At 61.4% G+C, this 56,981-nt stretch carries 49 protein-coding genes, 6 tRNA genes and 1 pseudogene (2 of these 56 only partly in view); 40 read left to right on the top strand and 16 right to left on the bottom strand.

Features of this window, described 5'->3' with window-relative positions; translation table 11 throughout:
- The 3 genes from F8N66_RS09435 to F8N66_RS09445 form a co-directional block, all read left to right on the top strand.
- Window positions 1–98, top strand: the end of a protein-coding gene (locus F8N66_RS09435) for a recombinase family protein (RefSeq protein ID WP_150769904.1). It extends 487 nt beyond the left edge of the window; only the last 98 of its 585 coding nucleotides appear in the window; its start codon lies beyond the left edge, outside the window; the stop codon is at window positions 96–98.
- A gap of 645 nt (window positions 99–743) precedes the next feature.
- The gene (locus F8N66_RS09440) at window positions 744–974 is read left to right on the top strand and encodes a DUF4160 domain-containing protein (protein ID WP_191622966.1); all 231 of its coding nucleotides are present in this window, start codon (window positions 744–746) and stop codon (window positions 972–974) included.
- Window positions 962–1,462: a DUF2442 domain-containing protein gene (locus tag F8N66_RS09445; protein ID WP_150769906.1), complete on the top strand. Its 501-nt coding sequence runs from the start codon at window positions 962–964 to the stop codon at window positions 1,460–1,462. The genes F8N66_RS09440 and F8N66_RS09445 overlap by 13 nt, the downstream gene beginning before the upstream one ends.
- On the opposite strand, the gene F8N66_RS09450 is transcribed toward F8N66_RS09445, so the two are convergent.
- The gene (locus F8N66_RS09450; RefSeq protein ID WP_150769907.1) at window positions 1,459–2,535 is read right to left on the bottom strand and encodes a DUF748 domain-containing protein; all 1,077 of its coding nucleotides are present in this window, start codon (window positions 2,533–2,535) and stop codon (window positions 1,459–1,461) included. The genes F8N66_RS09445 and F8N66_RS09450 overlap by 4 nt on opposite strands.
- A gap of 127 nt (window positions 2,536–2,662) precedes the next feature.
- On the opposite strand from F8N66_RS09450, the gene cysK reads away from it, so the two are divergent.
- From cysK to F8N66_RS09465, 3 genes are all read left to right on the top strand, one after another.
- The gene (cysK, locus tag F8N66_RS09455) at window positions 2,663–3,637 is read left to right on the top strand and encodes a cysteine synthase A (RefSeq protein ID WP_150769908.1); all 975 of its coding nucleotides are present in this window, start codon (window positions 2,663–2,665) and stop codon (window positions 3,635–3,637) included.
- Between the two features lie 234 nt (window positions 3,638–3,871).
- Complete coding sequence (locus tag F8N66_RS09460; RefSeq protein WP_150769909.1) at window positions 3,872–4,810, top strand: aspartyl/asparaginyl beta-hydroxylase domain-containing protein; 939 nt, start codon at window positions 3,872–3,874, stop codon at window positions 4,808–4,810.
- Between the two features lie 466 nt (window positions 4,811–5,276).
- A complete protein-coding gene (locus F8N66_RS09465) occupies window positions 5,277–6,140 on the top strand; it encodes a DMT family transporter (RefSeq protein WP_150769910.1) in 864 nt (287 codons plus the stop codon).
- A gap of 35 nt (window positions 6,141–6,175) precedes the next feature.
- Here F8N66_RS09465 and F8N66_RS09470 read toward each other — a convergent pair whose 3' ends face one another.
- The 4 genes from F8N66_RS09470 to F8N66_RS09485 all read right to left on the bottom strand — a co-directional run bounded on the left by F8N66_RS09470 (window position 6,176) and on the right by F8N66_RS09485 (window position 10,330).
- On the bottom strand, window positions 6,176–7,132 hold the full coding sequence (locus tag F8N66_RS09470; RefSeq protein ID WP_150769911.1) for a LysR family transcriptional regulator: 957 nt from the start codon (window positions 7,130–7,132) through the stop codon (window positions 6,176–6,178).
- Window positions 7,133–7,201: 69 nt separating this feature from the next.
- The gene (locus tag F8N66_RS09475; RefSeq protein WP_150769912.1) at window positions 7,202–8,731 is read right to left on the bottom strand and encodes a tripartite tricarboxylate transporter permease; all 1,530 of its coding nucleotides are present in this window, start codon (window positions 8,729–8,731) and stop codon (window positions 7,202–7,204) included.
- Window positions 8,728–9,261, bottom strand: coding sequence for a tripartite tricarboxylate transporter TctB family protein (locus F8N66_RS09480; RefSeq protein ID WP_150769913.1), 534 nt, complete (start codon window positions 9,259–9,261; stop codon window positions 8,728–8,730). The genes F8N66_RS09475 and F8N66_RS09480 overlap by 4 nt, the downstream gene beginning before the upstream one ends.
- Window positions 9,262–9,313: 52 nt before the next feature.
- The gene (locus F8N66_RS09485) at window positions 9,314–10,330 is read right to left on the bottom strand and encodes a Bug family tripartite tricarboxylate transporter substrate binding protein (protein WP_150769914.1); all 1,017 of its coding nucleotides are present in this window, start codon (window positions 10,328–10,330) and stop codon (window positions 9,314–9,316) included.
- Window positions 10,331–10,738: 408 nt separating this feature from the next.
- On the opposite strand from F8N66_RS09485, the gene F8N66_RS09490 reads away from it, so the two are divergent.
- From F8N66_RS09490 to F8N66_RS09510, 5 genes are all read left to right on the top strand, one after another.
- A complete protein-coding gene (locus tag F8N66_RS09490; protein ID WP_150769915.1) occupies window positions 10,739–11,743 on the top strand; it encodes a 4-hydroxythreonine-4-phosphate dehydrogenase PdxA in 1,005 nt (334 codons plus the stop codon).
- Window positions 11,744–12,102: 359 nt separating this feature from the next.
- Window positions 12,103–13,422 carry an MFS transporter gene (locus F8N66_RS09495; RefSeq protein WP_150769916.1) on the top strand — a complete coding sequence of 440 codons (1,320 nt, stop codon included), beginning with the start codon at window positions 12,103–12,105 and terminating at the stop codon, window positions 13,420–13,422.
- A 33-nt stretch (window positions 13,423–13,455) separates the two neighbouring features.
- Window positions 13,456–14,631: an L-rhamnonate dehydratase gene (locus tag F8N66_RS09500; RefSeq protein WP_150769917.1), complete on the top strand. Its 1,176-nt coding sequence runs from the start codon at window positions 13,456–13,458 to the stop codon at window positions 14,629–14,631.
- Between the two features lie 53 nt (window positions 14,632–14,684).
- A complete protein-coding gene (gene araD1 / locus F8N66_RS09505) occupies window positions 14,685–15,680 on the top strand; it encodes an AraD1 family protein (RefSeq protein ID WP_150769918.1) in 996 nt (331 codons plus the stop codon).
- A 41-nt stretch (window positions 15,681–15,721) separates the two neighbouring features.
- Window positions 15,722–17,302 (top strand): aldehyde dehydrogenase (NADP(+)), encoded by a 1,581-nt coding sequence (locus F8N66_RS09510; protein WP_150769919.1) that lies wholly within the window; start codon window positions 15,722–15,724, stop codon window positions 17,300–17,302.
- A gap of 104 nt (window positions 17,303–17,406) precedes the next feature.
- Here the strand turns inward: F8N66_RS09510 and F8N66_RS09515 are convergent, their stop codons facing one another.
- Window positions 17,407–18,315: a DMT family transporter gene (locus tag F8N66_RS09515; protein WP_150769920.1), complete on the bottom strand. Its 909-nt coding sequence runs from the start codon at window positions 18,313–18,315 to the stop codon at window positions 17,407–17,409.
- A gap of 179 nt (window positions 18,316–18,494) precedes the next feature.
- On the opposite strand from F8N66_RS09515, the gene aceK reads away from it, so the two are divergent.
- The 3 genes from aceK (at window position 18,495) to F8N66_RS09530 (ending at window position 25,760) form a co-directional block, all read left to right on the top strand.
- A complete protein-coding gene (aceK, locus tag F8N66_RS09520; protein WP_150769921.1) occupies window positions 18,495–20,213 on the top strand; it encodes a bifunctional isocitrate dehydrogenase kinase/phosphatase in 1,719 nt (572 codons plus the stop codon).
- Between the two features lie 188 nt (window positions 20,214–20,401).
- Complete coding sequence (hrpA, locus tag F8N66_RS09525; protein WP_150769922.1) at window positions 20,402–24,313, top strand: ATP-dependent RNA helicase HrpA; 3,912 nt, start codon at window positions 20,402–20,404, stop codon at window positions 24,311–24,313.
- A 325-nt stretch (window positions 24,314–24,638) separates the two neighbouring features.
- On the top strand, window positions 24,639–25,760 hold the full coding sequence (locus F8N66_RS09530; RefSeq protein WP_150769923.1) for a beta-ketoacyl-ACP synthase III: 1,122 nt from the start codon (window positions 24,639–24,641) through the stop codon (window positions 25,758–25,760).
- Window positions 25,761–25,931: 171 nt separating this feature from the next.
- Here F8N66_RS09530 and xopAW read toward each other — a convergent pair whose 3' ends face one another.
- From xopAW to F8N66_RS09550, 3 genes are all read right to left on the bottom strand, one after another.
- The gene (gene xopAW, locus F8N66_RS09540; RefSeq protein ID WP_150769924.1) at window positions 25,932–26,621 is read right to left on the bottom strand and encodes a XopAW family type III secretion system calcium-binding effector; all 690 of its coding nucleotides are present in this window, start codon (window positions 26,619–26,621) and stop codon (window positions 25,932–25,934) included.
- Window positions 26,622–26,765: 144 nt separating this feature from the next.
- Window positions 26,766–27,818 carry a sensor histidine kinase gene (locus F8N66_RS09545; protein ID WP_150769925.1) on the bottom strand — a complete coding sequence of 351 codons (1,053 nt, stop codon included), beginning with the start codon at window positions 27,816–27,818 and terminating at the stop codon, window positions 26,766–26,768.
- Complete coding sequence (locus F8N66_RS09550; RefSeq protein WP_150769926.1) at window positions 27,818–28,576, bottom strand: response regulator; 759 nt, start codon at window positions 28,574–28,576, stop codon at window positions 27,818–27,820. The genes F8N66_RS09545 and F8N66_RS09550 overlap by 1 nt, the downstream gene beginning before the upstream one ends.
- 295 nt (window positions 28,577–28,871) lie before the next feature.
- Between F8N66_RS09550 and pyrF the strand changes: the two genes are divergently transcribed.
- Entirely contained in the window at window positions 28,872–29,570 is a 699-nt protein-coding gene (gene pyrF / locus F8N66_RS09555) for an orotidine-5'-phosphate decarboxylase (protein ID WP_191622943.1), read from the top strand.
- Window positions 29,571–29,655: 85 nt separating this feature from the next.
- Here pyrF and F8N66_RS09560 read toward each other — a convergent pair whose 3' ends face one another.
- Window positions 29,656–30,660 (bottom strand): NADP-dependent oxidoreductase, encoded by a 1,005-nt coding sequence (locus tag F8N66_RS09560; protein WP_150769928.1) that lies wholly within the window; start codon window positions 30,658–30,660, stop codon window positions 29,656–29,658.
- A gap of 238 nt (window positions 30,661–30,898) precedes the next feature.
- Between F8N66_RS09560 and F8N66_RS09565 the strand changes: the two genes are divergently transcribed.
- The 4 genes and pseudogenes from F8N66_RS09565 (at window position 30,899) to F8N66_RS32105 (ending at window position 35,342) form a co-directional block, all read left to right on the top strand.
- The gene (locus F8N66_RS09565) at window positions 30,899–31,660 is read left to right on the top strand and encodes an SDR family oxidoreductase (protein ID WP_150769929.1); all 762 of its coding nucleotides are present in this window, start codon (window positions 30,899–30,901) and stop codon (window positions 31,658–31,660) included.
- Between the two features lie 226 nt (window positions 31,661–31,886).
- Window positions 31,887–33,269, top strand: a complete 1,383-nt coding sequence (locus tag F8N66_RS09570) for a PLP-dependent aminotransferase family protein (RefSeq protein WP_150769930.1) — start codon at window positions 31,887–31,889, stop codon at window positions 33,267–33,269.
- 987 nt (window positions 33,270–34,256) lie between these two features.
- Window positions 34,257–34,481 (top strand): annotated as a pseudogene (locus F8N66_RS32100) (HAMP domain-containing protein); the annotation flags it as partial.
- On the top strand, window positions 34,479–35,342 hold the full coding sequence (locus tag F8N66_RS32105; RefSeq protein ID WP_412070732.1) for a methyl-accepting chemotaxis protein: 864 nt from the start codon (window positions 34,479–34,481) through the stop codon (window positions 35,340–35,342). The pseudogene F8N66_RS32100 and the gene F8N66_RS32105, both read left to right, overlap by 3 nt.
- 120 nt (window positions 35,343–35,462) lie before the next feature.
- Here F8N66_RS32105 and F8N66_RS09580 read toward each other — a convergent pair whose 3' ends face one another.
- A complete protein-coding gene (locus F8N66_RS09580; RefSeq protein ID WP_191622945.1) occupies window positions 35,463–36,221 on the bottom strand; it encodes a hypothetical protein in 759 nt (252 codons plus the stop codon).
- 384 nt (window positions 36,222–36,605) lie between these two features.
- Here F8N66_RS09580 and F8N66_RS09585 point away from each other — a divergent pair.
- From F8N66_RS09585 to F8N66_RS09610, 6 genes are all read left to right on the top strand, one after another.
- A tRNA-Glu gene (locus tag F8N66_RS09585) sits at window positions 36,606–36,681 on the top strand.
- Between the two features lie 2 nt (window positions 36,682–36,683).
- Window positions 36,684–36,759: transfer RNA gene (locus F8N66_RS09590), tRNA-Gly, on the top strand.
- Between the two features lie 105 nt (window positions 36,760–36,864).
- Window positions 36,865–36,940 (top strand) — tRNA-Glu (locus F8N66_RS09595).
- Between the two features lie 3 nt (window positions 36,941–36,943).
- Window positions 36,944–37,019 (top strand) — tRNA-Gly (locus F8N66_RS09600).
- A 131-nt stretch (window positions 37,020–37,150) separates the two neighbouring features.
- Window positions 37,151–37,226 (top strand) — tRNA-Glu (locus F8N66_RS09605).
- Between the two features lie 3 nt (window positions 37,227–37,229).
- Window positions 37,230–37,305 (top strand) — tRNA-Gly (locus F8N66_RS09610).
- Between the two features lie 112 nt (window positions 37,306–37,417).
- Here the strand turns inward: F8N66_RS09610 and F8N66_RS09615 are convergent.
- A complete protein-coding gene (locus tag F8N66_RS09615; RefSeq protein ID WP_150769933.1) occupies window positions 37,418–38,056 on the bottom strand; it encodes a LysE family translocator in 639 nt (212 codons plus the stop codon).
- A gap of 74 nt (window positions 38,057–38,130) precedes the next feature.
- A complete protein-coding gene (locus tag F8N66_RS09620) occupies window positions 38,131–38,757 on the bottom strand; it encodes an alanyl-tRNA editing protein (RefSeq protein WP_150769934.1) in 627 nt (208 codons plus the stop codon).
- A 91-nt stretch (window positions 38,758–38,848) separates the two neighbouring features.
- Here F8N66_RS09620 and F8N66_RS09625 point away from each other — a divergent pair, with 91 nt between their 5' ends.
- Window positions 38,849–39,847, top strand: coding sequence for a LysR family transcriptional regulator (locus F8N66_RS09625; RefSeq protein ID WP_150769935.1), 999 nt, complete (start codon window positions 38,849–38,851; stop codon window positions 39,845–39,847).
- A 156-nt stretch (window positions 39,848–40,003) separates the two neighbouring features.
- On the opposite strand, the gene F8N66_RS09630 is transcribed toward F8N66_RS09625, so the two are convergent.
- Together F8N66_RS09630 and F8N66_RS09635 are read right to left on the bottom strand one after the other, a co-directional pair.
- Window positions 40,004–40,411: a PA2817 family protein gene (locus tag F8N66_RS09630; RefSeq protein ID WP_077047009.1), complete on the bottom strand. Its 408-nt coding sequence runs from the start codon at window positions 40,409–40,411 to the stop codon at window positions 40,004–40,006.
- An 83-nt stretch (window positions 40,412–40,494) separates the two neighbouring features.
- Window positions 40,495–42,942: an acyl-CoA dehydrogenase gene (locus tag F8N66_RS09635; RefSeq protein ID WP_150769936.1), complete on the bottom strand. Its 2,448-nt coding sequence runs from the start codon at window positions 42,940–42,942 to the stop codon at window positions 40,495–40,497.
- Window positions 42,943–43,190: 248 nt separating this feature from the next.
- Between F8N66_RS09635 and F8N66_RS09640 the strand changes: the two genes are divergently transcribed.
- From F8N66_RS09640 to F8N66_RS09655, 4 genes are all read left to right on the top strand, one after another.
- Complete coding sequence (locus tag F8N66_RS09640) at window positions 43,191–43,850, top strand: transglutaminase-like domain-containing protein (RefSeq protein WP_150769937.1); 660 nt, start codon at window positions 43,191–43,193, stop codon at window positions 43,848–43,850.
- Between the two features lie 43 nt (window positions 43,851–43,893).
- Window positions 43,894–44,517, top strand: coding sequence for a glutathione S-transferase family protein (locus tag F8N66_RS09645; protein ID WP_150769938.1), 624 nt, complete (start codon window positions 43,894–43,896; stop codon window positions 44,515–44,517).
- Window positions 44,518–44,650: 133 nt separating this feature from the next.
- Window positions 44,651–45,583, top strand: coding sequence for an ABC transporter ATP-binding protein (locus F8N66_RS09650; RefSeq protein ID WP_150769939.1), 933 nt, complete (start codon window positions 44,651–44,653; stop codon window positions 45,581–45,583).
- Complete coding sequence (locus tag F8N66_RS09655; RefSeq protein ID WP_150769940.1) at window positions 45,580–46,359, top strand: ABC transporter permease; 780 nt, start codon at window positions 45,580–45,582, stop codon at window positions 46,357–46,359. Before F8N66_RS09650 ends, F8N66_RS09655 begins: the two co-directional genes overlap by 4 nt.
- A 155-nt stretch (window positions 46,360–46,514) precedes the next feature.
- Here F8N66_RS09655 and F8N66_RS09660 read toward each other — a convergent pair whose 3' ends face one another.
- Window positions 46,515–47,030, bottom strand: a complete 516-nt coding sequence (locus F8N66_RS09660) for a DUF2062 domain-containing protein (RefSeq protein ID WP_150769941.1) — start codon at window positions 47,028–47,030, stop codon at window positions 46,515–46,517.
- 147 nt (window positions 47,031–47,177) lie between these two features.
- On the opposite strand from F8N66_RS09660, the gene F8N66_RS09665 reads away from it, so the two are divergent.
- The 10 genes from F8N66_RS09665 to F8N66_RS09710 all read left to right on the top strand — a co-directional run.
- Window positions 47,178–49,412 carry a DNA internalization-related competence protein ComEC/Rec2 gene (locus F8N66_RS09665; RefSeq protein WP_150769942.1) on the top strand — a complete coding sequence of 745 codons (2,235 nt, stop codon included), beginning with the start codon at window positions 47,178–47,180 and terminating at the stop codon, window positions 49,410–49,412.
- A gap of 98 nt (window positions 49,413–49,510) precedes the next feature.
- On the top strand, window positions 49,511–50,146 hold the full coding sequence (locus F8N66_RS09670) for a MotA/TolQ/ExbB proton channel family protein (protein ID WP_175376114.1): 636 nt from the start codon (window positions 49,511–49,513) through the stop codon (window positions 50,144–50,146).
- Window positions 50,143–50,571, top strand: a complete 429-nt coding sequence (locus F8N66_RS09675; protein ID WP_150769943.1) for an ExbD/TolR family protein — start codon at window positions 50,143–50,145, stop codon at window positions 50,569–50,571. Before F8N66_RS09670 ends, F8N66_RS09675 begins: the two co-directional genes overlap by 4 nt.
- Complete coding sequence (lpxK, locus tag F8N66_RS09680) at window positions 50,571–51,581, top strand: tetraacyldisaccharide 4'-kinase (RefSeq protein ID WP_150769944.1); 1,011 nt, start codon at window positions 50,571–50,573, stop codon at window positions 51,579–51,581. The genes F8N66_RS09675 and lpxK overlap by 1 nt, the downstream gene beginning before the upstream one ends.
- Window positions 51,582–51,606: 25 nt before the next feature.
- Window positions 51,607–51,792 carry a Trm112 family protein gene (locus F8N66_RS09685; protein ID WP_007945752.1) on the top strand — a complete coding sequence of 62 codons (186 nt, stop codon included), beginning with the start codon at window positions 51,607–51,609 and terminating at the stop codon, window positions 51,790–51,792.
- A complete protein-coding gene (gene kdsB / locus F8N66_RS09690; RefSeq protein ID WP_150769945.1) occupies window positions 51,789–52,553 on the top strand; it encodes a 3-deoxy-manno-octulosonate cytidylyltransferase in 765 nt (254 codons plus the stop codon). Before F8N66_RS09685 ends, kdsB begins: the two co-directional genes overlap by 4 nt.
- Window positions 52,553–53,017, top strand: coding sequence for a low molecular weight protein-tyrosine-phosphatase (locus F8N66_RS09695; RefSeq protein ID WP_150769946.1), 465 nt, complete (start codon window positions 52,553–52,555; stop codon window positions 53,015–53,017). Before kdsB ends, F8N66_RS09695 begins: the two co-directional genes overlap by 1 nt.
- The gene (murB, locus tag F8N66_RS09700; RefSeq protein ID WP_150769947.1) at window positions 53,014–54,033 is read left to right on the top strand and encodes a UDP-N-acetylmuramate dehydrogenase; all 1,020 of its coding nucleotides are present in this window, start codon (window positions 53,014–53,016) and stop codon (window positions 54,031–54,033) included. Before F8N66_RS09695 ends, murB begins: the two co-directional genes overlap by 4 nt.
- A gap of 247 nt (window positions 54,034–54,280) precedes the next feature.
- A complete protein-coding gene (locus tag F8N66_RS09705) occupies window positions 54,281–54,751 on the top strand; it encodes a (2Fe-2S)-binding protein (protein ID WP_150769948.1) in 471 nt (156 codons plus the stop codon).
- Window positions 54,748–56,981 carry the 5' portion of a xanthine dehydrogenase family protein molybdopterin-binding subunit gene (locus F8N66_RS09710; RefSeq protein ID WP_150769949.1) on the top strand. Its footprint extends 88 nt past the window's final position, so the window shows 2,234 of its 2,322 coding nt (coding positions 1–2,234); its start codon is at window positions 54,748–54,750; its stop codon lies beyond the right edge, outside the window. Before F8N66_RS09705 ends, F8N66_RS09710 begins: the two co-directional genes overlap by 4 nt.

Raw genomic sequence — 56,981 nt, forward strand, 5'->3', positions numbered from 1 at the left:
GTATTGCCCAGACCGCCGAGCACTTCGGGATCAGCACGGCATCAGTCAAAAGGGCATGTTCGATCAAGCACGCCGTGGACAACACCATGCTGGACTGAGCGCGCCCGAAAACCCCACCCCTGTGCACCGTCTGAACCAACGAGCAAGCCGGACGGTGCGAGAGCATACCCTTAGAGCACTGGAGATCGGCTTCACCACTGTGCACCAACGGCAAGCAATACTGCGTGCCTACGTGAGCCGCACCGCTATGTATGCCAGAAGTACCAATCCTATTACGGCGAGCATGCGCAATTGCTCCAATCTGCGAAGTACAGACTGTTGAATAATCAATACCGCTGCCGTGTCTTCTCGGCCATGACAGGCCGCTTGTAGCCCTTGTTGGATACGGTAGCGTGGCTCCCCGTCCTCGTTTATTGAAGGGAATATACCGCCCTGTTCGGCCCATCTTTTCGCGGAATCGCAAGCCTTATCGAATTCTTGCTCGTACGATCGCTTAGCTGGCATAGCCTCTTCCTTGCTGCGTGGTTGTAGATCGTAATGTACGTCGTTTGCTATTTCAGATGTGACACGCGCACGGTACGCACGGCGCGTGCAAGTGCAGTAAATCCTGCTGAAACCCCCGTGTTTACTGGGCCGAACACCTTTCCTCTTGTTTAGTCTCTGAATGGGGCGTCACATCTTGACTCAGTCTCGGCTGTGGGCCAGCATTGAGCTATCGCCATTTTGGCGATAGCTTGCAAGGCATGTCTACTAAATACCGGTTTCGAGATACGTATCGCATTCAGTTGCGCGAGAAAGATCATCCGCCACCCCATGTCCATCTGAACGGTGGCGGGTTGGACGTCATGCTGAGCCTGGAAACCGTTGAGGTGATGATCGGCAAGGCACCGCCGCTGATTATCAAGGAAGCGCTCGCATGGATCCGGGCCAATCAAGCACAACTGCTGGAGGATTGGAAACGATGTTACCCATGAAACGACCCAGGCTATCGCAAGTGCAGGCCCTGCCGGACTATCGGCTGGCGCTGACCTTTATCGATGGCCAGCAACTGACCCTTGATTTGAGCCGTGACCTGGAGGCTTTTCCGGGTTTGCAACCCTTGCTGGGGAGCGCTTTTGAAGGGGCCGTGCTCGGCGATGACGGCTGGTGCGTGGAATGGCCTGAACAGGATATCCAGATCGGCGCCGACACGTTGTATCTGGATGCCCTCGCGCAGAACGCATCGGATGAAAATACCCGCATATTCATCGACTGGCGCGCCCGTACCGGGTTGCCGCTCAACCAGGCCGCAGAAGCACTCGGGATCAGCGCCCGCAGCATCAGCCGTTACAGCAGCGGCCGGGAAGCAGTGCCGCGCTCTTTGGCGCTGGCTTGCCTGGGCTGGGACTTCCTGCAAGCGCAAAACAGGTCGCTACGGGCGGCCGAAGAAACGGGTCGTTACACCGTCACCCGCAAACGTTAACCGGCATCCGGTTTCGGCCGTTCATAGCGGGCATTGAAGGCCTCAATGAAACCATTGCGTAAAATCTGTAAAAACGCCTCGAACGCGCTGATATCTTGCCGATGCACGTTGCCGCTCAGCGCTACGCGGGTGGCAAACTGGTTCTTGCCCTGGTTCTTCAACACCGTTTCGGAGCCGCCGACAATCGCCTCCCAAATGGAGCGGAAGATCCCCTTGTCCTTGTTTTCCACATCCTGCTGCCAGTTGAACACGTCGACATCTTTCAGCAGGGGTTTGATATAGCCGGTCAGTTTTGCCTTTTTGGCCTGGGCTTCGATGACCACGTCGCCATGGCCGGCGTTGAAATCGAATTTGCCGTAGGCCGAGGCGAAATCGTTCATGCGCTTGAGTTCGATGTCCCTGGCCCGCAGGCGAAACTCGAAGTCTTCGAAATTGCTCAATGGGTCGAACGTCGCGCTGGTTTCCAGCGGCGCATGCCCGAGCAGCAGCGCCTTGCCTTCGAAACGGGCGTCGCGCTTGCCCTGGGTGTCGACCACGTTGGTCAGGTTGTAGATGCTGGCGTCGACTTTGGTGGCGTTCATGTTCACAGGGGGTTTGGAGTTGAAGTTGCGAAAGCTGATCTTGCCGTCGTCGATGCGCACCTCGTTCAAGGTGATGGGTAACAGTTTTCCCAGCTGGGCACGCCAGTCGGTGCCTTGACCGGTCTGGGAGCTCTGTTTGTTGGCGCCGCCGTCGACAAAATTCACTTCGGGATTGACGAATTTCACCTCGGCCACCACCGCATGGTCATGCCAGAGCGAATGCCAGCTGACTGAGAGGTCGATCAGCGGTGCATTGACGAACGGCACCGGTACCTTGCCGTCGACCTTGACGATTTTCAGGCCGTTGATTTTGTAGGCCCCACGCCACAGCGCCAGGTCCACGTCCGTGATCTGGCCGCGGTAGGCGCCCATGTCCGCCAGGCGGTCATTAAGGTAGTCGCGCACCAGGTAGGGAAGGGCGACGTGCAGGGCAATCAGCAGCACGATGAGGCCGGTGAAGGTCCACAGGGGCCAGCTGTATCGACGTTTCATGATGGCAATTCTCTGGCGATCTAAAGCCATTGACTGCGCTGATAACCGGACGTTCGACCTGACTGGACGACCACCGGGAACAGGCTTACCTTTGTGCGCTTATTAACGCTGTATCAAGGACCCAGCCATGAGCCGTATTTTCGCTGACAACGCCCATTCCATCGGTAATACGCCGCTGGTGCAGATCAACCGTATCGCGCCGCGCGGTGTGACCATCCTGGCCAAGATCGAAGGGCGTAATCCGGGTTATTCGGTCAAGTGCCGGATCGGCGCAAACATGATCTGGGACGCCGAAAGCACCGGCAAACTCAAGCCGGGCATGACCATTGTCGAGCCGACCTCTGGCAACACCGGCATCGGCCTGGCCTTTGTGGCCGCCGCGCGGGGGTACAAATTGATGCTGACCATGCCTTCGTCCATGAGCATCGAACGACGCAAGGTGCTCAAGGCATTAGGCGCGGAACTGGTGCTGACCGAGCCAGCCAAGGGCATGAAGGGCGCGATCGAGAAGGCGGGGGAGATCGTTGCCAGCGATCCGTCCAAATACTTCATGCCGGCGCAGTTCGATAACCCGGCCAACCCGGCCATCCACGAAAAAACCACCGGCCCGGAAATCTGGAACGACACGGACGGTGCGGTCGATGTGCTGGTGTCAGGCGTCGGAACGGGTGGAACCATCACCGGCGTTTCGCGGTATATCAAGAATACCCAGGGCAAACCGATTATCTCGGTCGCAGTGGAGCCGGTGGTCTCGCCCGTGATCACCCAGGCGTTGGCCGGTGAAGAGATCAAGCCAAGCCCGCACAAGATCCAGGGCATCGGTGCCGGTTTCGTGCCCAAGAACCTGGACCTGTCGATCGTCGACCGGGTGGAGTTGGTCAGCGACGAAGAGTCCAAGGCCATGGCCCTGCGCTTGATGCAGGAGGAAGGGATTCTGTGTGGCATCTCCTGCGGCGCGGCAATGGCGGTGGCGGTGCGGTTGGCCGAGACCCCGGAAATGCAGGGCAAGACCATCGTGGTGATCCTGCCGGATTCCGGCGAGCGTTACCTGTCGAGCATGCTGTTCAGTGACCTGTTCACCGAGCAGGAGAATCAGCAGTAACGTTTCAGCGCCGTACAAGGATGGAGCAGGGTGGGAATCCCGTTCCACCCAGACCGACTGATTCAGGTCAGCCAGGGTTCAGGCGCCGCGTGTTAAGACGTGCTTTGTTGCGCAATCCTTAACACTGAATGTTGAATCGGGCGGGTTTTTCCGCGGGCCGGGAGTGTTTATCATGCCGGCTGCCACGTCGGGTAGATGGCGTTGCGCTAAGTGTCTAATACCAAGGAGTTGTTGATGACCTTTTCCTTTGCCGCGAAGGCGTTGGTGTTGCTGTTGTTTCTGGGCAGCACGCTCTATGTGCATTTACGCGGCAGGGCGCGATTGCCGGTCTTGCGCCAATTCGTCAACCACTCGGCGCTGTTCGCCCCCTACAACGCGTTGATGTATCTGTTTTCCAGCGTCCCTTCCAGGCCTTACCTGGACCGCAGCAAGTTCCCGGAACTGGACATCCTCAAGGACAACTGGGAAGTCATTCGCGACGAAGCCATGCACCTGTTCGACGAGGGCTACATCCGCGCCGCCGACAAGAACAACGACGCCGGTTTCGGCTCTTTCTTCAAGAAAGGCTGGAAGCGTTTCTACCTCAAGTGGTACGACAAACCGCTGCCATCGGCCGAAGCCCTGTGCCCCAGGACCGTCGAACTGGTCAGCGGCATTCCCAACGTCAAGGGCGCCATGTTCGCGCTGCTGCCAGGCGGCAGTCACCTCAACCCGCACCGCGACCCGTTCGCCGGTTCCCTGCGTTATCACCTGGGCCTGTCGACACCCAACTCCGACGACTGCCGCATTTTTGTCGACGGTCAGGTCTACGCCTGGCGTGATGGTGAGGATGTGATGTTCGACGAGACTTACGTGCACTGGGTCAAGAACGAAACCGACAAGACCCGGGTCATTCTGTTCTGCGACATCGAACGGCCATTGAGCAATCGCCTGATGACCCGCATCAACCGCTCGATCAGTGCTTTCCTGGGGCGCGCCACCGCGCCGCAGAACCTTGATGACGAACGGGTTGGCGGGATCAATCAGGCCTATGCCTGGAGCAAGAACTCCAGCGACAAGGTCAGCGGCGTGGTCAAGCAGTGGAAGCGTCGTAACCCGAAGGCTTATCGGGTTTTGCGCCCGGTACTGGCGGTGGTGGTGCTGACATTACTGGGCTATTGGCTATTCGGTTAACCCACACCCACCTGTAGGAGCGAGCATGCTCGCGATGGACGTGAATGATAACGCGCCCATCCTAGATGAACGCGGAGCCCTTGAGACCATCGCGAGCATGCTCGCTCCTACACTTATTGCAATCCATGTCGAGCGCTGGTTATAGTCGGCGCACGGTGAGTACAAAACCCTCACTTTATTATCCCTCTGCAAAAGATCAGCCCATGCCTGCATCCCCCATCAACGCGGTAGTCGTTTCAGCGGTCAACGCTGGCGTCGTGCCGTGCGGGAATCAGCAGCCTGTGCAGATCAGTCATTACCCTCCACCTGTCAGTAGCACACCGGTGTGCGCAGTCGTATCACCGCCGGGCGTTGGCGTCCGGGGCTGATCAGCGTTTCTCTGCTGAATCCTTGCGCCCGCCTGAAAAAACGACTGAATTTCAGCTTCGGCTGAGTTGGCTTTTTTGCCTGACTACAGGTGGTATTCATGTTTGTCCTTTCTCAAAAGTCCGCACTCGCGGCGGCTTCCACGAGCCTGTTCGTCCTGCTGTGGAGCAGCGGGGCGATCTTCTCCAAATGGGGCCTGGCCCATGCCTCGCCTTTTGCTTTCCTGCTGGTTCGCTTTGTCATTGCCTTGTGCGGTTTGTTGCTGCTGATGCCGTTGCTCAAGCTGAAGTGGCCCAAGGGCGCAAAACCGATGCTGTATGCGATGGCCACCGGGGTGGTGTTGCTGGGGGCCTATCAGATTTTTTATCTGCTGGCCCTCGACCTGAAGGTCACGCCTGGCGTGATGGCGACCCTCATGGGGGTGCAGCCGATCCTCACGGTGGTGATCATGGAACGCCAGCGCTCAGCCAGCCGGATGTTCGGCTTGTCGCTGGGGCTGGCCGGGCTGGTCATGGTGGTCTATCAGGGCATCGGTCTGGCCGGCATGTCGCTGGCCGGGATGCTTTTCGGTTTGTTGGCGCTGGCGAGCATGACGGCCGGTTCGATCATGCAAAAGCGCATCACCGACAATCCCCTGGGCACGCTGCCGGTGCAGTACCTGGCCGGGTTGTTACTGTGCGGGATCTTTGTGCCGTTCCAGCCGTTTCACTTCGAGCACAACAGTGGTTTTGTCGTGCCGGTGTTGTGGATGGGGCTGGTGGTGTCGGTGCTGGCAACCCTGCTGCTGTATCGCCTGATCGCCCGGGGCAATCTGGTGAATGTCACCAGTTTGTTCTATCTGGTGCCGGCGGTGACGGCGGTGATGGACTACCTGATTTTCGGTAACCGGCTGGCGATCTTGAGCCTGCTGGGCATGCTGTTGATCATTGTCGGCCTGGTGTTTGTGTTCCGTAAAACGGCGTGAGCCCGTCAAGGCCCGGGGCTTGCTCCGGGCCTTTTTCATTGGGCTTGCGCATGTTCGGCCCGCACCGAATTCATGAACGCCTGCATCGCCGACGATTGAATGCGATGACGCCGGGTGATCAGCCCATACGGCGGCAGGCGGGCTTCAAACTTGATCGGCAACACCGCCAGCAAATCCCGACCGGGATAATCCTCGACCACCGACACTGGCGTGACGCCGAGCATATCGGTCTGCTGGATCAGCGAGAGCAAGGTCATGATCGAGGTGGTTTCAACGATGCTGCTGGGGATATCGACCCGCGCGTTGTGAAACACCTGATTGATGATCGCGCGCATCGGGCTGGGATGTTGTTGCAGTACCCAGGTCTGGTTCTGCAACTCGGCCCAGGTCAGTTGTTGCTCCTGCGCCAGGGGGTTTTGCGCGCCGCAAATCACGCACAGGGCTTCTTCGCCAAGGCTGTCGAACAGCAACTCCTCGGCCCGGGCACCGGCCGGGATCCGCCCCAGCACGATGTCCAGTTGATCCTGCAACAAGGCCTGCACCAGCACGTCGCTGGTATCGACCTGGATGCTCATGGACAAGCGCGGATGGCTCTGTTTCAGGGTGGCGATGGTGCGCGTCAGCAATCCCGAAGACAGGGCCGGAATGGCACCGACGGCGACCCGGCCGAGGTTGCCGGATTCGAGCGCCACCAGTTCCTCGCGCATGCCGCTGAGTTCGGCGAAGACCATGCGCGCGTAGTAGATGACGGTTTCCCCGAACGGGGTGGAGCGCATGCCCCGGGGCAGGCGTTCGAAGAGTTCGACGCCCAGCAAGTCCTCGGCCTCATGCAGCATCTTGGTGGCGGCCGGCTGAGTCATGCCGATGTGGTCGGCGGCGCGGCGCAACGAGCCGAATTCCTGCAGCGCCAGCATCAGGCGCAGTTGGCGCAGGCGCAGTCGACTGTGGATCACATTGGCTTCCGGAATTCGGACATCAGGCGTTCGGGTCATGGGCCGCACTCGCAAAAAAGACTGCGGCAAGCCTGACAACAAATGTCAGGCGTTGCCAGCATTGCTGTGTCACAGCACCGATTTTGGCTTGGCGACCTGCGGTTTGCGCAGGCCCGTCAGGGTGCCCAGCGCCTTGGAAATCAGCGGCCAGAACAGCATCAGCAGCGCTGCGGTGGTCAGGCTGCCCACCAAGGGGTTGGACCAGAAAATCCCGATGTGCCCGTCGGAGAAAAGCATCGACTGGCGGAACGCATCCTCTGCCTTGTCGCCCAGCACCGCCGCCAATACCAGCGGCGCGATCGGGTAGCCGAGTTTCTTGAACAGGTAACCCAGCGCGCCGAAGCCGAGCATTAGCACCACGTCGAAGAACGAGTTGTGCACCGAGTAGGCACCGATGGCACAGACCATGATGATGATCGGCGCAATGATCGAAAACGGAATGCGCAGGATCGAGGCGAACAGCGGCACGGTGGCCAACACCACGATCAGGCTGACCACGTTGCCCAGGTACATGCTGGCGATCAGGCCCCAGACGAAGTCGTGTTGCTCGACGAACAGCGTCGGGCCGGGATGCAGGCCCCAGATCATCAGGCCGCCGAGCATCACCGCCGCGGTCGCCGAACCGGGAATGCCCAGGGTCAGCATCGGCAGCAAGGCACTGGTGCCTGCCGCATGGTCGGCGGTTTCCGGAGCGATCACGCCTTCCAGTTCACCCTTGCCGAAGTTGTCGCGATTCTTCGAGAAGCGCCGCGCCAGGCTGTAGCTCATGAACGAGGCCGCCGTCGGGCCGCCCGGCGTGATGCCCATCCAGCAACCGACCAGCGTGCTGCGCACGATCGTCCACCAGTAACGCGGCAGTTTGGCCCAGGTGCGCAGGATCACCATGGGCGTAATGCGCGCGTGCTCGCCGCGAAACACCAGGCCTTCCTCGACCGTGCAGAGGATTTCGCCGATACCGAACAAACCGATCACCGCCACTTCGAAGCTGATCCCGGTCATCAGGATCGGCTGGTCGAAGGTCAGGCGCAGGTTGCCGGACACGGTGTCCATGCCGACCGCCGCCATGGCGAAACCGATCATCATCGCCACCACGGTTTTCAGCGGCGGGTTCTTGCTCATGCCGATGAACGTGCAGAACGCCAGCAGGTACACCGCGAAGAATTCCGGCGAGCTGAACGACATGGCGAACGCGGCGATCCTGGTCGACAGGAAGGTCAACAGCAGCACGCCGGCCAGCGCACCGATCAGTGCCGAGCTGAAGGCGGCCGTCAGCGCTTCGGCGGCGCGACCTTCGCGGGCCATCGGGTAGCCGTCGAAGGTGGTCGCCACCGATGAGGGTTCACCGGGAATATTGAAGAGGATCGAGGTGATCGAACCGCCGAACAGCGCGCCCCAATACATGCACGACAGCAGGATGATCGCCGACACCGGCGACATGGTGAACGTCAGCGGCAGCAGCAATGCCACGCCATTGGGGGCGCCGAGGCCGGGCAACACGCCGACCAGGATGCCCAGCAGCACGCCGATCACCATCAGGCCGATGTGGCCCGGGGTCAGGATCAGGTTCATGCCTTGCAACAGGGAATCGAATTCGCTCATTTGAAAGATCTCCCGGCCAGGGCAATCCAGTCGCCCAACGGGCCGGCATCCAGCGGGACCTTGAACCACAGCGCGAAAATCAGGTAGCTGGCCAGCACGGCGCCGAGGGAGACGCTGGCGATCATCCATTTGCCGTAAGGCTTGGCGCGGACTTTGTCACGCCACATGAACCAGGCGATGAAGCAGGCCGAGGCCACATAGAGGCCGGTGAACGGCATGGCGCCGACGAACAGCGCAATCGGGATGAACACCGACATCACTTGCTTGAACGCGCTGCGGCTGACGAATGAAACGCTCAACGCGTGCCAGCGCACCAGGGTCAACACGCCGTTGGCCACGCTGGCAGCGCTCAGCATCAAGCCGATGTAGAAGGGGAAGTAACCCGGCTCGGGGCCGGAATCGCCCCAGCCGATACCTTGTTCGACACTGCCGAACATCACCACCACGCCGATCAGCGTGGTGAACAGCGTCAGGCCGAGTTCGACCCAGCGGGTACCGACCAGCGCCGGTGAATCCGAAGAATGGGACATGAAGACACCTCCAGAGGTGACGGCCGTACGCAGGCGCACGGCCGTGGGTCACTCAGTTTTTCAGCCAGCCGGCTTCTTTGAACACCGGAGTCACGCGGGCGGTGTCTTTTTCGATGTAGGCGGTCAGGGGTTCGCCTTCGAGGAAAGTGGGCACCAGCGCGTTCTGCTTGACGTAGGCCTTGAACTCCGGGGTCTCGGTGACTTTGCGCATCAGCTCGACATAGAACGCCCGCTGTTCGGCGGTGACTTCGCCGGGCATGAACACGGTGCGCGGGAAGCGGTACTGGTCAATGCCCAGGCCTTGCTCGTGGCAGGTCGGCACGTCGGCCCAGGATTTGTCGCCGGCGACTTTCTCGGTGTAGCTCATGCGTTCCTTGCTGAACACGCAGAGCGGCTGGACCTGATCGCCGCGCCATTGGCTGATGCTTTCGCTGGGGTTGTTGACGTTGGCGGCGATGTGTTTGCCGGCCAGCTGGGTCGCGGCTTCGCTGCCGCTCTTGAAGGGGATGTACACCAGTTTGCTGTGGGTGGTCTGGTTCAGCAGGAGGGTCAGGGTCTGGTCGACATCCTTGGACTGGCTGCCCCCCATGCGCAGGTTGGAGGGATCGGCCTTGACCGCTTCGTAGAAACCTTTGGCGTCCTTCCAGGGCGCGTCCTTGTAGCTCCAGAGAATGAAGTCGTCCTCGGCCACGGCGGCAATCGGCGTCAGTTCCTGCCATTGGTAGCCAAGCTTCGATACCAGCGGCAACAGGTAGATGTTGTTGGTGCCGATCACCAGTTTTTCCGGATCGCCCTTGTTCATTTTCAGGTCGAGGAAGGCTTCGGCGCCATTGCCGCCGCCCTTGTTCAGGACGATGGTGTTGACGTCGAGCAATTTGTGGGTGGTGATGATCGACTGGATCAGGCGACCGAGCTGGTCTGTACCGCCACCGGGGCCACCGGCGACGACGATTTCCACGTTCTTGTCCGGTTGCCAGGCGGCCTGGGCCAGTGCGGGAAGCGCGCCGGCGGCGATCAGGGTACAACCAAGAAACAGACGGGATGTGCGACGGACGAATGCATTTCGCATGGAAGGGCCTCGTTTTTTGTAGTTGTTATGTGTGACTTGTCTGTGCGGTAAAGCCGCAAGCCTGGATCGAGTGTGGGAACGCTGCGTCGCCGCGTCTAGTCAAAACAATACATACACCGATAGCCTGGGGTTATAGCTCGCCAGGCAAAAAGCGCCGGTAGTGGCGCAAAGCCCCGGATCAGAGCTGTAGCCGCAACAAACGGAAACATTAGCAGGTCAGGCAAATTGCCGTGAAACCCGGGTTTGCCATAACGTGCGGCTATCGCCCGATTTCAAGATTTGATTAGACGGTTATCGCCCGGCCTTCGATAGTGCTCGCCAGCGCCAATAAGGCAATGCGGCGGCTCCACCTGACAATAAGTGGCATGGCGAGCCTTGCGCCGAGGCCTGAACCTTGAGGAGTGAAGTATGAACAAGACAACCATCGCCATGGTCCTGGGCGACCCGGCGGGCATCGGTCCGGAACTGATCGCGCGCTTGCTCGGCGAGCCCGGGGTGCGCAGCCAGGCCCAGGTCATTCTGATTGCCGACGAGGCGGAAATGCGTCGCGGCATGCGCATCGCCGGCGTGGAGTTTCCCTATCGTCGCGTGGAGTCGCTGGAGCAGCTGTCGTTTGTTGACGACACGCCACTGTTCTATGACTTTCGCGGCGACACCCACGGTGAATTCCCCCGCAGCGAAGCCAGCGTGATGGGCGGCCGCTACAGCCTCGATACCCTGGAAAAAGCCCTGCGCCTGACCGAGGCGGGGATCACCGACGCCATCCTGTTCGGGCCGCTGAACAAGACCTCGCTGCACATGGCCGGCATGGCCCATAACGACGAGCTGCACTGGTTCGCCGAACTGCTGGATTTCCACGGGCCGTTCTGCGAATTCAATGTGCTCGACAACCTCTGGACTTCTCGGGTGACGTCCCATGTGGCGCTGTCCGAAGTGTCGGGCCTGCTGAATGAAAAACGCGTGGTGGAAGCGATTCAACTGATCGACACCGCCCTCAAACGCAGCGGCCTGCAAAGACCGCGCATCGGCGTCTGCGGCTTGAACCCGCACAACGGCGACAACGGTTCGTTCGGCCGTGAAGAACTGGACATCATCGGCCCGGCGGTGCGCACGGCCCAGGCGCTGGGTATCGCCGCCGAAGGCCCGTATCCGGGCGACACGATTTTCCTCAAGGTCCAGGGCGATGCCAGCGCCTTCGACGCGGTGGTCACGATGTACCACGACCAGGGCCAGATCGCGATCAAGTTGATGGGCTTCTCCCGTGGCGTGACGGTGCAGGGCGGCCTGCCGATCCCGATCACCACCCCGGCCCATGGCACCGCGTTCGACATCGCGGGGCAGGGCAAGGCCAACGTCGGCGCCACCCGCCAGGCCTTCGAAATCGCCTGCCGGATGGGCGGCAACAGCTACTGATTCTCGGTCTATAAAACGACGTAACTCCAATGTGGGAGCGGGCTTGCTCGCGAAAGCGGTGTGTCAGGCGGCATCAATGCCGACTGACACGGCCTCTTCGCGAGCAAGCCCGCTCCCACATTTTTTTGTGCTTTGGCTGATAACCCGACATGCGCAATAAGCGGTTTTTGCTATCACCTCAGGTTATCGATGGATGTGCATAAGTGATTATCCGCCACCCCGGGTGCTGGCTAAAGTCGCTCCATCGAATGAACGCAACCGGTCACTTCCGGCCGCTGCAATCAGGCGAATGACAACTACAAAAAGCCCGCCTTGTCTCTTCCGCAAGGCCGATACCGGCAGCAAAAAGGAACCTCCGCATGTCCCGTCCAGATTCCGCCCTGGTCCTGTCCAGTGCCATCTCCAAAAGCCGGCTTCGCCTGCTACCGTTTCTGATCCTGATGTACATCCTGGCCTTCATCGACCGATCCAACGTCGGCTTCGCCAAGGCAGCCTTGCAGGCCGACACCGGCCTGGGCGATGCCGCGTTCGCCTTCGGCGCGAGTATCTTTTTCATCGGTTACGCGTTCTTCGAAGTGCCCAGCAACTACATGCTGCACCGCCTCGGCGCCAAGGTCTGGCTGTGCCGGATCATGGTCACCTGGGGCCTGGTGTCGGCGGCGATGATGTTCGCCCACAACGCCGAAACCTTCTACGTGCTGCGCTTCCTGCTGGGTGTGGCCGAAGCCGGGTTCTTCCCGGGCATCATTCTCTACCTCACCTACTGGTTCCCGGCGCAGAGCCGCGGCCAGGCCCTCGGTCTGTTCTACTTCGGCCTGCCGCTGGCGCTGGTGCTGGGCAGCCCGTTGTCGGGCTGGTTGCTGGATTTCCACGGTGTGTTCGGCCTGACCAACTGGCAGTGGCTGTTCGTGGTCGAAGGCCTGATGGCATCGGTCGTCGGCATCGCCGCGTACTTCTACCTGGTCAACCGTCCGGCCCAGGCCACCTGGCTCAGCGTGGAAGAAAAGCTGGCGCTGGAAAATGCCCTGGCCGAAGAAGACGCGCAGAAAAAACACAGCAGCCCCCATGGCTTCCTCAGTGCCTTGCGCAACCCTCGCGTGCTGCAATTCTGCATGGCCTATTTCACCATCCAGATGAGTGTGTACGGCGTGGTGTTCTACCTGCCCACACGGATTGCCGGCCTGCTGGACGGGCACATCGGCTTGAACGTCGGCCTGATCACCGCGATCCCGTGGATCTGCGCCCTGATCGTGACCCGTCTCGTCACTCGCTACGCCGACCGCACCGGCCAGCATCGCCGCCTCGCCGTGTGCATGCTGACCATGGCCGCCCTGGGCATCGCCGCTTCGGCGCTGGGCACCAGCATGGTCCCGGTGGTGCTCGCCTTCTGCTTCGCCGCTGCCGGTTTCGTTTCGGTGCAGCCCCTGTTCTGGACCATTCCTACCAGCTACCTCAGCGGTGCCGCCGCAGCCGGCGGGATTGCCCTGATCAACTCCCTCGGCAACCTCGGCGGCTTCGTCGCGCCGAACCTGAAAACCGTGATGGAAACGTCATTCGCAGACCCCCGGGCCGGCATGTTCGCCCTGGCCCTGGTCGGCCTCTTCGGCGCCATCCTGCTGTCCCGACTTCGCACCACGCACATAACCCCCTCGCAGCTCACACCGGCTCAGGTTGGCTGATCACTACCAAAGCATTAGCAAGGAATTGAATTCATGAAAATCAAAGCGATCCGTACCCGCGTCTTCGAGTGGAAAGGCAAAGTCGTCCCGCCTCAAGCGCACTTTTGCACCAACGCCAGCGACATCCTGTTCGAGCGCGGCGACGCCATGGGCTCGTTCCGTTTCCACGGCTGGCTGGTGGTGGAAGTCGAGACCGACAACGGCCTGGTGGGCATCGGTAACTGCGCCCTGGCGCCACGCGTAGCCAAGGAAATCATCGACACTTACCTGGCACCGATCGCCATCGGCGAAGACCCGTTCGACAACGAATACATCTGGCAGAAAATGTACCGCCAGAGCCACGCCTGGGGCCGCAAGGGCATCGGCATGGCGGCGATCTCGGCGATCGACATCGCGATCTGGGACATCATGGGCAAGGCAGTGAACAAACCGGTGTTCAAGCTGCTGGGCGGGCGCACCAAGGAAAAAATCTGGACCTACGCCTCCAAGCTCTATGCCAACGACAACCTCGACCTGTTCCTCGAAGAAGCCCAGGGCTACCTGAGCCAGGGATTCACCGCGCTGAAAATGCGCTTCGGCTACGGGCCGAAAGACGGCCCGGCGGGCATGCGCAAGAACATCGAACAGGTGCGCGCCCTGCGTGAGCTGGCCGGTCCCGACGTCGACATCATGCTCGAATGCTACATGGGCTGGACCCTGGAATACGCCCGGCGCATGTTGCCGAAACTGGCCGAGTTCGAACCGCGCTGGCTGGAAGAACCGGTGATCGCCGACGACATCGAGGGTTACATCGAACTGAAAAAAATGGGGATCATGCCGATCTCCGGCGGTGAGCACGAATTCACCTCCTATGGCTTCAAGGACCTGCTGGAACGTCGCGCCATCGACGTCATCCAGTACGACACCAACCGCGTCGGCGGCATCACCGCCGCGCGCAAGATCAACGCCATGGCCGAAGCCTGGTCGGTGCCGGTGATCCCCCATGCCGGGCAGATGCACAACTACCACCTGACCATGTCCACCACCGCCTCGCCGATGGCCGAGTTTTTCCCGGTGTTCGACGTCGAGGTCGGCAACGAACTCTTCTACTACGTGTTCAAGGGCGAGCCGCAACCGGTCAACGGCTACATCCAGCTCGACGACCACAAGCCGGGCCTGGGCCTGGAAATCTCCGATGAGTACCTGAGCGACTTCAACATCATCGAGTGACCTTCAGGCGCCGCTCGCGGGCGGCGCCACCCACGACTTTTGCGAGGGCTGACATGCGCCTGATTCAATTTGAAAACACTGCCGGGGAGCGCCAGGTTGGCGTCGTTGAAGGTTCACGGGTCCAGGTGCTCAAGGGCACCCGCAGCACCCGCGAGCTGGCACTCGCGGCAATCCGCGCCCAACGCAGCCTGCAAGACGAGGTTGCCCTGCGCGGCACCGAGCCGGGCCCGGACTACGCACAACTGTTGCAGCAAGGCCTGGTCCTGCCACCGCTGGACCACGAAGACCCGGCCCATTGCCTGATCAGCGGCACCGGCCTGACCCACCTGGGCAGCGCCTCGACCCGGGACAAAATGCACCAGCAGGAGGGGACGGTCGAAGCCGGCATGACCGACACCATGCGCATTTTCAAGTGGGGCCTGGAGGGCGGCAAACCGGCGGACGGGCAGGTCGGGGCGCAGCCGGAATGGTTCTACAAGGGCGACGGCAGCATCGTCGTGCGCCCTGGCGCGGACTTCCCGGTGCCACCGTTCGCCGAAGATGCCGGTGAAGAGCCGGAGCTGACCGGGCTCTACGTGATCGGCGACGACGGCCAGCCCTATCGCCTCGGTTATGCGCTGGGCAACGAGTTTTCCGACCATGTCATGGAGCGACGCAATTACCTGTACCTCGCCCATTCCAAGCTGCGCTTTTGCGCCTATGGTCCGGAGCTGCGCGTTGGCGAATTGCCCAGCCACCTGGCGGGCACCAGCCGCATCACCCGCGATGGCGAAACGCTCTGGGAAAAGGAGTTTCTCAGCGGTGAAGACAACATGTGCCACAGCCTCGCCAACCTGGAATTCCATCACTTCAAGTACGCGCAGTTTTTGCGCCCCGGTGATGTCCACGTGCATTACTTCGGCACTGCCACCTTGTCCTTTGCCGACGGCGTGAAAACCCGGCCGGGGGATCGCTTCCAGATCAGCCTCGATGAGTTCGGCGCACCGCTGGAAAACGGCATCGGCGAAAGCGCCCAGCCGCTGGCGATCGGTCAGGTGCGGGCGCTTTAAATTTTCAATTTCCGGCGTTGTCTGCCGGTCAAGGACATCCCATGACCCCGTTACTCGGACACAACTACATCGGCGGCCGTCGCAGCGCCAACGGCACGGTGCAACTGCAAAGCCTCGACGCGACCACCGCTGAACCCTTGCCGGTACGGTTCTTCCAGGCCAGTGAAGCCGAAGTGGATGCCGCCGCCAGGGCGGCCGCCACGGCCTATCCGATCTACCGCAACCTGAGCGCGGAAAAGCGCGCGCAGTTTCTCGATGCCATCGCTGACGAAATCGATGCGCTGGGCGATGAGTTCGTTGCCACCGTGTGCCGTGAAACGGCGTTGCCGGCCGGGCGTATTCAAGGTGAACGCGGCCGCACCAGCGGCCAGTTGCGGCTGTTCGCCAAGGTGCTGCGTCGTGGCGATTTCTATGGGGCGCGGATCGACCGCGCATTGCCTGATCGCCAGCCATTGCCGCGCCCGGATCTGCGCCAGTACCGCATTGCCCTCGGGCCGGTGGCCGTGTTCGGCGCCAGCAATTTTCCGCTGGCCTTTTCCACCGCCGGGGGCGACACCGCTTCGGCACTGGCCGCCGGTTGCCCGGTGGTGTTCAAGGCCCACAGCGGGCATATGGCAACGGCCGAATGGGTCGCGGACGCGATCATTCGCGCCGCCGAGCGCACGGGTATGCCGGCCGGCGTGTTCAACATGATCTATGGCGGTGGCGTCGGTGAATGGCTGGTCAAGCATCCGGCGATCCAGGCCGTGGGCTTCACCGGTTCGCTCAAGGGCGGCAATGCCCTGAGCCACATGGCCGCGACCCGGCCGCAGCCGATACCGGTGTTCGCCGAGATGTCGAGCATCAACCCGGTGTTCCTGTTGCCGGAAGCGCTGGCGGTTCGCGGCGAACAAATCGCGGCACAACTGGCCGGTTCGGTGACGCTGGGTTGCGGCCAGTTCTGCACCAATCCCGGTCTGGTCATCGGCCTGCGATCGCCGCAGTTCAGCACCTTCCTGGAAACGTTTTGCGCCAGCATGAACCAGCAACCGGCGCAAACCATGCTCAACGCCGGCGCATTGACCAGCTACAGCCGGGGGCTTGGCGAACTGCATGAACATCCGGGCCTGACGCACCTGGCCGGCAAGCCGCAACAGGGCGACCAGGCGCAGCCGCAAGTGTTCAAGGCTGACATCAGCCTGTTGCTCAAGGGCGATGAGTTGCTCCAGGAGGAAGTGTTCGGGCCGACCACCATCGTGATCGAAGTCGAGGATCGGGCGCAGCTGGCGGCGGCGCTACAGGGCCTGCGCGGACAACTGACCGCGACGCTGATTGGCGAGGCCGATGAGTTGCTGGCGTTCCGCTGGCTGGCTGAGTTGCTGCAAGAGAAGGTCGGGCGGATTCTGCTCAACGGCTATCCGACCGGGGTCGAGGTGTGCGAGGCGATGGTGCATGGCGGGCCGTACCCGGCGACTTCGGACGCGCGGGGCACCTCGGTCGGCACCCTGGCCATCGACCGTTTCCTGCGGCCGGTGTGCTTCCAGAATTATCCGGATGCGTTGCTGCCCGAGGCACTGCAGAACGCTAATCCGCTGGGGATTCGGCGGTTGGTGGATGGGGAGGTGAGTCAGTCAGTGTTGTAGTGCCTGGACCGGCTCTTTCGCGAGCAAGCCCGCTCCCACAGGTTCAGCGAAAATCCTGTGGGAGCGGGCTTGCCCGCGAAGGCGTCATCAGCATCACCAAAAACCTACTTGGCCGTCACCTCGGCAGCCTTCACCACCGTCGGCTTCAACACCAGCCACAACGCCGCCGCAATCAACACCCCGCCATACAGATGCGCCATCGACACCGGCTCACCAAGAAACAGCGCTCCCCACAACACCCCGAACGGCGGAATCAGGAAAGTCGTGGTCATCGACTTCACCGGGCCGACCGAGCTGAGCAGGCGGAAGTAGATGATGTACGCAAACGCCGTGCATCCCAGGCCCAACCCCAGCAACGACAACCAGACGTTCCAGCCACCCCAGCTCGCCGGTGGTTCGCTGATCACGCTGTAGCCGAACAGCGGCAATACAAACAGCGTCGCCCCCAGCATGCTGCCCAGCGCCGACAGTCGGCTGTCGAGCCCGCCGGCCTGATCGAGCCAGCGGCGGGCGAGGAACCCGGCGAAGCCGTAGCAGGTGGTGGCGAGCAGGCAGGCGACGGCGCCCATCAGCAATTGCAGGTCGAACGCCACGGGACCGGCACGGGTCAGGACGCCGACGCCGAACAACCCCAGGAACACCCCGCCGAGCTTGGCGCCAGTGAGCCGCTCATGGAAGAACAGCCCGCCGATCAGCACCCCCATCAGCGGCGTGGTGGCGTTGAAAATCGCCGAGTAACCGGCGGGTAGCACCTGGGCGGCCACCGAATACAGGGTCGCCGGAATACCGGAGTTGATCACCCCGAGCAACATCACGGTTTTCAGCTTGCCCTTGAAATCCCAGCTGATGCGCATCAGCCCGAGGATCACCAGCAGCCCGACAGCCGCGATCGAAACGCGAAAGAAGGCTGTGGGGATCGTGCCAATCACCGGGGCGATGATGCGCATGAACAGAAAACTCGCACCCCAGATGGCCGCCAGTGACAGCAAACGAACAGTATCGACGGGGTTCACGGTGCTCTCCTTCCTTTATCGGGACGAGAGTGTTGCCGAGCGCCAGACCGATGGCAACCGGAAAACGGGCATCAAACTCTCCAGGGCCGCGAAGAAGCGGTGCCTGGAAAATTACACTTCTCCTGCACCCGCTTGACTGGCTAAGCTCAGGGCTCACGAATTCCCGCAGAGGTCTCACCATGCCGCAGCATTGGCCAGCCGCCGACATCGCCCGCTTGATCCTCGATGGCTTTGACGACTACCGCGAGCATTTCCGGCAGATCACCGACGGTGCCCGGGCCCGTTTCGAGCGGGCCCAGTGGCAGGAGACGCAAGCCGCTTCGGCGGCGCGGATCAACCTCTACGAAGAGAAAGTCAGCGAAACGGTCGAGCGGCTGCGTATCGCATTCGACAGTGACACGCTGGACGTCAGTTGCTGGCCGCTGGTCAAAAGCGCCTACATCAGCCTGATCGACCTGCGTTTCGACGATGAGTTGTCCGAGACCTGGTACAACTCGATTTTCTGCGGGTTGTTCAGCCACGACCTGATCAGCGATGGCTGCATGTTCATCCACACCACCCGGCCGAGCCTGCGCCGGGCGCGGGCCGCGCAAACCCGTACCTACAAACCCCAGGGCCAGTTGTCCGGCATGCTCGCGAGCATCTTCGCTGACTACCGCTTCAGCGAGGAATACGCCGACCTGCCGGGCGACCTGCGTCGCCTCGAAGCGCAACTGCGCGAGAACCTGCCGGACTGGGTGTGCAAGGACCCGGACCTGAGCGTCGAGCTGTTTTCCTCGGTGCTTTACCGCAACAAGGGCGCCTACCTGGTCGGGCGCATCTACACCGCCGACGAGCAATGGCCGCTGGCGATTCCGCTGCTGCACCTGGAAGGCCGTGGCATCCAGATCGACGCGCTGATCACCGACGAAGCCGACGTGTCGATCATCTTCTCGTTCACCCGTTCGTATTTCATGGTGGATGTGCCGGTGCCGGCGGAGTTCATCGGCTTCCTCAAGCGCATCCTGCCGGGCAAGCACATCGCCGAGCTGTACACCTCGATCGGCTTCTACAAGCACGGCAAGTCCGAGTTCTACCGGGCGCTGATCAATCACCTGGCCAACACCGATGACCAGTTCATCATGGCGCCCGGCGTGCGCGGCATGGTGATGAGCGTGTTCACCCTGCCGGGGTTCAACACCGTCTTCAAAATCATCAAGGACCGGTTCTCGCCGTCGAAAAACGTCGACCGCGCCACGGTGATCGAGAAGTATCGCCTGGTCAAAAGCGTCGATCGGGTCGGGCGCATGGCCGATACCCAGGAGTTCGCCGACTTCCGTTTCCCGCTCGGCAAATTCGATCCGGCGTGCCTTGAAGAGTTGCTGGACGTCGCACCCTCCACGGTGTCGGTGGAAGGCGACACGGTGCTGATCCGCCACTGCTGGACCGAGCGGCGGATGACGCCCTTGAACCTGTACCTGGAAAACGCCAACGAGGCGCAGGTCCGCGAGGCGCTGGAAGATTACGGCCTGGCGATCAAGCAACTGGCGGCGGCGAACATCTTTCCCGGCGACATGCTGCTGAAGAACTTTGGCGTCACCCGTCACGGCCGGGTGGTGTTCTACGACTACGACGAAATCTGCTTCCTCACCGAAGCCAACTTCCGCCACATCCCGGCGCCGCGAACGCCGGAGGACGAAATGGCCTCCGAGCCCTGGTACTCGATCGGGCCGCTGGACGTGTTCCCGGAAGAGTTTCCACCGTTCCTGTTTGCCGACGCCGGGCAGCGCAAGTTGTTCGATCAACTGCATGGCGAGTTGTACAACGCCGATTACTGGAAAGGTTTGCAGGAAGCGATTCGGGCGGGGAAGGTGATTGATGTGTTCCCGTATCGGCGCAAGGGCTTTGATAACGAGTAGTTTTCTGCGTCCGCTGCGCGGCCGATCGCGAGCAGGCTCGCTCCCACATTTGACCGCTGTGCACCCGGTTTTGAGGTCTCTGTAGATCCATTGTGGGAGCGAGCCTGCTCGCGATCGGCCGCGCAGCGGCCGTAAAATCTGCGACAATCGCCGCCTTTGCGCCACTACACGACCGAATTGCGTACCCGATGACCGACGAATCGCCCTCCATCGACAAACTGTTGAAAAACCTCGATCACGCCATGCTCGCCGACCGCCACCGGCTGCGGCGGCAGTTGCTTGAGCTGCGCAAGAAACCCGACGAGGCCAAGCTGGCCCAGTGGGTGGCACGCATGCAGGCGTCCTGTGATCAGGTGCTGGCGCGCAAGGCCAGCCTGCCGGTGATTCGTTACGACGACAGCCTGCCGATCGCCGCCAAGCGCGACGAAATCAAGAAGGCGCTGGAACAGCACCAGGTGCTAATCATCGCCGGTGAAACCGGCTCGGGCAAAACCACCCAGTTGCCGAAGATCTGCCTGGAAATCGGTCGCGGCCAACACGGTTTGATCGGCCACACCCAGCCGCGCCGGATTGCTGCGCGCAGCGTGGCCAGCCGGGTCGCTGAAGAACTCAACACACCGTTGGGCGCGCTGGTCGGCTATCAGGTACGGTTCGAAGACCAGAGCGATGCCAACACCCTGATCAAGTTGATGACTGACGGCATCCTGCTGGCGGAAACCCAGAACGACCGCTATCTGGAACGCTACGACACGATCATCGTCGACGAAGCCCACGAACGCAGCCTCAACATCGACTTCCTGCTCGGTTACCTGAAAACCCTGCTGCCGCGCCGTCCGGACCTCAAAGTCATCATCACCTCGGCGACCATCGACCTGGAGCGCTTCTCCAGGCACTTCGACGATGCGCCGATTGTCGAGGTCTCCGGCCGTACGTTCCCGGTGGACACCTGGTATCGCCCGCTGACCCTGGAACAGGACGAGGAGGGCAACCGCGTCGAAGACGACTTGACGGTGGATCAGGCGATCCTCGCCACCCTGGACGAAATCGCCGCTTATGAGCGCAGCGAACGCCGCAGCCCGGGTGACGTGCTGGTGTTCCTGCCCGGCGAACGGGAGATCCGCGACGCCGCTGACATGTTGCGCAAGGCCCAGCTCAAGCACACCGAGATTCTGCCGTTGTACGCGCGCTTGTCGCCGGCTGAACAGCAACGGATTTTCCAGTCGCATCCGGGGCGTCGCGTGGTGCTGGCGACCAACGTCGCGGAAACCTCGCTGACCGTGCCGGGCATTCGCTATGTGATCGACAGCGGCACCGCGCGCATCAGTCGCTACAGCTACCGCGCCAAGGTCCAGCGCCTGCCCATCGAAGCGGTTTCCCAGGCCAGCGCCAACCAGCGCAAAGGCCGCTGCGGGCGGGTCGAGCCGGGCATTTGCATACGCCTGTACAGCGAAGAGGATTTCCTCGGCCGCCCGGAATTCACCGATCCGGAAATCCTGCGCACCAACCTCGCGGCGGTGATCTTGCAGATGCTGCACCTGCGCCTGGGCGAGGTCACCGCGTTTCCGTTCATCGAGCCGCCGGATGGCAAGGCCATCAGCGACGGTTACAACCTGCTGCAAGAGCTGTCGGCGGTGGACCGCAACAGCCAGCTGACCCCGCTCGGCCGTCAGCTGGCGCGGCTGCCGGTGGACCCGCGCATGGGCCGCATGTTGCTCGAAGCGGCCAAGCTCGGCAGTTTGCAGGAAGTGCTGATCGTCGCCAGCGCCATGTCGATCCAGGACCCGCGCGAACGTCCGCCGGAGCGCCAACAAGCGGCGGACCAGGCCCATGCACAGTGGAAAGACGTCGATTCGGATTTCGCCGGGCTGGTCAATCTGTGGCGCGGGTTCGAGGAGCAGCGCCAGGCGCTGACCGCCAGCCCGCTGCGTAACTGGTGCCGCAAGAATTTCCTCAACTACCTGCGTCTGCGCGAGTGGCGCGACTCCCATCGCCAGTTGAGCCTGATCTGCCGCGACATGCAGCTGAGCCTCAACAAAGAACCGGCGGACTACCCGAAACTGCACAAAGCGGTGCTGGTGGGGTTGCTCAGTCAGATCGGCCAGAAGACTGAAGACGGCGACTACCTTGGCGCCCGTCAGCGGCGATTCTGGATTCACCCTTCCTCGGGGATCGGCAAGAAACGCCCGCAATGGCTGATGACCGCCGAGCTGGTGGAAACCACCAAGCTCTATGCGCGGATGGTCGCCAAGATCGACGCCGACTGGATCGAACCGCTGGCCGGGCACCTGATCAAGAAAAACCACTTCGAACCCCATTGGGAGAAGAAGCGCGGACAGGTGGTGGCCTTCGAGCAAATCACCTTGTTCGGGCTGATCGTGGTCGGCCGTCGTCCGGTGCATTACGGCCCCGTCGATCCCGTGGTGTCGCGCGAACTGTTTATCCGCGAAGGGCTGGTGCGCGGCGAGATCCAGTCGAAAGCCAAGTGCCTGACCGCCAACAAGCAGCTGCTGGAGCAGCTCGACGAGCTGGAGGCCAAGGCGCGTCGCCGCGACATTCTCGCCGACGAAGAAACCCTGTTCGCCTTCTACGACGCACGGCTGCCGGCGGAGATCCACCAGACCGCGACCTTCGACAGCTGGTATCGGATCAACAGCCAGAAAGACCCGCAGCTGCTGATCATGCGCGAAGAAGATGTACTGGCCCGCGAGGCCAGTGAAGTCACCGCCCAGCATTACCCGGACACTCTGCACATCGGCGACCTGGAATTGGCCCTGAGCTATCACTTCGAACCGAATCATCCGCGCGACGGCGTGACCCTGCGCGTGCCGGCGCCGCTGTTGCCGATGCTGCCGCCCGAGCGCCTGGAGTGGCTGGTGCCGGGTGTGATCGAGGCCAAGTGCATTGCCCTGGTGCGCAACCTGCCCAAGGCGTTGCGCAAGAATTTCGTGCCGGTGCCGGACTTCGTCAAGGCTGCCTTGCAGCGCATGACCTTCGCCGACGGCTCGCTGCCCCAGGCCTTGGGCCGCGAGTTGCTGCGCATGACCGGTGCCCGCGTCAGCGATGAAGCCTGGGCCGAAGCGGCGCAGCAAGTCGAAAGCCATCTGCGCATGAACCTGGAAATCGTCGATGCCCAGGGCAAGTTCCTGGGTGAAGGCCGTGACCTGGTCGAGCTGACGGCGCGTTTCGCCGAGGCCAGCCAGGCCGCCCTGGCGGTGCCACAAACCGCGAAAAGCCAGCAACCGGTCGAGCCGAAAGTGTTTGCCGCCGTGGCCGAGAAAACCCAGCAGAAGATCGCCGGGCTGTCGATGACGGTCTATCCGGCGCTGGTGGAGGAGGGCGGTACGGTCAAGGAGGGGCGTTTCTCGACGCCGGCCGAAGCCGAGTTCCAGCACCGTCGTGCCTTGCAGCGCCTGCTGATGCAACAACTGGCGGAGCCGGCGAAATTCCTGCGCGGCAAGTTGCCGGGCCTGACCGAACTGGGCCTGCTGTACCGCGACCTGGGGCGTGTCGATGCGCTGGTGGAAGACATCCTGCTGGCCAGCCTCGACAGCTGCATTCTCGACGGTGAAGACCCTTTGCCCCGTGATGGCGCCGGGCTGGCATCCCTGGCCGAGCGCAAGCGCGGTGCCTGGACCGAGCACGCCGAACGCCTGGCGAAGCTGACCCTGGAAATTCTCAAGCTCTGGCATGGCCTGCAAAAACGCTTCAAGGGCAAGATCGACCTGGCGCAAGCCGTGGCCCTGAATGACATCAAGCAGCAACTCAGCCAGCTGGTGTACCCGGGCTTTGTCCGCGAAACGCCGATGCAATGGCTCAAGGAACTGCCGCGTTACCTCAAGGCGATCGAACAGCGTTTCGAAAAACTGGGGGCGCAAGTGCAAAAGGACCGGGTCTGGAGCGGCGAGTTGTCCAATCTCTGGACCCAGTACCAGACCCGCGCCAACAAGCACGCCCAGGAGGGCAAGCGCGACCCGCAGCTGGAGCTGTATCGCTGGTGGCTGGAAGAGTACCGGGTGTCGTTGTTCGCCCAGCAACTGGGCACCAAGGTGCCCATCTCCGACAAGCGCCTGAGCAAGCAGTGGAGCCAGGTCGAGCCATAGGCCTAAGGCTTACGCAATACCTGTGGGAGCGGGCTTGCCCGCGAAAGCGGTGTGTCAGTCCATATAGGTGTTGGATTTGATGGCCCCTTCGCGGGCAAGCCCGCTCCCACAGGATTTCATTTGTGCCTGAGAAAGGCGCCAAAACCCAAGGTTTATGGCAAACTTCGCGACCATAAACGTCGATTTCGCGCCCCAGAGCCCTCGGCCAGGTCGCCTGTCGGAATAAAGCGATGCCAGGTTTGCGTCCCCCGGATGGGAATAGACCCTTTGTGTATTGGTACGTCGGTGCCAATGCTTTCTGCCTGAACAGATCAGAGACACGACCATGCATAACGTCGTCATCAGTGGCACCGGCCTTTACACGCCGGCCAGCAGCATCTCCAACGAAGAGCTGGTGCAGTCTTTCAATACGTATGTGGCGCAATTCAACGCCGATAATGCCGACGCCATCGCGCGCGGTGAAATCGAAGCACTGACCGAATCCAGCGCTGCGTTCATCGAAAAGGCGTCCGGCATCAAGAGCCGCTTTGTCATGGACAAGGACGGCATCCTCGACCCGCAGCGCATGGCGCCGCGCCTGCCGGAGCGTTCCAACGAGGAATGGTCGGTGCTCTGCCAGATGGCCATCGGCGCCGCCGAGCAAGCCTTGCAGCGTGCAGGCAAAACCGCGGCGGACATCGACGGCGTGATCGTCGCCTGCTCCAACCTGCAACGCGCCTACCCGGCCATTGCCATCGAAGTCCAGGAGGCGCTGGGCATCCAGGGTTTCGGTTTTGACATGAACGTGGCGTGTTCTTCGGCGACCTTCGGCATCCAGACCGCCGCCAACAGCATCCAGCTGGGTCAGGCCCGGGCGATCCTGATGGTCAACCCGGAAGTCTGCACCGGCCACCTGAACTTCCGTGACCGCGACAGCCATTTCATCTTCGGCGACGCGGCCACCGCCGTGATCATCGAACGCGCCGACCTGGCCACGTCCCAGTACCAGTTCGACATCGTCAGCACCAAACTGCTGACCAAGTTCTCCAACAACATCCGCAACAACTTCGGCTTCCTCAACCGCGCGGCGGAAGAGGGCATCGGCGCCAGGGACAAGCTGTTCGTCCAGGAAGGCCGCAAGGTGTTCAAGGAAGTGTGCCCGATGGTGGCCGAGCTGATCGGTGCGCATCTGGAAGAGAACCAGCTCAACGTCAGCGACGTGAAGCGCTTCTGGCTGCACCAGGCCAACCTCAGCATGAACCACCTGATCGTCAAGAAACTGCTCGGCCGCGACGCCACCGAGCAGGAGGCGCCGGTGATTCTCGATACCTACGCCAACACCAGCTCCGCCGGCTCGGTGATTGCCTTTCACAAACATCAGGACGACCTGCCGGCCGGTTCGCTGGCGGTGCTCAGCTCGTTCGGCGCCGGGTACTCGATCGGTAGCGTGATTCTGCGCAAGCGCTGAGTCCAGCGTCACCCGCAGCCCTGTGGGAGCGGGCTTGCCCGCGAAAGCGGCAGGTCGGTCAGCATCAATGTTGACTGACACGCCCTCTTCGCGAGCAAGCCCGCTCCCACACTTGTTTGTGCTGGACCTTCAGCCTGCATAGCGCCTGAAACTTCTGTGGAAGCTTTTGACTCAGGTCGCCACGTCCAGATACTTGCCCACGCTCGCCACGCTATCGAGCGAATACTGCTTGCTCAGGTTGGCGATCATTTTGTCCAGGGCTTCGCGGGTGGTCGATCGAGCGTTGGCGCTGACGCTGTCGTCACTGTCGGCGTCGAGCGCGCTGAACTGGTCGTCACTGGACATTTGAGCGGGCGGCGGTGGTGGCGCAAGGCTTGCGGCCAGTTCGTCCTGGCTGACAGTACCGTCTTCGTTCTTGTCCAGGGCCGAGAAAATTTCCAGGCTGTCGGCAGTGCTGCCAGCGCGGGTCAGGCCGTTGCCGAGTTCATCGCTGCTGATGACGCCATCACCGTCTGCGTCCAAGGCACTGATCAACGCGTCGGCGAGTTCGGTGTCCGGCGCCTGGTCCCTTGGCGGTGGCGGCGGTGGCGGCGGGGGCGCCATGGCGGCCATCTCTTCGCTGCTCAGGCTGGCGCTGTCGTCGCTGTCCAGGTCGGCGAAATTCTTGCTCAGGCTGACCAGCAGGCCGTCGTCGTTTTTCTGCGACAGCGCACGCTTGAGTTCGTCCTGATCCACGGCACCGTCGGTATTCGTGTCCAGTTTGGCGAGCAGTTCTTTCTGGAACGGTTGCGAACGGGCGCTGCTGGCGGTGGTACTGCTGGTGCTGGTGTAGCTCGTATAGTTGCTGACGCTACCTATCATTGGGCTCACTCCTTGTAAGGGAAATCCGGTGGGTGTACCGGCTTATGCAGCCTCAATGGAAAAAGTGTCGTGGGTATGTGGGATTTGTACCGGTGGGTGTACAAGTGCTGTGGACGCCGCTTCCACATTCGGACGGTGTGATGTTCAGGCTCGCGGCAGGCGAATCGCGGCGGTCAGCCCACCGCCCGGGGTTTCTTCCAGGTTCAACTGCCCGCCCATGCGCTGCGCCGCCTCGCGGGCGATGGTCATGCCCAGGCCGACGCCGCCGGAATTGCGATTGCGCGACCCTTCCAGACGGAAGAACGGTTCAAACACCGCTTCACGTTGCTCCGCCGCGATGCCCGGCCCGTGGTCGATCACCCGGATCAACAGCACATCCCGGTGGTCTTCCAGGGTGATCAACGCCTGCCCGGCGTAACGCAGGGCGTTGTCCAGCAGGTTGTTGACGCAGGAGCGCAACGCCATCGGCTGCACTTGCAGCGGTGCGCAGTGGCCGTTGACCTGCACATCGGCGCCCTGGTCCTGGGCGTTTTCGCTCAGGGACTCCACCAGCGCCTGCACATCCATCCACTGCGGCGCCTCGCTGGTGCGCTGTTCGTGGAGGTAGGTGAGGGTGGCGTCGAGCATGCTGATCATGTCGTCCAGATCCTGGCGCATCTGGCCTTGCAGCCTGTCGTCGTCGATCTGCTCCAGCCGCAGCTTGAGCCGTGACAGCGGCGTGCGCAGGTCGTGGGACACGGCACCGAGCATCCGCGAGCGTTGTTTGACTTGCTCGATAATGCGTTGCTGCATCTTGTTGAAGGTGTGCGCCGCTTGCCGCGCTTCACGAGGGCCGGACTCGTCCAGCGGCGGGCTGTTGAGGTCCTCGCTCAAACGCTCGGCGGCGTCGCTCAGCCGCTGGATCGGCCGGCTGAGTAACTTGGCACCGTACCAGGCGGCAATGATCAGCGAGATCAACTGAAAGGTCAGCGGCACGACAGGTCCGCCAAACCAGGGCCGGGCTGGCCGATTCGCCAGGCGTGGGTCCGATGGCGGGCGCTGGCGGTCAAAGGCTTCGGAAAACTCCGGTGGTGGAGGCGGAGGTGGTGGCGGGCCGTAATAGTGAAACCAGGCAAAGGCCAGCAGGTGCGCCAGGATAATCGCCACCAGAAGCACGCCGAACAGGCGGCCGAACAGCGTATCGAAGCGCGCCCGCATCAGCCGATGTCCCGGGCGTCGAACAGGTAACCTTCACCGCGTACGGTCTTGATCAGTTGCGGGGCTTTCGGGTCGTCGCCGAGCTTCTGCCGCAGACGCGACACCAGCAGGTCGATGCTGCGATCGAAGGCTTCGATCGACCGACCGCGGGCGGCATCCAGCAATTGTTCGCGACTCAGGACCCGGCGCGGACGCTCGATGAACACCCAGAGCAGGCGGAATTCAGCGTTGGACAGCGGCACCACCAAACCATCGGCGGCGACCAACTGGCGCAGCACGCTGTTCAGCCGCCAGTTGTCGAAACGGATGTTGGCCCGTTGCTCGGTGCGGTCATCGCGCACCCGGCGCAGGATCGTCTGGATGCGCGCTACCAGTTCCCGGGGTTCGAACGGCTTGGCCATGTAATCGTCGGCGCCCAGTTCCAAGCCGATGATCCGGTCGGTGGGCTCGCAGCGGGCGGTCAGCATCAGGATCGGAATGTCCGACTCGGCGCGCAGCCAGCGACACAGCGACAGGCCGTCTTCGCCGGGCAGCATCAGGTCGAGCACCACCACGTCGAAATGTTCGGCCTGCATCGCCAGGCGCATGGCGGTGCCGTCGGTGACGCCGCTGGCGTGGATGTTGAACCGGGCCAGGTAGTCGATCATCAATTCGCGGATCGGGAGGTCATCGTCGACGATCAGGGCGCGAATGTTCCAGCGTTTGTCGTCGCCAGGCGCTTTTTGATCATCGTTCACAGGGGCTTGGGCGTTGTGCATGCGTGCGTTCATCTGCCAGGTTGGCTGCCAACCACGAAGATAGGCCGCGAGATTTGATTCCAGCATAGGCGTCCGGCCCGGAGGCGGGAAGTGCTGTCGGGAGGACGTGTTGCGGCGGACGAGGGTAGCGGGCAAGGGTGTTGTGGGCGTGTCAGCTATGTACCGAACTCGACACAATTGCCGTAGAGGCTAGTCTTGCCTGAGCGTTCTCGACGATTTACCGATCATCGGGTCCCGCAGCGGCGCTGGTTCCGCTACAATGCGCGCCGATTTCGACCTGCCTGAGAGCCCACTCATGTCCGCCTGCCAGACTCCTATCATCGTCGCCCTGGATTTCCCCACCCGTGACGCCGCACTGAAGCTGGCGGACCAGTTGGACCCGAAGCTGTGCCGGGTCAAGGTCGGTAAGGAACTGTTCACCAGCTGTGCCTCGGAAATCGTCGGCACCCTGCGTGACAAGGGGTTCGACGTGTTCCTCGACCTCAAGTTCCACGACATCCCCAATACCACCGCCATGGCCGTCAAGGCGGCCGCGGAAATGGGCGTGTGGATGGTCAATGTGCACTGCTCCGGTGGCCTGCGCATGATGGCGGCGTGCCGTGAAGTGCTGGACAAACGCAGCGGTCCGCAACCGCTGCTGATCGGCGTGACCGTGCTGACCAGCATGGAGCGTGAGGATCTGGCGGGTATCGGCCTGGATATCGAACCGCAGGAGCAGGTACTGCGCCTGGCGGCCCTGGCGGAAAAAGCCGGGATGGACGGCCTGGTGTGCTCGGCCCTGGAAGCCCAGGCCCTGAAAGCGGCGCACCCGTCGCTGCAACTGGTGACCCCGGGGATCCGCCCGGCGGGCAGCGCCCAGGACGACCAGCGCCGTATTTTGACCCCGCGCCAGGCGCTGGAAGCCGGTTCCGATTACCTGGTGATCGGCCGCCCGATCAGCCAGGCTGCGGATCCGGCGCAGGCATTGGCAAACGTTGTGGCCGAACTGGCTTAAAAAGATCGCAGCCTTCGGCAGCGCCTACAGGGGAATGCGATCCCTGTAGGCGCTGGCGCAGCCTGCGATCTTTTGATTTTGCGCTTTAAACCTTCAACACCAACTTGCCGAAATTCTCCCCGCTGAACAATTTCATCAGCGTCTCCGGGAAAGTCTCCAGTCCTTCCACAATGTCTTCCTTGCTCTTGAGCTGCCCCTTGGCCATCCAGCCGGCCATTTCCTGCCCGGCAGCAGCGAACTGCGCGGCGTAATCCATCACCACGAAGCCTTCCATGCGCGCGCGGTTCACCAGTAGCGACAGGTAGTTGGCCGGGCCCTTGACCGCTTCCTTGTTGTTGTATTGGCTGATGGCGCCGCAGATCACCACCCGCGCCTTCAGGTTCAGGCGGCTGAGTACCGCGTCGAGAATGTCGCCGCCGACGTTATCGAAATACACATCGACGCCTTTCGGGCATTCACGCTTGAGGCCGGCGATGACGTCTTCGTTCTTGTAGTCGATGACGCCGTCAAAACCCAGTTCATCGATCAGGAACTTGCACTTGTCCGCGCCGCCGGCGATGCCAACCACCCGGCACCCTTTGATCTTGGCAATCTGCCCGGCAATGCTGCCCACCGCACCGGCGGCCCCGGACAACACCACCGTCTCACCCGCCTTGGGCGCGCCGACGTCGAGCAGGGCGAAGTACGCCGTCATGCCCGTCATGCCCAGTGCCGACAAGTAGCGCGGCAGCGGTGCCAGGTTCGGATCGACCTTGTAAAAACCGCGCGGCTCACCCAGGAAATAATCCTGCACCCCCAGCGCCCCGTTGACGTAGTCGCCGACCGCAAAACCGGGGTTGTTCGAAGCCACGACTTTTCCTACGCCCAGGGCGCGCATCACGTCACCAAGGCCAACAGGCGGAATGTAGGACTTGCCCTCGTTCATCCAGCCACGCATGGCCGGGTCCAGGGACAGGTATTCGTTTTTGACCAGGATCTGACCCGCAGCCGGCTCGCCGACCGGTACTTCTTGATAAGTGAATGTCTCGCGGGTGGCCGCGCCGACTGGACGTTTGGCGAGCAGGAATTGGCGATTGGTCTGGGTAGTCATGACAGGCACTCAAGATGAATGAAGCCTTGTTGATAGACCTTCATGGACATTGCCGCAAGTTTGGCTGATGCGGCGAATGCAGGCTGATCCAGTACAGTGATAGTTGGTACGGTGGTTCCATCACTGACACTCATGGGCGCTCAACCGGGCTCCTGATAGTGCTGCCGCGTCTGGGCGAGCTGTGGCTAGACTGGGGAAAAACGCGATCCCCCGCACACTTCTCTTCGAGGACATAACAATGAGCATGACGTTTTCCGGCCAGGTCGCTGTAGTGACGGGCGCCGCCAATGGTATCGGTCGCGCCACGGCCCAGGCGTTTGCCGCCGAGGGCTTGAAGGTGTTGGTGGCCGACATGGACACGGCAGGCGGCGAGGGGACGGTGGCGCTGATTCGTACGGCGGGCGGCGAAGCGACCTTCGTGCGCTGCAACGTCACAGTGGAAAGCGAGGTAAAAAATCTGATGGAGGAGGTCGTCAATACCTACGGCCGTCTCGACTATGCCTTCAACAACGCCGGCATCGAGATCGAAAAGGGCAAACTGGCCGACGGCACCGTCGACGAGTTTGACGCAATCATGGGTGTCAACGTCAAAGGCGTCTGGTTGTGCATGAAGTACCAGTTGCCGTTGCTGCTGGCCCAGGGGGGCGGTGCGATCGTCAACACCGCCTCGGTGGCCGGTCTCGGTGCGGCGCCGAAAATGAGCATCTACGCTGCTTCCAAGCACGCGGTGATCGGCCTGACCAAATCGGCGGCCATCGAATACGCCAAGAAACAGATTCGGGTCAATGCCGTGTGCCCGGCGGTGATCGATACCGACATGTTCCGTCGCGCTTATGAAGCCGACCCGAAGAAAGGCGAATTCGCCAACGCCATGCACCCGGTGGGCCGCATCGGCAAGGTCGATGAAATCGCCAGCGCGGTGCTGTACCTGTGCAGCGACGGGGCAGCGTTCACGACCGGGCATTCGCTGGCTGTAGACGGTGGTGTCACCGCGTTCTGAAACGGGCCACCTGATACATGGTCACCCTGAACCTGTGGGAGCGAACGGCTCGCTCCCACAGGTTTTGTTTTTCTTCAATATGGCGGGTTATTCAGGGTTCCCTGAAGTCGCCAGGCAGTGTGTTTCAAATGATTGAAACCGGGGATTTTGGCGGCGTTGTCGCACAGCCCGGCGAGTGCTCCTGTGATTAACTCTTGCCGCAAAACCAACAGGAGTTTGCTTGCTCATGGAATTGAGAATTGATCGAATGGCCTTGGTGCCGGTCGTACAGCAAATCGTCGACGCACTCGTCTGCTGGCTTCGTTGCAATGAGGTGCAGCCGGGTTCGCGATTACCTTCGGTGCGCAAAATCGCGCAAATCAACCTGCTCAATCAGTCCTGTGTCGTCGAAGCCTGCGAGCGCCTGATCGCCCAAGGGGTGCTGGAGTCGCGTCATGGAGCCGCCTATGTCGTGGCTTCCCCGGCTCCGCAGGGCCCGGGGCAAAACGACGTGTGCCTTGAGGCCGCAGACAGCAAACACGGCCACACCTTATGTGAGTTGCAACTGGGTTGTGGCGCTCTGCCCGAAAGCTGGCGTGAGCCGGACGATCTGGCTTACGCGATCCGGGAGGTCAGTCGCACCGACATGGCCAGCCTGTTCAACTACAGCTCGCCGCTGGGATTGCCCGCGCTGCGTCAGCAAATTCTGAAGGGCCTGAAACAGCTGGACATCAACGTCGAACTCAGTCGAATCCTGACAACCGCAGGGGCGAGCCAGGGACTGGACTTGATCGTGCGGACATTACTCAAACCGGGAGACTGCGTGGTAGTGGAAAGCCCCGGGTATCCCCTGTTGTACGAGCTGCTGAGGTTGCACGGCGTCAGCATGCAGGCGGTCCCGCGAACGCCCGGCGGGCCGGACATCGCGGCACTGGAAACCTTGCTATTGAAATACCGGCCTCGTGGATTGTTCATCAATAGTTTTCATCACAATCCGACTGGCTGCAGCCTGGCGCCGGGCGTGGCGCAGCAGGTGCTTCAACTGGCTGACGCGCATGGCGTGCTGGTGATCGAAGACGACGTCTATGCGGATTTGCACAGCGGTTGCGGCAAGCGCCTTGCGGCATTGAATGACAACGTGATCTACGTGGGCAGTTACTCCAAGACCCTCAGTAGTTCCTTGCGGGTCGGTTTTGTGATGGCCAGTACCGAGGCGATAGCCCGATTGGCCGAGGTCAAGATGATCAGCAGCATGGGCGCCTCACGATTCTGCGAGTCTGTGCTGGCCTGTCTGATGGCCAGTGGGGCCTACCGCCAGTTGGTGCAGCGGCAGCGGCAGCGCCTGGGCAGTGACCGAAAGGCGGCGCTGCAGATGCTCGAAGATGCCGGGTGGGAGGTCTTCGGCGAGCCCGCGGGAGGTTTGTTTATCTGGGCGCGATCGCGGATGAAGGACTACGCTCAGGTGCGCACGCAGGCCCGGCGCTGCGGCGTCTTGTTGTACTCGACGACGGCCTTCAGTCCCGACGGTGCGGCCAATGAATGGCAGCGCATCAATGTGGCCTGTGCCCGTGACCCGCGAGCCCGGGCATTTTTTCTCGCCACCGCTTCGGATCGACCTCAAGCGTTCTGAAAACGACGCAGGCGTAGCTTTTTGCCATTATTCAGGCGCCAGAGACTTGTGTTGCCCATGGCCCGTTGCGAATCTGCGTCTATTGATAATGGCGGGGGACTACGTGCAATGATTTCGGCCGTGCAAGGACGTTTTGCCAACCTCGGTATGGCAAAAAAAATGGGTGTCGGGTTTGTGCTGGTGCTGTTGTTGACCGCTCTGGTGGCGGCCATTGGCGTCTGGTCCCTGCAAACGATCAGCCATCGCTTCGACGGGCTCAAGCAGATGTCGTCACTCAACAGCGGTTTGCTGAAGGTGCGTCTGCTGGAGCAGGAATATGCCTTGCATGGCAACCCGAAAACCGCCGACGCCCTGCACGAGGGCATTGATGCCTTGATCGCCCTGGCGAACCAGCTCAAGGCTGAGTCGGCGGGCAACGTGCCGGTGATGAATGATGTCGAGCAGTCCCTCGGCGCTTATCGCAAGGCATTCGACGAGTTTGTCTCGCTCAGTCAGGCCAAGGATCTGGCCCTGGAAATGGCCAGTTGGTCGGTGTCCAGTGTCGCCAACAACCTCGATGTGCTGCAGGCCGGGCTTGCCGATGACGGTACCTATACCCTGAAGGATTCCGAAGGCAAGGACGGTGCGCAATTCGTCGAGCAGGCCAATCAGGTCAGCCAGGTCTCGCGGTTGATGCTGCAAGCCATGAACGAAGCGCGCGTGCGTCTGGACCAGAGCCGCAAGGGCGACGACAGCGCGGGGCAAGGCAAGATTGAGCAGGCCAGTCAGGCGCTGACCCAGGCCGAACAGCTGAAAACCACGGTCAAGGACGAGGGCTACCAGACGGTTCTCAACGAAGTGATCGGTCATATCGCCAGTTTCAGCGACAAACTGGCCGAGTACACCGGTCTGCTGGAGCAGGAAAAAACCGTCTATCAGCAACTGCATCAACGCGCGGCCCAGGTGATGGAGCGAGTGGACCAGGCTTATGTCGCCGAAGACCAGTCGATGCAGACAGAGCTGAACAAGAACTCGTTGCTGATCATCGGCTCTTCCGCGCTGGCGTTGCTGGTCGGGTTGATCGCTGCCTGGGTGATTACCCGGTTGATCGTGGGGCCGCTGCGCAGCGTGATTCGCGTGGCGCAACAGATCGCCTCCGGGGACTTGAGCGCAACGGTCGAAGTGACGCGGCGTGACGAGATCGGCCAGTTGATGCAGGCCATGCAGCAAATGGGCGCGGGACTGAGCCATATCGTCAGCGGTTTGCAGGCCGGTATCGAACAACTGGCCACTTCAGCGCAATCGCTGTCGGCGGTGACTGAGCAGACCAATCTGGAAGTCAGCAGCCAGAAGGAAGAAACCGAGCAGGTTGCCACGGCGATGAACCAGATGACCGCCACGGTGCACGATGTCGCGCGCAATGCCGAGGAGGCGGCCGTGGCGGCACAAACGGCGGATGGCAAGGTTGAAAGCGGTCAGCACGTTGTTCGCCAGAGCATGGCGCGGATCGAGCAACTGGCTGACTCGGCCACTTCGGCCAGTTCGAGCATCGAAAGCCTCAGCGCGGAAATCCAGAACATCACCACGGTGCTCAGTGTGATCAAGAGCGTTGCCGAACAGACTAACCTGCTGGCGCTGAACGCAGCCATCGAGGCCGCTCGTGCCGGTGAGCAGGGCAGGGGCTTTGCCGTGGTGGCCGATGAAGTGCGTGCGCTGGCCAGGCGGACACAGCAATCGACCGAGGAAATCGAGCGCTTGGTCAGCGCCTTGCGTTCGGCGGCGCAGACCTCGGTGCAGCAGATTCAGAACAGCGGCGAGCTGGTGAAACTGGCGGTCAGCGATGCATTGCAGACCGAAAGTGCGCTGGGCAGTATTGCGGCGGCGGTGTCGTTGATCCAGCAGATGAACCAGCAGATCGCTGCCGCAGCCGAGGAGCAAAGCTCGGTGGCCGAAGAGATCAATCGCAGTGTCACCAGTATTCGTGCCAGCGCGGATCAGTCGTCGCTGGCGATGCAGGGGAATGCGGCGTCGAGTATCGAACTGGCGCAGCTGGGGGTTGAGCTGAAGGGGATGGTGGGGCATTTCAGGCTTTGATAGCTACACCGCTTACTCCTGTAGGCGCGAGCATGCTCGTTCCTGCAGGGGATGGGGCTGGCGTATTTCGACAACAGTAAAAAAAGCCACCGGTTTCGGTGGCTTTTCAGTTTTCGATGATCAGTCGTAGATCACTTTCTTCTTCCAGTCCGCATCGGCCTCGACGTCTTTGAGGCCTTCGGTCAACTCGTTTACTTCGCCCTCTACCGGAGCGATGCGGTCCATGACTTGCGCGTTGGCGCGGGCCAGGAGCTTTTCCAGGTATTCCAGCTGTTCCGCATAGATCTGCGGCTCCTGCTGCTTGCGCAGGTATTGCACGCCGCGTTCGAACGCCAGGCGCGCCTGGCCTGGCTGGTTCTGCTGCAGGGAGTGCTGGCCGAGGTTGTTGAAGAATTCGATGTGCAGCAGCACCAGAATATGGCGGACCTCGCGGATCCAGCGCTTGGCTTCGTTGGGTGGCAGGAAGCCATCATGCGCGGCGCGGGTGATTTGGCCATGCAGGGCTTCAAGCAGGAAGCGCACGTCCTTGGCCTTGGCTTCGGTCTGGATCGGTGCCGGTGGATTGTTGACCGGGATCGATTCGCCCTGGGCAACGAGGGCTTCGAGCTCGCCTATCCGCGCCTTGAGGTTGGCGCTGGTCTTTTCCAGGTTCAGCAGGCGCTGGCAGACATTCAATTCCAGGCGGGTCAGCAGCAGCTTGAGCGCCGGTGACATCAGCTGGCCGGGGAAGGTCTCGGTAAGCTCACCGCAACGACGCAGGCGATCATTGAGTTCAACCTTGGTGCGGGCCCTTTCCAGCTTATTGTTTTCCACCACATGGTTGATGTAGCCAATGGCGATCAATAGTGCGATCCCGGCTACGACGAGCAGGGTGATCATGAGTGGTGTCACCGGTAAGACCTCTTTATGGGGTTCGCGTGCGAGTGTAGTGGCTTGATATTTAAGCGCCTAGCGCCACTCGGCGAGTTGGATCAATGGCTCAACCTGTATCGGCCGCAGGCTTCTTATATGAATGCTGGCACTCATGGAGCAGATTGCCATCACTTATGCCGAGGACTATAACGCCTTGGCGAGTGTCAGAATATAGGCGCCAAACACCGGGCGGCGGAAAATCCGGATTGGCGCCGCAAAGCAGGGCCAAGTCATTGATTTAAAAAAATTTATAACAGGGGGTTGACGACATCTCCAACCATCCATAGAATGCGCGCCACTTGCAGCGTAAAGCACACAGCGAAACGAAGCAGGGAGCGAATGTTGTAGTGTGTCCCCTTCGTCTAGTGGCCTAGGACACCGCCCTTTCACGGCGGTAACAGGGGTTCGAGTCCCCTAGGGGACGCCAATGCGGGAATAGCTCAGTTGGTAGAGCACGACCTTGCCAAGGTCGGGGTCGCGAGTTCGAGTCTCGTTTCCCGCTCCATTTTTAAACAGCGTTGCTTTCGGGCGGCGTTGAGTGAAACCAGAACCGACATCTTTGGATGCGGATTTGGGCACTGAAATACACACCATGTGTTTCAGTTAGCGTGTCCCCTTCGTCTAGTGGCCTAGGACACCGCCCTTTCACGGCGGTAACAGGGGTTCGAGTCCCCTAGGGGACGCCATTTGCGGGAATAGCTCAGTTGGTAGAGCACGACCTTGCCAAGGTCGGGGTCGCGAGTTCGAGTCTCGTTTCCCGCTCCATATTCAACAAAAACGCCGCTCAATGAGCGGCGTTTTTGGTTGCTTTCGGGCAGCGTTGAGTGAAACCAGAACCGACATCTTCGGATGCGGATTTGGACGCTGAAATACACACCATGTGTTTCAGTTAGCGTGTCCCCTTCGTCTAGTGGCCTAGGACACCGCCCTTTCACGGCGGTAACAGGGGTTCGAGTCCCCTAGGGGACGCCATTTGCGGGAATAGCTCAGTTGGTAGAGCACGACCTTGCCAAGGTCGGGGTCGCGAGTTCGAGTCTCGTTTCCCGCTCCATATTTAATAAAAACGCCGCTCATTGAGCGGCGTTTTTGTTTCCCCGGAATTTGTACATGACGCAAAAAAAGGCCCGCCAGCATGACTGAGCGGGCCTTTTTGCATGGCTGAGTTACATCGACAGAATCAGCCGGCCGGCAAACAGAATCAGGATCACGCCCATGGTGCGTTCAAACCAGTGTCCCAGGTGCAAAAACAACAATCTCACCCTGTTGCTTGAAAAGAACAGCGCAACGACCACAAACCATAAGGCGTTCACGAAGCACATCCACACGCCATACAGCGCCTGAATCTTCAGTGGCGTCGCAGTGCTGATGAGGGTGGTGAAAATCGCCAGGAAAAACAAAGTGGCCTTGGGGTTGGTGGCGTTGGTGAGGAAACCGGTAGTGAAAGCCTTCAGTCGTGTTTGCTCAGTGGCCGGTGCGTCAGCGTTTTCACTCACCAATACGGTTTTTGGCTGGCTGCGCACCAGGCTGACCCCCAAATAAAGAATGTAGGCGCCGCCCACGACCTTGGCCACCGTCAACAACCAGGGTGTGGTGTGCATCAACGCGCCGACGCCCAGCAGCGTATACAGCACATGCACGGAAATGCCGGCGCCGATGCCCAGCGCCGTGCAAATGCCCACCCACCGGCCAAACCGCACACTCTGGCGGATGGTGACGGCGAAATCCGGTCCGGGAGCGACGACAGCCAGAAAATGGATAGTCGCCAGCGCCAGAAACTCGCCCAGGTAATTCGAAAATTGCATCTCAACTCCATGTCGTCAGGGTGACGCGGCCACGTGGCGCGGGGCGATACCGTTAGTGGTATCGCGCCAGGGGCTCATTCCACGTGGTAGTGGACGGACAACGTTCCTTTCTTGTGTGAAAGGGATTCGATCGTCACCGTGCCCAAATCCTTCAGGCTACGTACATGGGTGCCACCGCAGCCGTAGGCGGGCAGCTCACCAAAGCCGATTTCCCGGGCGCCTTCGCGAAGCGACGTGAGACGTGGCAAATCGTGAGTGATCATTTGTTGAATGCCCTGTTGCAGGGCTTGGGCTTCAACATCCTGGGCCGATTCCGCAGGTTTGAACTGCACACGCCCTTCGCCCGGCCAGTGATGGGCCTTGATCGGCATCCACCCCATGGCCTGGACACAGTGGCCGATCAGGTGGCCGGCGGTGTGCATGCGTGTATTGAACTGACGGCGTTGCTCATCGACCTGGATCCGTGTCATTGCGGGATGTACCGGATGGTCGACGAAATGGATGATCCGGTCAGGTTCCTGTACCACCCGCAATACCCGGCTTTCGCCAATCCAGCCGGTATCACAGGGTTGCCCGCCGCCTTGAGGGTGAAACAGCGTTGCGCGCAAAACCACCGCGAATTCGTGTTCGTGGGGCGTGCATTCCAGGACTTCCACATTGGCCTTGAGGTCATCGCTGTGGAAAAAGAGGCGAAGCGTCATGTTGCAAACTCGTATGAATGTTTCCGGTTTTCATTATAGGGAGCGTGGAAATGCGTGATAATCCGTTCAAACTTCAAAGGACTGTTGCGTCGTGAGCATAAATCTTCCGCTGCCGCTGCTGGGCGAAATGGCCATATTCGTCAAGGTTGTCGAGACCGGCAGCTTCTCCGAGGCCGCACGCCAGATGGGTTCCTCACCTTCGGCCGTGAGTCGCAGCATCTCGCGGCTGGAGAAAGCGCTCGCCATTCGCCTGCTTCAGCGCACCACGCGCAAGCTGCGGTTGAGCGAAGGCGGCGAGGAAGTGTTCAAGCGGTGCCAGGAGATGGTCAGTGCCGCCCGGTCGGTGATGGAAATCAGCGGTCAGTTCACTGAGGAGCCCGAGGGTGTGGTGCGAATCAGCGTCCCGAAAGCGGTGGGCCGAATCGTGATTCACCCGCATATGCCGGAGTTTCTGCGCCGTTATCCCAAGGTGGATGTGGAGCTGTTGCTGGAGGATCGTCAGGTGGACCTGATCGATGATCATGTCGACCTGGCGATTCGTATCACCGATCGGCCGCCTGCGGGGCTGGTGGGGCGGCAATTGCTGACCATCGACCATTTGCTCTGCGCGACACCCGAATATCTGGCCGAGCACGGAACGCCGACGCATCCCCATGACTTGCTCAACCACAGTTGCATCTACCTGGGGGAAACGCCGAGTGACGCACGCTGGAAGTTCAGGAAGGGCAGCAAATCAGTGACGGTCGGCGTGCGCGGGCGATATGCCGCCAATCATACGGGCGTACGTTTCGGTGCCGTCTTGCAGCACATCGGCATCGGCAGCCTGCCGTATTTCACGGCGCGCCGTGCCCTGGAGAAGGGGTTGATGGTGCAAGTGCTCCCGGACTGGACCTTTCTGGCGTCCTACCACGGTGGCGCCTGGTTGCTGCATTCACCCACCCGATACCTGCCACCCAAGCTGCGGGTGTTGATCGATTACCTGGTGGAGTGTCTGGAGAAGGAACCGACGCTGGGTCGGCCGGGCAAGTCGAGCCCTTCGAACATTGCCGTTTCGGAGTATGAACTGCCCGAGAGTGACGGGTTGTTCTGAGCAAAAATCGAAAGATCACAGCCTTCGGCAGCTCCTGCATTGGGATGGCGTACACCCTGTAGGAGCTGCCGAAGGCTGCGTTCTTTTGCTCTACCCGGTAAATAAAAAAGGCCCGCATGGATCACCCTGCAGGCCTTTTCTATTGCTGATCGACGATCAGTGCTTGCTGTCCTGGTTCGACAAGGCCAGCAGCTGTTTTTCCTGGTTCCAGTCAAAGGGTTCGTCGTTCTGCTCAGCTTCGAAGCGACGTTCTTCCAGCGCCTGGTACAGGTCGATTTCGTCATCGGGCATGTAGTGCAGGCAGTCCCCGGCGAAGTACCACAGCAGGTCGCGCGGGACCAGGTGGGCGATTTGCGGGTAGCGGGTGATCACCTGGCACAGAATGTCCTGGCCCAGGTATTGGCTTTCGATCGGGTCGACCGGCAGCAGTGCACGCAGTTCGTCAAAGCGCTCCAGGAACAAGGCATGGCTTTCTTCGGGAACCTGGTCGGCCTCACCCACGGCGACCAGGATGCTGCGCAGGTGGTCGAGCAAAACGAGATGATCGGCAACGATGTTGGACACGAGATAAGTCCTCAAGAGCAAAACGGGCGCAGGAGTATAAAGCGCCCGCGCCCTTTTTTACATGCTGCACATGGCTGGCTGGATCAGCGGACCTTGTTGTCGGACAGGGCTATTTGCTCTTTATCGAAATCATCCACATCAATCACCTTGCGTCGCGCCGCTTCGGCCTCGCGCAGGCTTTGAGCTTCGACGGGCTGCAACACGCCGGCTTCCAGGGCCGCATCGATGACGTGTTCACCGGCGACCGGCTTGACCTGGCCGCTCTTGAGGGCCACATGAAGCTTCTTGCGCAACGGTTGCGCAGCGCTCAACAGGTCATAGGCATGTTGCAGGACGCCGACCGGGTCCTCGTTCGATTGCGGGCGGTAGCAGCCCTGGAGCAATTCTTCGAGGGCCGGATCGCCCTTGGGACGACCGATCACCGCCGCCACGGCAGCCCCGAGTTTGTCCGACGGTCCTTTGTGGCGGCGACCGAACGGGAATACGATCACCCGCAACAGGCACCCCAGCACCTTGTTCGGGAAGTTATTGAGCAGTTCATCCATGGCCCGTTCCGCCTGGCCAAGGCTCTCCTCCATGGCCCAGGTAAACAGCGGTTCCATGTGCTGTGGCGAGTCGAGGTCGTTGTAGCGTTTGAGCGCGGCGCTGGCTAGGTACATGTTGCTCAGTACATCGCCCAGTCGAGCCGACAAGCGTTCGCGACGTTTCAGTTCGCCGCCCAGCAACATCATGCTGAGGTCGGCCAGCAGCGCGAACGCCGCCGCCTGGCGGTTGAGGGCGCGGAAATAACCCTGGCTGAGCTTGTCGCCCGGCACGTGTTCCAGATGACCGAACCCGAGGTTCAGCACCAGGGTGCTGGCTGCGTTGCCCACGGCAAAACCGATGTGTTTGAGCAGCAAGCCATCGAACTCGACCAGTGCCTGATCCTTGTCTTCGCGGCTGGCCAGCGCCATTTCCTTGAGCACGAAGGGATGGCAGCGAATCGCGCCCTGGCCGAAGATCATCAGGTTGCGCGAGAGAATGTTCGCGCCTTCCACGGTGATGCAGATGGGCGCGCCTTGCCACATGCGTCCGAGATAATTCTTTGGCCCCAGGATGATCGCCTTGCCGCCGTGCACATCCATCGCATGACTGATGCACTCGCGACCGCGCTCGGTGAGCTGATACTTGAGAATCGCCGACAGCACCGACGGTTTCTCGCCCAGGTCCACCGCGTTGGCGGTGAGCATCCGCGCGGCGTCCATCATCCAGGCGTTGCCGCCGATGCGGGCCATGGCTTCCTGGATGCCTTCGAACGCCGCAATCGGCACATTGAACTGCTCGCGAATCTGCGCGTACTGGCCGGTCACCAGGCTGGTGAACTTGGCCATGCCGGTGCCTACCGCCGGCAGGGAGATCGAGCGTCCGACCGACAGGCAATTCATCAACATCATCCAGCCCTTGCCGAGCATTTCCTGTCCGCCGATCAGGAACTCCAGCGGAATGAACACGTCCTTGCCGGCGTTCGGGCCGTTCATGAATGCCGCGCCCAAAGGCATGTGGCGGCGGCCGATTTCCACACCGGCGGTGTCGGTGGGAACCAGCGCCAGGCTGATGCCCAGGTCTTCTTTATCGCCCAGCAAGTGGTCCGGGTCGTAGGCCTTGAACGCCAGGCCGAGGAGGGTGGCCACCGGGCCGAGGGTGATGTAGCGTTTTTCCCAGTTCAGGCGCAGGCCGAGGGTTTCCTGGCCTTCCCATTCACCTTTGCAGATCACCCCGGTGTCGGGCATGCCGCCGGCATCGGAACCGGCCAGCGGTCCGGTCAGGGCGAAGCATGGAATTTCCTCACCGCGCGCCAGACGGGGCAGGTAATGGTTGCGTTGTTCGTCGGTGCCGTAATGCAGCAACAGTTCGGCCGGGCCGAGGGAATTGGGGACCATCACGGTGGACGCCAGGTCGCCGCTGTGGCTCGCCAGTTTCATGGCCACCTGGGAGTGGGCGTAGGCGGAAAAACCCTTGCCGCCAAACTCCTTGGGAATGATCAGGGCGAAGAAGCCGTTGTCCTTGATAAAAGCCCAGGCCTCGGCGGGCAGATCCATGGTTTGTCCGAGTTGCCAGTCGCTGACCATGGCGCACAGCTCTTCGGTCGGCCCCTCGATAAACGCACGTTCTTCTTCGTTCAATTGCGCGATGGGATAGGACAGCAGTTTGTTCCAGTCCGGGCGACCGCTGAACAGTTCGCCGTCCCACCACACGGTGCCGGCTTCAATGGCGTCGCGTTCGGTTTGCGACATGGGCGGCAGGGTTTTCTGGAACCAGTTGAACATGGGCGCGCTGAAGAATTTGCGACGCAGATCAGGCAGCAGCAAAGGGGCCGCCACCGCAGCGGTGAGTACCCAAAAAATCACCAGCAGCCAGCCCGGTGCGCGGCTGAAGGCCCCCATTGCCAGCAGATAGACAGCCACGATGCCCAGGGCCGGCAGTGGCGCGATGCGACGGTGGGCCAAATAAGCGATTCCGACAACCAGAACCAGTATCCACAACAGCAGCATATTTTATCCTCCGTGAAACCAGGGCGAACCAACCCACAGAGCTTAGACGGCATCCGCGAAACAGGGGGGTCAGAGCGATGTGATTGAAAACGTGGGAAACCTTGGGTGATTTTGTCGGCCCGGGGCACGGCAGACCGTGAAAAATCGTTCATTGAACGAGTGAAAGTGCGCCCATGTTTGGCCGAAACGTCGTTATCTCTGTGCTGAACCTCTCGCTAGACTCGGGGCTTCCCCAGGAGATTGCCCGCATGCACGAGTACCTGAGTCCCGGCCGCTTCATCGATAGTGACCACCCCTCGGTGGTGGAGTTCGCCGAAAAACACCGTGGCAGCCGTCGTGATCCGATCGAGCAGGCGATCCATCTCTACTACGCCGTGCGTGAGGCGGTGCGCTACAACCCTTACACCTTCAGCCGTGATCCCCAAACCCTGCGGGGCAGTTATGCATTGGCCGCCGGGGAGAGTTACTGCGTGCCCAAGGCCACGCTGCTGGCGGGCGCTGCGCGGCATTGCGGCATTCCCGCGCGGATCGGCCTGGCGGACGTGCGCAATCATTTGTCGACGCCGCGCCTGCTCGAATTGCTCAAGAGCGACGTGTTCGCCATGCACGGTTATACCGAGCTGTACCTGAACGGACGTTGGGTCAAGGCCACGCCAGCGTTCAACCAGGGTTTGTGCGATTTGTTCAATGTCGCGCCGCTGGAGTTCGACGGCATTAACGACAGTGTTTTCCACCCCTTCAACCGTGACGGCGAGAAATTGATGGAGTATCTGGTCGATCACGGTCAGTTCACGGATGTGCCCGAGGCGTTCTTCTTCGAGCATCTGCGCCAGTGCTATCCACACTTGTTCGGCGAGCAACTGCCAGCGCTGCTGGGCGACATGCAGAGTGATTTGAGTCGCGCCTGATCCGGCGTATGCTGCCTGCGAATTCAACCATCGAGAGGCGGTCATGCTGAAGATCTGGGGACGGAAAAATTCATCGAATGTCAGGAAGCCATTGTGGGCCGCCGAGGAACTCGGCCTGGCTTATGAGGCCATCGATGCGGGCGGTGCTTTTGGTGTCGTCGATACGCCCGAGTATCGCGCCATGAACCCCAATGGCCGGGTTCCAGTGATCCAGGACGACGGTTTCGTCCTGTGGGAATCCAACGCCATCGTCCGTTACCTGTTGGCCAAGCACGCGCCGAATACCGCGTGGTACCCCTCGGATCTGCAAGGACGGGCCACCGCTGACAAATGGATGGACTGGACCACCTCCAGTTTCGCCGGCCCGTTCCGGACCGTGTTCTGGGGCGTCTTGCGCACACCGGCCGAGCAGCAGGATTGGCCCGCCATCGAGGCGGCGATCAAGGAATGCGAAGGGCTGCTGACCCTGGCGGATCAGGCGCTGGCGACCAAACCGTACCTGTCCGGTGATGAAATCGGCATGGGCGACATTCCGCTGGGCAGTTTTATTTATGCCTGGTTCGAAATGCCGATCGAGCGTGCGCCGCTGCCGCATCTGGAGGCCTGGTATGCACGGTTGAAGCAGCGTCCGGCGTATCGCAAGGCGGTCATGACCGCGTTGACTTAATACTCACTATCGACACACTTGACTGTACTTGTGTGGCGGCGACAAGCACCATTGTGCCGGTGCGCTGTGGTTGTGTTGATCGCCGCCCGCCCCTATTCATCCCTTTCTTTCCTTCTTGGTGCGTAAATCCGATATGAGTTCCGCTCTGTCCATCCGGCAGCTAACCAAAACCTACGGCAACGGTTTCCAGGCCCTGAGTGGTATCGATCTGGACGTCGCCGAAGGTGACTTTTTCGCCTTGCTCGGCCCCAACGGCGCCGGCAAATCCACGACCATCGGCATTCTCTCGACCCTGGTGAACAAGACCAGCGGTACGGTGAACATCTTCGGTCACGACCTGGACAAGAACCCGGCGCAGCTCAAGCGCTCCATCGGCGTGGTGCCCCAGGAATTCAATTTCAACCAGTTCGAGAAGACCTTTGACATCGTCGTGACCCAGGCCGGTTACTACGGCATTCCGGCGAAAGTCGCCAAGGAACGCGCCGAGCAGTACCTGACCCAGCTCGGCCTGTGGGACAAGCGCGATGTGCCGTCGCGTTCGCTGTCCGGCGGCATGAAGCGTCGTCTGATGATCGCCCGGGCACTGGTCCACGAACCGCGCCTGTTGATCCTCGACGAACCGACCGCCGGGGTGGACATCGAATTGCGTCGCTCGATGTGGACCTTCCTCACCGAGCTGAACCAGAAAGGCATCACCATCATCCTCACCACGCATTACCTGGAAGAGGCGGAGCAGTTGTGCCGCAACATCGGCATCATCGACCACGGCACCATTGTCGAAAACACCAGCATGAAGCAGCTGCTCGGCCAACTGCATGTCGAGACGTTCCTGCTGGATTTGAAGAACAGCCTGGGTGTGCCTCCACAACTGATCGGCTATCCATCGCGATTGCTCGATGGCCATACGCTGGAAGTCCAGGTGGACAAGAGCATGGGCATCACCGCGTTGTTCACTCAGCTGGCCCAGCAAAACATTGAAGTGCTGAGCCTGCGCAACAAAACCAATCGCCTTGAGGAGTTGTTCGTGTCCCTGGTGGAGAAAAATCTGTCGAAGGTGGCGGTATGAGTTCCGAGCTGCAACCCAACCTCGTTGCCCTCAACACCATCGTCTACCGTGAGGTCCGGCGCTTCACCCGGATCTGGCCGCAGACGTTGCTGCCGCCGGCCATCACCATGGTTCTGTACTTCGTGATCTTCGGCAACCTGATTGGCCGGCAGATCGGCGATATGGGTGGCTTCACCTACATGGAGTACATCGTGCCGGGGCTGATCATGATGTCGGTGATCACCAACTCCTACGGCAACGTGGTGTCGAGTTTCTTCGGCAGCAAGTTCCAGCGTTCCATCGAAGAGTTGATGGTGTCGCCGGTGTCGCCGCACACCATCCTGATCGGCTACACCCTCGGCGGTGTGCTGCGCGGCTTGATGGTCGGGATCATCGTCACGCTGCTGTCGCTGTTCTTCACCGATTTGCAGGTGCATCACCTGGGCGTGACCATTCTGGTGGTGGTGCTGACGGCGACGATCTTCTCGTTGCTCGGCTTCATCAACGCCGTGTTTGCGCGCAACTTCGACGACATCTCGATCATTCCGACATTCGTGTTGACGCCGTTGACGTACCTGGGCGGGGTGTTCTACTCGATTTCGCTGCTGCCACCGTTCTGGCAGACCGTGTCCCTGGCCAACCCTGTGTTGCACATGGTCAATGCGTTTCGCTACGGCATCCTCGGGGTGTCGGATATCCGCATCAGCATTGCGATTACGTTCATGCTGGTGGCGACCGTGATCCTGTATGTCGGCTGTGCGCGGCTGCTGGTGAGCGGGCGGGGGATGCGCACCTGATCGCGAATCCCTTGTAGAAGCTGCCGCAGGCTGCGATCTTTTGATCTTGATTTTCAACGTCCAAAGATCGCAGCCTCGTTTCTCTCGACAGCTCCTGCATAGCGTCTGCAGCCTGTAAACAAAACGGCCTCCCGATCGGAGGCCGTTTTGCATGCTCACATCCTGCTCTGCTTGCGCCGTCGCCACTGTCGCGAAACCCACCAGCGCCAGTACATCATCACCAGGCAATACGCCAACGCCCCCAGCACCAGGCCCGTTACCACCGAACCCAGCAAGAACGGCTGCCACAAGGTCGAGAGCTCTCCGCTGATCCATTCCCAGGTCAACGCATCCGGCAGATGTCGGGCGGGAACGTCCATCAGCCAGGCGCCAGTCTGGTAGGTGCAAAAAAACACCGCAGGCATGGTGATCGGGTTGGTCAGCCAGACCAGGCTGACGGCGATGGGCATGTTGCCGCGCACGACGATGGCGAGGACGGCAGCGACCAGCATCTGCAACGGAATCGGCAGGAATGCCGCGAACAGACCGACCGCCATCGCCCGGGCGACGGAATGGCGGTTGAGGTGCCAGAGGTTCGGGTCATGCAGCAGGGTGCCGAGAAAGCGTAAGGACTTGTGTTCCCTGATGCTGGTCGGATCTGGCATGTATCGTTTGAATAAGCGCCGGGGCATAAGGCTTCTCGGTCGGTTAAGGCGGCAAGTATGTCTGGATTCTATGAACCGCCCATTCAGACTTTGTGACAATTGATAACGACGGTCGTGCGGTCGAACCGCTATGCCTAGGGACGGGACACCAAGCACTGGCTCAAGGACGGGCGTATGCGCACAGGGATGGTGGCGTTGGCGCTGGGTTTGCTGGCCCTGCGTTTTTTACCGGCGTTGCCGTCGGTCGGTTTGTGGATGTTGTTGCCGGTAGTGGCTTTGATGTTGCTGCCGTTCAAGACCTACCCGGTGGCGTTTTTCCTGTTCGGTTTGAGTTGGGCGTGCGTGCAGGCGCAGGGGGCGCTGGATGATCGCTTGCCGGCGAACCTGGATGGCGAAACACGCTGGATCGAAGGGCGAGTGGTGGGATTGCCGCAGCACAGCGAGGCCGTGGTGCGTTTCGAATTGGCGGACGCCGAATCACGACACGGGAAAGTTCCAAGGCTCTTGCGCCTGGCCTGGTATGACGGACCCCCCGTAAACAGCGGTGAGCGCTGGCGGCTGGCGGTCAAGTTGAAGCGTCCCGCCGGGTTGCTCAATCCCCACGCCTTCGATTACGACGCCTGGCTCCTGGCGCGGCATATCGGCGCGACCGGGACCGTCAAGGACGGCGAGCGACTTGCCGATACACGATGGGCCTGGCGTGACGCGATTCGCCAGCAATTGCAGGCCGTTGACGCTCAGGGACGAACGGGCGCACTGGCGGCGCTGGTGCTGGGCGATGGCGCCGGGCTCAGCCGCGAGGACTGGCAGGTATTACAGGACACCGGCACCGTGCATCTGTTGGTGATTTCCGGGCAACACATCGGGTTGCTGGCGGGGCTGGTGTATGGACTCATTGCCGGGCTCGCTCGTTATGGTCTGTGGCCAGGCCGCCTGCCGTGGCTGCCCTGGGCTTGCGGCCTCGCATTCGCTACCGCCCTGGGTTATGGGTTGTTGGCCGGTTTCGAAGTGCCGGTGCGCCGCGCCTGTTTCATGATCGGCCTGGTGCTGATCTGGCGCTTGCGATTTCGCCACCTTGGCGCCTGGTGGCCGCTGTTGCTGGCGCTCAACGGCGTTCTCTTGCTGGACCCGCTGGCCAGTCTGCAACCGGGGTTCTGGCTGTCCTTCGGAGCCGTGGCGGTGCTGGTCTTCACCTTCAGCGGGCGCCTGGGTGCGTGGCGATGGTGGCAAACCTGGACCCGCGCCCAGTGGCTGATCGCTATCGGCCTGGCGCCGATATTGCTGGTGCTGGGGTTGCCGATCAGTCTCAGCGGCCCGCTGGTCAATCTGCTGGCGGTGCCCTGGATCAGCCTGCTGGTGCTGCCGCCGGCATTGCTTGGGACTTTGCTGCTGCCAGTGCCTTATGCGGGGGAGGGCCTGTTGTGGCTGGCCGGCGGGTTGATCGACTGGCTGTTCAGGGGGCTGGCGCTGATAGCCGGGCAGGTTCCGGCGTGGATACCCGCGGCAGTCCCCTGGTGGGTATGGATCGTGGCGGCATTCGGCGCGCTCCTGCTGTTGCTGCCGCAAGGCATGCCGCTGCGGCCGCTGGGCTGGCCTTTGCTGCTGTTGCTGGTTTTTCCGCCCCGACCGAGCGTGCCTGTGGGCATGGCCGACATCTGGCAGCTGGATGTCGGTCAGGGGCTGGCCGTGCTTGTGCGCACCCGCCATCACGCGTTGCTGTATGACGCCGGGTCGCGCTTCGCAGATAACGACCTCGGCGAGCGCGTGGTGCTGCCGACCTTGCGCAAGCTGGGCGTGGGCGGGCTCGACCTGATGCTGATCAGCCACGCCCACGCCGATCACGCCGGCGGGGCGCGGGCGGTTGCCAAGGGGTTGCCGGTGGCGCGCGTGGTCAGTGGCGAACCCGAGGCATTACCGCCGTCGCTGCAAGCCGGCGACTGCGAGAGCGGTCGGCAATGGACCTGGGACGGTGTGAATTTCCAGCTTTGGCAATGGGCGGATGCCCGCGAAAGCAACCCGAAATCCTGCGTGCTGCAGATCGAAGCCAATGGCGAGCGGCTGCTGCTGACCGGCGATATAGATGCGGCGGCGGAGAAAGCCCTGCTTGACGGCCCGTTGGCCGTGAACACCGATTGGTTGCAGGCGCCACACCATGGCAGCCGCAGTTCGTCTTCGATGGCGTTGCTCAACGCCTTGCAGCCCAAGGCGGTGTTGATCTCCCGTGGCCAGGGCAATTCGTTCGGTCACCCTCATCCGACAGTCCTGGCACGTTATCGAAAACACGGCATGGCCATTCACGACAGTGCGCAACAGGGTGCCATTCATCTGCAACTGGGGCGTTTCCAATCGGCATGGTCGATGCGTCAGGAACGGCGTTTCTGGCGTGATTCGCCCCCTTCGGATAAATAACTGCCCGCTATTACAGCCCGACCGGATGCGACATCACGGTCTTCGGTGCGCCCACCCCCTATGTTAGAGTGGCGCACTTTTTCGAGGGGACTGTCACTGTGTGGGAATTGGTCAAATCCGGCGGCTGGATGATGCTGCCGATCATCCTGAGTTCCATCGCGGCAATGGCGATCGTTGCCGAGCGTCTCTGGACCCTGCGATCCAGCCGCGTCACCCCGGAGCATCTGCTCGGGCAGGTGTGGGTGTGGATCAAGGACAAGCAACTCAATAAAGAAAAACTCAAGGAACTGCGCGCCAATTCGCCGCTGGGCGAGATCCTGGCGGCGGGCCTGGCCAACTCCAAACATGGTCGCGAGATCATGAAAGAGTGCATTGAAGAAGCCGCGGCGCGTGTCATTCACGAACTGGAACGCTACATCAACGCCCTCGGCACCATCGCCGCCATGGCGCCGTTGCTGGGTCTGCTGGGGACGGTGCTGGGCATGATCGACATTTTCAGTGCCTTCATGGGCACGGGCATGACCACCAATGCCGCGGTGTTGGCCGGCGGTATCTCCAAGGCGTTGATCACCACGGCCGCGGGCCTGATGGTGGGTATTCCGTCGGTATTCTTCCACCGTTTCCTGCAACGCCGGATCGATGAACTGGTCGTGGGCATGGAGCAGGAAGCAATCAAATTGGTGGAAGTGGTCCAGGGTGACCGTGACGTGGACCTGGCGGGAGTCAAAGCGTGAAATTCCGCCGCAAGCAACGGGAGAATGTGGACATCAACCTCGCGTCGCTGATCGACGTGGTGTTTATCCTGCTGCTGTTTTTCGTGGTGACCACGACCTTTACCCGGGAAACCCAGTTGCGGGTCGACCTGCCAGAGGCGGTCAGCGGTGCTCCGGCGGAGGATCAGTCCAAGCAGCTGGATATCGCCATTAGTGCCGAAGGCGTGTTCTCGGTGAATAACCAGATCCTGCCGAAAAGCGACCTGGCGACCCTGATGGACGCACTGCAGAAACAATCCAATGGCGACACCAGCCGGCCACTGTCGATCAGTGCCGACGGTAAATCCCAGCATCAGTCGGTGATCATTGCCATGGACGCCGCCGGCAAGCTGGGTTTCAGCCACTTGCGCATGACCACAGTCGAGGCGGCGCCGCCCGCGCCCTGATGGCCATGTCCGAACGCCTGCTCGCCGCGTGGTATCGGGGTCACCCGGCCCTGAAGCTGTTACAGCCGCTGGAGTGGCTGTACCGGCGCGTGGTCAACAACAAGCGCCAGCGTTTCCTGGCGGGCGAGGGCGAGATCTATCAGCCGCCGGTGCCCTTGATTGTCGTCGGGAACATTACCGTCGGCGGCACCGGCAAGACCCCGCTGATCCTGTGGATGATCCAGCATTGCCAGCGCAGCGGCTTGCGGGTCGGCGTGGTTAGCCGTGGCTACGGTGCCAGGCCGCCGCACTTGCCGTGGCGGGTCGAGGCTGATCAGGGCGCCGACGTTGCCGGTGACGAACCGCTGTTGATCGTCCAGCGCACGGGCGTGCCATTGATGATCGACCCGGACCGCAGCCGCGCCGTCCAGGCCTTGCTGGCGAGCGAGCCACTGGACCTGATCCTGTCCGATGACGGCATGCAGCATTACCGCCTGGCCCGTGACCTGGAGCTGGTGCTGATCGACGCCGCCCGTGGCCTGGGCAACCAGCGTTGCCTGCCGGCCGGGCCCCTGCGCGAGCCGGTCGAGCGCCTGCAAAGCGTCGACGCGGTGCTGTACAACGGCGCCGAGGCTGATCGCGACGGTGGCTTTGCTTTTCAGTTGCAACCGACCTCTCTGATCAATCTGCGCAGTGGTCAACAGCGTCCCCTCGATCACTTTCCCGCAGGCCAGGCGCTGCACGCCGTGGCCGGGATCGGCAACCCCCGGCGTTTCTTCAAGACCCTCGAAACGCTACACTGGCAGCCAGTCCCGCATGCATTCGCCGACCACGCCGAATACAGCGTGCAGGCCTTGAATTTCACGCCGTCATTGCCATTGGTGATGACCGAAAAGGACGCGGTGAAGTGCCGTGCCTTCGCCGCCGCCGATTGGTGGTACCTGGCGGTCGATGCTGTGCCATCGCCGGCTTTCGTGGCCTGGTTCGATACACAGTTGATGCGCCTGTTGCCGGCTCGTCTGTTGCCTTAACTCCGTTTTTATCCAGGGAATGCTCATGGACACCAAATTGCTCGACATCCTCGCTTGCCCGGTCTGCAAAGGCCCGCTCAAGCTCAGCGCCGACAAGACCGAGCTGATCAGCAAGGGCGCGGGTCTCGCCTATCCGATTCGCGACGGTATCCCGGTGATGCTCGAAACCGAAGCCCGCACCCTGACCACCGACGAGCGCCTGGATAAATGACCACAGCCTTTACCGTTGTCATTCCATCGCGATACGCCTCGACCCGTTTGCCGGGCAAGCCGCTGCTGCTGATCGCCGGCAAGCCGATGATCCAGCACGTCTGGGAACAGGCGAGCAAAAGCAGTGCCCAGCGTGTGGTGGTGGCGACCGACGATGCGCGCATCGTCGAAGCCTGCCAGGGGTTTGGCGCCGAAGTGGTGCTGACCCGTGAAGATCACAATTCCGGTACCGATCGCCTGGCGGAAGTCGCGGCGAAACTGGGCCTGGCGCCAGATGCCATCGTGGTCAACGTCCAGGGTGATGAACCCCTGATTCCGCCGAGCGTGATCGATCAGGTCGCGGCCAACCTGGCGGCTCACACCGAAGCGCGCATGGCCACCTTGGGCGAGCCGATCGAAGACGTCGAAACCCTGTTCAATCCCAACGTGGTCAAGGTCGTCAGCGACATCAACGGCCTGGCCCTGACCTTCAGTCGCGCCACGTTGCCTTGGGCACGGGATGCCTTTGCCCAGACTCGCGATCAGCTTCCGCAAGGTGTGCCGTACCGTCGTCACATCGGCATTTACGCCTATCGCGCCGGCTTCCTGCACGACTTCGTCAGCTGGGGCCCGTGCTGGCTGGAAAACACCGAGTGCCTGGAGCAACTGCGGGCACTGTGGCACGGCGTACGGATTCACGTCGCCGACGCACTGATCGCGCCACCACCTGGCGTTGATACCGTTGAAGACCTAGAGCGCGTTCGTCGCCTGCTGGAGGCCTGATGCGGGTTCTGTTTGTCTGCCTGGGCAACATCTGCCGGTCACCCACCGCCGAAGGCGTGTTGCGGCATAAATTGCGCGAAGCGGGGCTGGCCGATCAAGTCGAAGTCGCTTCCGCCGGCACCGGCGACTGGCACGTCGGCAAGGCGCCGGACAAGCGTAGCCAGGCCGCGGCCAGGCTGCGCGGCTACGACCTGTCCGCCCAGCGCGCCCAGCAAGTGACCCGCGCCGATTTCGCCACCTACGACCTGATCCTGGCGATGGACAACAGCAACCTGCGCAACCTCAAGGCCTTGCAGCCGGCCAAGGGTAAAGCCGAGCTGGACCTGTTCCTGCGTCGTTATCAGTCCGAACTCGATGAAGTGCCGGACCCGTATTACGACGGCGAGCAGGGTTTCGAACAGGTGCTGGACCTGATCGAGCGTGCCAGCGATTTGCTGGTGGTCGAACTGAAGGGACGGTTATGAGTTTGCAGGTGCGATCACAGGTTTCCCTCAAGCCGTACAACAGTTTTGGCGTAGACGTTCAGGCCCGCCTGTTTGCCGAAGCCCACAGCGATGCCGATGTGCGAGAGGCCCTGGCCTATGTGCAAGCGCATGATGTGCCGCTGCTGGTGATTGGCGGTGGCAGCAATCTGCTGCTGACGGCCGACATCCAGGCACTGGTGTTGCGCATGGCCACGCGCGGGGTTCGCGTGGTGAGTGACGACGGCAGACAAGTGGTGATCGAGGCCGAGGCGGGCGAGCCGTGGCACCCGTTCGTGCAGCACACCCTGGCGCAGGGGTTGTCGGGCCTGGAAAACCTCAGCCTGATTCCCGGCACCGTTGGCGCGGCACCGATGCAGAACATCGGCGCCTACGGGGTCGAGATCAAGGACGTGTTCGCCGGCCTGACCGCCCTCGATCGCCAGACGGGCGAACTGCGCGACTTCACCCTGGAAGAATGCAACTTCGCCTACCGCGACAGCCTGTTCAAGCAGGAACCGGGGCGCTGGTTGATCCTGCGCGTGCGCTTCACCCTCGACCGCACCGCGCACCTGCACCTGGAATACGGCCCGGTGCGGCAACGTTTGACCGAGCAAGGCATCGAGCATCCGACGGCCAGCGATGTCAGCCAGGCCATTTGCAGCATCCGCAACGAAAAGCTCCCGGACCCGGCGGTGCTCGGTAACGCCGGCAGTTTCTTCAAGAACCCTCTGGTTTCGGCGGCGCTGGTGGCACAGCTCAAGGTGCAACACCCGGATCTTGTGGCCTACGCGCAACCCGACGGGCAGATGAAGCTGGCCGCCGGCTGGCTGATCGAGCGGGCCGGGTGGAAGGGATTCCGCGAAGCCGATGCCGGCGTGCATAAGCTGCAGGCGCTGGTGCTGGTGAACTATGGGGAGGCCACCGGCCTGCAATTGCTGGATCTGGCGCAGCGCATTCAGAAAGATATTTCAGAGCGTTTCCAGGTTGAGTTGGAAATGGAGCCGAACCGGTATTGAGCTAAGCTTTCAAGGTTCAATCCAAAGCCCTGCACTGATCAAAAGTGCAGGGCTTTTTTGTTAATGCTGCGTTAACTTAGCGAGCTAACGATGCAATGCATTTCTTTCACCAAAGGCCCGGTGCAGACGTTCCCGTCGGCATAAGAGAGCCCCCATTAGCCTGAGCCGATCTGCGTGATGCCAACCGCTGATGTTCCGGCGGCAGATTGCTCGACCCCATAACCTTTACAACTATGCGGGCGTGCCCATGATTACCCTGAAGCTCAATGGTCAAGACCATCAACTCGATGTCACCGAGGACATGCCGCTACTCTGGGCAATCCGCGACGTGGCCGGTTACAACGGCACCAAATTCGGCTGCGGCATGGGCCTGTGTGGTGCCTGCACCATTCATATCGAAGGCGCTCCGGCGCGCAGCTGCATCACGCCGATCGGCTCGGTGGTCGGGCAAAACGTCACGACCATCGATAACCTGAACGCCGACCCGGTTGGCAAAGTCGTGCAGCAAGCCTGGCTCGATACGGCCGTGGCGCAATGCGGTTTCTGCCAGGGCGGGCAAATCATGTCCGCCACCGCGCTGCTCAAGACCCACCCGAACCCGAGCGACGAACAGATCGAAGAGGCGATGGTCGGCAACATCTGCCGCTGCGGTACCTACAACCGCATCAAGACCGCCATCCGCCAGGCATCCACTCACCTGAAGGAGGCCAAGGCATGAGCCGTTTACCGAATGATTTCGCCCTGAGCAATCTCAGTCGGCGTGGTTTCCTCAAGGGCGTAGGGGCCACCGGTGCGTTGGTGGTTGCCGCGAGTTGGGGCTGGCAGGACGTGTTTGCCGAAGGGGAAGAGAAACTGTTCGGCGCCGACGGCATGCCCAATAAATGGGTCGACGATCCCAAGGTGTACGTCAGCATCGCCGCCGATGGCACGGTGACCGTGGTCTGTAACCGTTCGGAAATGGGCCAGGGCGTACGCACCAGCCTGACCATGGTCGTGGCCGACGAACTGGAAGCCGACTGGGCGCGGGTCAAAGTGCGGCAGGCGCCGGGTGATGAAGTGCGCTTCGGTAACCAGGACACTGACGGTTCACGCAGCATGCGCCATTGGTACGAGCCGATGCGCCGTTGCGGTGCCGCCGCACGAACCATGCTGGAACAGGCCGCGGCCGACCAGTGGAAGGTGCCGGTGGGTGAATGCCATGCGCAACTGCACAAGGTCATCCATAAGCCCACCGGTCGCGAACTGGACTATGGCGCCCTGGCCGCCGCTGCGGGCGCCCTGGCCGTACCGGCGCGTGACAGCCTGAAGCTCAAGCAACCATCGGAATTCCGCTACATCGGCAAGGAAGGCACCAAGGCCATCGACGGTGACGACATCGTCAACGGTCGCGCGGTGTATGGCGCCGACGTGCATTTCGACGGCATGCTGTTCGCGACTATCGCCCGGCCTGCGGTATATGGCGGCAAGGTCAAGAGTTTCGATGCCACGGCGGCGATGAAAGTCCCCGGCGTGGTCAAGGTCCTGCAGATCGAGAGCCGTCCGCTGCCGTCGGAGTTTCAGCCACTGGGCGGCATAGCGGTGGTGGCGAACAATACCTGGGCGGCGATCAAAGGTCGCGAGGCGCTTAAAATCGAATGGGATGACGGTCCCAATGCCAGTTACGACTCGATCGCTTATCGCAAGGAACTGGAAGCGTCTTCCCTGAAACCCGGCAAAGTGGTGCGCAATAGCGGCAACATCGACGACGCGATGAAAAGCGCCGACAGCACCCTGGAAGCGTCCTATTACCTGCCGCATCTGTCGCAGTCGCCGATGGAGCCGATGGTCGGTATTGCCCGTTACAAGGATGGAGTGTGCGAAGCCTGGGGGCCTAGCCAGGCGCCGCAGGTCACCCGCGAGCGGATCGGCGAACGCCTGGGGCTGCCATTCGACAGCGTCACCTTCAATGTCACCCTGCTGGGCGGCGGTTTCGGTCGCAAGTCCAAGCCGGATTTCATCATTGAAGCTGCCATCCTGGCCAAGGAATTCCCCGGCAAGGCCGTGCGGGTGCAGTGGACCCGCGAAGACGACATTCATTGTTCCTATTTCCACACCGTGTCGGTGGAGCACCTCAAAGCCAGCCTGAACAAGGATGGCCTGCCGTCCGGCTGGCTGCACCGTACGGTAGCACCGAGCATCACCGCATTGTTTGCGCCCGGCATGAACCATGAGGCGGCTTTCGAGTTGGGCATGGGCTTCACCAACATGGCCTACGCAATCCCCAATGTGCGCCTGGAAAACCCCGAGGCGACCGTGCACACCCGGGTCGGCTGGTATCGCTCGGTGTCGAACATCCCTCACGGTTTTGCGATTCAAAGCTTTATCGATGAATTGGCGCACAAGGCCAAGGAAGATCCGCTCAAGTACCAGATCAAACTGCTCGGCCCGGACCGCAAGATCGATCCGCGCACCTTGAGCGAAGAGTGGAACTACGGCGAATCGCCCGAGCGTTATCCAATTGATACCGCACGCTTGCGTACGGTGCTGGAAACCGCTGCCAAAGCCGCCGGTTGGGGACGTGAGTTGCCGAAGGGCCGAGGCCTGGGCCTGGCGGTGCACTACAGTTTCGTGACCTACGTGGCGGCGGTGATCGAGGTCGAAGTCAAAGAGGATGGCACCTTGATTGTGCATAAGGCTGACATCGCCGTGGATTGCGGGCCGCAGATCAACCCCGAGCGCATTCGCGCGCAGTTCGAGGGCGCTTGTGTGATGGGCCTGGGCAACGCGGTGCTGGGCGAGATCAGTTTCAAGGACGGCAAGGTCCAGCAGGACAACTTCCACATGTACGAAGTGGCGCGCATGTCCCTGGCGCCGAAGGAAGTCGCGGTGCATCTGGTCACGCCACCGGGCACGGTGCCGTTGGGCGGTGTCGGTGAGCCGGGCGTGCCTCCGATTGCTCCGGCGCTGTG

Source organism: Pseudomonas fluorescens, assembly GCF_902498195.1.
GTDB lineage: Bacteria > Pseudomonadota > Gammaproteobacteria > Pseudomonadales > Pseudomonadaceae > Aquipseudomonas > Aquipseudomonas fluorescens_BU.

Bases quoted from the DNA above. Each gene is read 5' to 3' on its own strand.
- F8N66_RS09650 (WP_150769939.1), top strand. From the start codon at position 44,651: ATGAGTTCCGCTCTGTCCATCCGGCAGCTAACCAAAACCTACGGCAAC.
- F8N66_RS09445 (WP_150769906.1), top strand. From the start codon at position 962: ATGTTACCCATGAAACGACCCAGGCTATCGCAAGTGCAGGCCCTGCCG.
- kdsB (WP_150769945.1), top strand. From the start codon at position 51,789: ATGACCACAGCCTTTACCGTTGTCATTCCATCGCGATACGCCTCGACC.
- F8N66_RS09645 (WP_150769938.1), top strand. From the start codon at position 43,894: ATGCTGAAGATCTGGGGACGGAAAAATTCATCGAATGTCAGGAAGCCA.
- F8N66_RS09685 (WP_007945752.1), top strand. From the start codon at position 51,607: ATGGACACCAAATTGCTCGACATCCTCGCTTGCCCGGTCTGCAAAGGC.
- F8N66_RS09495 (WP_150769916.1), top strand. From the start codon at position 12,103: ATGTCCCGTCCAGATTCCGCCCTGGTCCTGTCCAGTGCCATCTCCAAA.
- cysK (WP_150769908.1), top strand. From the start codon at position 2,663: ATGAGCCGTATTTTCGCTGACAACGCCCATTCCATCGGTAATACGCCG.
- F8N66_RS09490 (WP_150769915.1), top strand. From the start codon at position 10,739: ATGAACAAGACAACCATCGCCATGGTCCTGGGCGACCCGGCGGGCATC.
- F8N66_RS09570 (WP_150769930.1), top strand. From the start codon at position 31,887: ATGGAATTGAGAATTGATCGAATGGCCTTGGTGCCGGTCGTACAGCAA.
- F8N66_RS09665 (WP_150769942.1), top strand. From the start codon at position 47,178: ATGCGCACAGGGATGGTGGCGTTGGCGCTGGGTTTGCTGGCCCTGCGT.
- F8N66_RS09640 (WP_150769937.1), top strand. From the start codon at position 43,191: ATGCACGAGTACCTGAGTCCCGGCCGCTTCATCGATAGTGACCACCCC.
- F8N66_RS09550 (WP_150769926.1), bottom strand. From the start codon at position 28,576: ATGCACAACGCCCAAGCCCCTGTGAACGATGATCAAAAAGCGCCTGGC.
- pyrF (WP_191622943.1), top strand. From the start codon at position 28,872: ATGTCCGCCTGCCAGACTCCTATCATCGTCGCCCTGGATTTCCCCACC.
- hrpA (WP_150769922.1), top strand. From the start codon at position 20,402: ATGACCGACGAATCGCCCTCCATCGACAAACTGTTGAAAAACCTCGAT.
- F8N66_RS09460 (WP_150769909.1), top strand. From the start codon at position 3,872: ATGACCTTTTCCTTTGCCGCGAAGGCGTTGGTGTTGCTGTTGTTTCTG.
- F8N66_RS09655 (WP_150769940.1), top strand. From the start codon at position 45,580: ATGAGTTCCGAGCTGCAACCCAACCTCGTTGCCCTCAACACCATCGTC.
- F8N66_RS09660 (WP_150769941.1), bottom strand. From the start codon at position 47,030: ATGCCCCGGCGCTTATTCAAACGATACATGCCAGATCCGACCAGCATC.
- F8N66_RS09465 (WP_150769910.1), top strand. From the start codon at position 5,277: ATGTTTGTCCTTTCTCAAAAGTCCGCACTCGCGGCGGCTTCCACGAGC.
- F8N66_RS09560 (WP_150769928.1), bottom strand. From the start codon at position 30,660: ATGACTACCCAGACCAATCGCCAATTCCTGCTCGCCAAACGTCCAGTC.
- F8N66_RS32105 (WP_412070732.1), top strand. From the start codon at position 34,479: ATGGGCGCGGGACTGAGCCATATCGTCAGCGGTTTGCAGGCCGGTATC.
- aceK (WP_150769921.1), top strand. From the start codon at position 18,495: ATGCCGCAGCATTGGCCAGCCGCCGACATCGCCCGCTTGATCCTCGAT.
- F8N66_RS09580 (WP_191622945.1), bottom strand. From the start codon at position 36,221: ATGATCACCCTGCTCGTCGTAGCCGGGATCGCACTATTGATCGCCATT.
- F8N66_RS09620 (WP_150769934.1), bottom strand. From the start codon at position 38,757: ATGACGCTTCGCCTCTTTTTCCACAGCGATGACCTCAAGGCCAATGTG.
- F8N66_RS09510 (WP_150769919.1), top strand. From the start codon at position 15,722: ATGACCCCGTTACTCGGACACAACTACATCGGCGGCCGTCGCAGCGCC.
- F8N66_RS09705 (WP_150769948.1), top strand. From the start codon at position 54,281: ATGATTACCCTGAAGCTCAATGGTCAAGACCATCAACTCGATGTCACC.
- F8N66_RS09450 (WP_150769907.1), bottom strand. From the start codon at position 2,535: ATGAAACGTCGATACAGCTGGCCCCTGTGGACCTTCACCGGCCTCATC.
- araD1 (WP_150769918.1), top strand. From the start codon at position 14,685: ATGCGCCTGATTCAATTTGAAAACACTGCCGGGGAGCGCCAGGTTGGC.
- F8N66_RS09440 (WP_191622966.1), top strand. From the start codon at position 744: ATGTCTACTAAATACCGGTTTCGAGATACGTATCGCATTCAGTTGCGC.
- xopAW (WP_150769924.1), bottom strand. From the start codon at position 26,621: ATGATAGGTAGCGTCAGCAACTATACGAGCTACACCAGCACCAGCAGT.
- F8N66_RS09480 (WP_150769913.1), bottom strand. From the start codon at position 9,261: ATGTCCCATTCTTCGGATTCACCGGCGCTGGTCGGTACCCGCTGGGTC.
- F8N66_RS09545 (WP_150769925.1), bottom strand. From the start codon at position 27,818: ATGCGGGCGCGCTTCGATACGCTGTTCGGCCGCCTGTTCGGCGTGCTT.
- F8N66_RS09615 (WP_150769933.1), bottom strand. From the start codon at position 38,056: ATGCAATTTTCGAATTACCTGGGCGAGTTTCTGGCGCTGGCGACTATC.
- F8N66_RS09530 (WP_150769923.1), top strand. From the start codon at position 24,639: ATGCATAACGTCGTCATCAGTGGCACCGGCCTTTACACGCCGGCCAGC.
- F8N66_RS09485 (WP_150769914.1), bottom strand. From the start codon at position 10,330: ATGCGAAATGCATTCGTCCGTCGCACATCCCGTCTGTTTCTTGGTTGT.
- F8N66_RS09500 (WP_150769917.1), top strand. From the start codon at position 13,456: ATGAAAATCAAAGCGATCCGTACCCGCGTCTTCGAGTGGAAAGGCAAA.
- F8N66_RS09470 (WP_150769911.1), bottom strand. From the start codon at position 7,132: ATGACCCGAACGCCTGATGTCCGAATTCCGGAAGCCAATGTGATCCAC.
- F8N66_RS09695 (WP_150769946.1), top strand. From the start codon at position 52,553: ATGCGGGTTCTGTTTGTCTGCCTGGGCAACATCTGCCGGTCACCCACC.
- F8N66_RS09475 (WP_150769912.1), bottom strand. From the start codon at position 8,731: ATGAGCGAATTCGATTCCCTGTTGCAAGGCATGAACCTGATCCTGACC.
- F8N66_RS09635 (WP_150769936.1), bottom strand. From the start codon at position 42,942: ATGCTGCTGTTGTGGATACTGGTTCTGGTTGTCGGAATCGCTTATTTG.
- lpxK (WP_150769944.1), top strand. From the start codon at position 50,571: ATGGCCATGTCCGAACGCCTGCTCGCCGCGTGGTATCGGGGTCACCCG.
- murB (WP_150769947.1), top strand. From the start codon at position 53,014: ATGAGTTTGCAGGTGCGATCACAGGTTTCCCTCAAGCCGTACAACAGT.
- F8N66_RS09565 (WP_150769929.1), top strand. From the start codon at position 30,899: ATGAGCATGACGTTTTCCGGCCAGGTCGCTGTAGTGACGGGCGCCGCC.